The following is a 57,479-nucleotide window of genomic DNA, read 5'->3' as shown; positions in this document are numbered from 1 at the left end:
GGTTCCGTTGGCAGCCCACATCCTCCGGAGAGCAGCCGCCATGGCGGTGGTTCTCCTGATCGTCCTGACTCTCGTCTTCTTCCTGATGCGCATGGCCCCCGGGTCCCCCGCGTATCTGATCGTGGGCGCGGACGCCACCGCGGCCGAGATCGCCCATGTCGAACGCGAACTCGGCCTCGACAAGCCGATGATGGTGCAGTACGCGGCCGAGCTCGGCCGGATACTCGGCGGCGATCTCGGCACCTCCATCTTCACCGGGGACACCGTCTCCCACGAGCTGCTGCTCAGACTCCCCATCACCCTCGAACTCACCCTGGTCTCGCTGCTCTTCTGGATCCCGCTCGCCCTGATCGCCGGACGGCTGGCCGCCGCCCGCCGCGACACCCCGGTCGACGCGGCCGTACGGATCCTCGGAAATCTCTCCATCGCGGTACCCGGCTTCTGGCTCGGCGCGCTGCTCATCCTGCTCTTCGGCCTCTATCTGCCCGGCATCCTGCCGTCCAGCGGCTGGGTCGGCCTCGCCGAGGACCCCATGGGCCATCTGCGCTCCCTCGTCCTGCCCGCCTTCGTCCTCGGCCTCGGCACCTTCGGGGTCACCGCCAACACCCTGCGCGTCTCCATGATCGAGTCGGTGCGCACCGACTACGTCCGGTTCGGCCACGCCATGGGACTGCCCGAGCGGCGGATCAACCGCTCACTCGCCTTCCGCAACTCACTCCTGCCCACCACCGCCGTCGTCGGCCAGCTCGTCGGTGTGATGCTCAGCGGATCGGTGCTCATCGAGAACCTCTTCAACCTGCCCGGAATGGGCCGGCTGCTGGTCGACAGCATCCGCCGGCAGGACTATCCGCTCGCCATCGGATCGACCCTCTCCCTCGCCGTCTTCTTCCTGCTCGCGAATCTGATCGTCGACATCCTCTACGCGGCCCTGAACCCTCGCGTCCGGCAGAAATTCGCAGGTACCTGAGCCATGCCCACCATCTCCCCACCCCTGGTACGAGCCGCCCGCCGCCGCCGGCTCGTCGTGAAGGGGCGCCATGTCAAACAGATGACCGTCATCGGTGTCCTCCTCGTCGCGTGCTATCTGCTGCTCGCGATCCTCGGCCCGATGCTCACCGCGGACCCGCTCCAGCGCACCGGGGACCCGCTCTCCGCGCCCTCGGCGGCCCACTGGTTCGGCACCGACCACCTGGGACGCGACCTTCTCTCCCGGGTCGCCGCCGGCGCGCGGGTCTCGGTCCTGGTCGCCCTGCTCAGTGTCGGCATCGGACTTCTCTTCGCCCTCCCGCTCGGCATCTGTGCCGGCTACTTCGCCGGGCGGTGGCCGGACGAGCTGATCATGCGGGTCTTCGAGGCCATTCAGACGGTGCCGCTCTTCGTCTTCGCGATGGTCGTCCTCGGCATCACCGGAGTCTCCTCCTTCCATCTGGGACCCATCGAGGTCAGCGCGGCCGGAAAGATCGTGCTGCTGATCGCGATCGCCGCGACCCCCTACTTCGCCAGGATCGCCCGCGCGGCCACCCTCGCGGAGATCCAGGAGGACTACATCTCCGCACTCCGGCTCCTCGGTGTCTCCCGGCGCCGGGTGATCATGGACGAACTCCTGGTCAATGTGCTCCCGCCGGTCATCGTGCAGAGCTGTCTGTGGATGGCGGTCGCCGTCTTCGCCGAAGGCGCCCTCGGATTCCTCGGGGTCGGGGTCCAGCCGCCCACCCCGACACTCGGCGGAGTGATCGCCGACGCCACCCGCTACATGATGGCCGGCGCCTGGTGGTACTGCGTCATGCCCGGTCTCGTCCTGCTCGTCGCCACCGTGGGCTTCGGCCTGCTCGGCGACGGAGCCAATGACCTGCTCGACCGAGGAGAGCGCTGATGACGCCCCCGCACCGACGGCCCCCACTGACACCGATCCCGACCCCGATCCCGCCCGTGCCCGCCTTCCCGTCCCCGCCCGTGCCCGCCGCCCGCGCGCCCCGGGAGCTCTGATGTCCACCCAGTCCCTGCTCACCGTGCGCGATCTGAATGTCGTCTTCGACACCGCGCGCGGCCGGGTCCCCGCCGTCCGGGACGTCTCCTTCGACCTCGCCCCGGGCGAGATCCTCGGCCTGGTGGGGGAGTCGGGCAGCGGCAAGAGCACCGTCCTCTCGGCGATCATGCGGCTGCTGCCGGGCGTCGCGGTCACCACCGCCTCGGCCATGCGCTTCCGCGACAGCGATCTGCTCACCCTCGGCGGCGACCGACTGCGCGGCATCCGGGGCACCGGTATCGGACTGATCCCGCAGCGCCCGATGACCTCGCTCAGCCCCGTCACCCCGCTGCGCAAGCAGCTCCGCTGGTTCCTCGGCGACCTACCGCAGTCCGAACTGGAGGATCTGCTCGACCAGGTGGGACTGCGCGCGGTCGCCGAGCGGCTGGACGGCTACCCCTTCGAATTCTCCGGAGGCCAGCTCCAGCGTCTGCTGATCATGCTCGCCGCACTCGCCCGGCGCCCCGCGCTGCTGCTCGCCGACGAGCCCACCACCACCCTCGACGCCACCGTCCAGGCCCAGGTGCTCCGGCTCATCCTCGATCTGCGCGAACGCCTCGGACTGGGAGTGGTCTTCGTCAGCCATGACCTCGGCGTGATCGCCCAGGTCTGCGACCGGGTCGGGGTGATGTACGGCGGACGGCTCGTCGAGGCCGCCCCGATCGGCGAACTCTTCGACCGGCCCCGCCACCCCTACACCCAGGCCCTGCTCCGCGCCCTGCCCAGCCGCTACAGCCGCGGCCAGCGCATCAAGGTCATCCCGGGCACCGCCGAGGGCGCCAACCGGGCCCCGGGATGCGGATTCGCCCCGCGCTGCCCCCGGGCCGACGACCACTGCCGCCGGCAGGAGCCCGAGACCCGGCTCGTCGGCACCTCGCTGGTGCGCTGCCACTACGCCCAGAACACCGGGGAGGCCGCCGCATGACCGCCGCCATCGAGGCCGAGGGCCTGACCAAGCACTTCACTCTTAAACAGGGCAGGACCAGGGGAGTGGGCATCAATCCGGGCTCCTGGTTCCGGGCCCGGGGCTCCCGGACCGTGCATGCCGTCGACGACGTGGGCTTCCGCGCCGAGAGCGGCCGGACCCTCGCCATCATCGGGGAGTCCGGGTGCGGCAAGTCCACCGTCGCCAAGCTGCTGCTCGGACTCACCCCCGCCACCTCGGGATCGATCCGGGTGACGGGCGAGCGGCGGATCCAGATGGTGGCCCAGAACCCGTGGTCCGCCCTGAACCGGCGCAAGACCATCGGCCACGCCCTGCACCAGCCGCTCAGGATCCACCGGCGGGACCTGGACGCCGCAGGCCGGGAGGCCCGGGTCCATGAACTCCTCGGACTCACCGGTCTCTCCCCGGACTTCCTCCGGCGGTACCCGGCCGATGTCAGCGGCGGCGAACTCCAGCGGGTCACCATCGCCCGCGCCCTCGCCGCCGAACCCCGCGTCCTCGTCCTGGACGAACCCACCGCAAGCCTCGACGTCAGCGTCAAGGCCGGGCTGGTCAATCTGCTCTGCGACCTCCGCGACGACCTCGGCCTGACCTATCTGCTCATCACCCATGAGCTGGATGTCGCCCGGCTGCTGGCGGATCAGGTGCTGGTGATGTACCTGGGGCACGTCGTCGAGTCCGGCACCGCCGAAGCCGTACTCGGCGATCCCGCCCACCCCTACACCCGCTCGCTGCTCGACGCGGTCCCGGTGCCCGACCCGCGCCGCCGCAAGGAACTCCGCCCGCTCCCCGGCGAGGTGCCCTCCGCCGTTGACCCCCCGAGCGGCTGCCGCTTCCGCACCCGCTGCCCGCACGCCCTGCCCCAGTGCGCCACCACCCGCCCAACCGCACGGGAAACCGGCACCGGACATCTGACGTCCTGTCACCTCACCGTTTGGAGCCCGTCATGACCGCACTCCCACCACCCTCCAGACGCACCGTCCTCTCCCTGACCACCGGCCTGCTGGCCTCGGCCGCCGTCACCGGCTGCGCGGGCGCCGACAGCTCCGGCGGCGGGGGCTCCTCCGGCACCCTCTCGGTCGGCCTCTTCGAGATCCCCGTCGGCTACGCACCCCTCTACTCCAACTCCCAGAACGTCCGCTGGGTGACCGAGCCCGCCACCGACACCCTGCTCACCCACGACCCCGCCGGGAAACTCGTCCCGCACCTGGCCGAGTCACTGCCCGCGGCGGGCGCCGGCGGCCTCTCCTGGACGATCCGCCTCCGCACCGGCGTCCGGTTCCACAACGGCGACGACCTCACCGCCGAACATGTCGCCGCGAGCTTCAACTTCATCCCCGGCAGCCGGGGCAGAAGCCAGTTCCTGTCCCTGCTCGCCCCCTGGTTCCGCCGCGCCGTCGCCGTCGACCCCCGGACCGTACGGCTGGAACTGGCCATGCCGTACGGCATCCTCCCGGACCAGCTCGCCCGCATCCCCATCAGCCACAAGGACTTCATCGCAGAGAAGGCCGAGCTGGTGGCGACCGGTCCGTTCCGGGTGGCGAAGGTCGTCACCGGCCAGTCCATGCGGCTCACCCGCTTCGACGGCTACTGGGGGCCCAAGCCCGCGCTGTCGGCGATCGTGATGACCTCGGTGCCCGACCCCTCCACCCGGCTGGTCAATCTCCGCGAGGGGAAGATCCACATCGCCACCGGGGTGCAGCCCGTCGACATCGCGGCCATCACCCGGGACCGCTCGCTGCGGCTCCACGAGGTGCAGGGCACCGGCGGCATCCGGGCCATGATGAACATGACCCGCAAACCCTTCGACAACCCCGACTTCCGGCGCGCCCTCGCCTTCGCGATGGACCGCGAAGGGGTGCGCGAGGCGGTCTACCACGGCGAGGCGGAGATCGCGCAGGGCCCGCTGGGGCCCAATGTCACCGGCCATGAGCCCGGCTACCGGCCCTACCCCGCCGGACCCGACCCCGACCGCGCCCGGCAGCTCCTGCAACGCTCGGGGGCCCCCGGCGACACCACCTTCAAGATCATGGTCTCCACCAGCGGCGCGGCCCGGGACATCGCCCAGGTCTTCGCCGAGAACTGGGGCAGACTCGGCCTGAAGGTGACGCTGGATGTCGCCGACCCGGCCAACTGGAACCGGCGCTGGCTGGTCAGGGACTACGACATGTCCCTGACCGTCCAGGAGTACGGGCTGGTCGGCGGGGCGATGCCGCTCTCCCAGCTCACCGTCTACCGGGCCGCCTCCCGGCAGAACCCGGGCTACCGCGACCCCGCCTTCGACCGGGACTTCGCCACCCTCTTCGGCACCCGGGACACCGCGGAGCGCGACCGGATCGCCGCCCGGCTCAACCGCACCCTCACCGAGCAGGCCGTCGAACTGCCGCCCGTTTACCCCAGACTTCTCGTCGCCCGCAGGGCGGAGGTCAGCGGCATCGACGAGCGGGCGCTGACCTACGGCCGGCTCAATCTGCGCGGTGTCCGCATCGGCGGCTCGTAACACCCCGCCGGCACCGCACCGGGCCGGCCCGGACACCTCGCCGGCTCATGTCCCCAGGCAGCAGAACAGCGGAACAGGAGAGAACGCACCATGCTGGGACTCAACGACCAGCCCGTCACGGGCACCGAACGCGCCTATCTCGACTTCTATCTCGGCCTGCGCATCGGCTGGGCCAAACTCCACCACCCCCTGCTGGACGTCTTCGACGCCCGGGCGAAGGAGTGGGAGGCCGGACACGGGCACGCACCCGAGGAGACCGCCGAGATCGGCGAGGTCATCGAGGACTCCGCGCTCTTCCGCTACTTCATGTACCTCCAGCGCCACACCCAGCTGCTGATGAAGTACGGGCCGCACGGCACCCACGCCTACATCGAGTCGCACCGGGCCGGGCTGGAGGAGCGGATCGCGGCGATCGAGGGGCTGGAGCTCGACCCGGAGCTGGAGATGCCCGCGTACTACGCCGATGTGGACTACCACCTGGAGAAGGGCGGCTACTGGCGGGACGACCTGGACGGACCGGTCTACGACTTCGGCACCCGGATCCACTTCGCGGGCCTGGAGAACGTCGGCTCGATCCACCGGGCGAAGACGGAGGCGCTGCCGAAGGGACCGTACCGCCGCATCATCGACCTCGGCTGCGGCACCGGCGACGGCACCTTCGGCCTGGCGGAGACCTTCCCCGGCGCCGAGGTGATCGGGGTGGACCTCGCGGCCCCGTTCCTGAAGTGGGCGCATCTCAAGGCCGCCGAACGGGGCCTGCCCATCCGCTTCCTCCAGAAGGACGCGGCCGACACCGGCTTCGAGAGCGCTTCGTTCCAGCTCGTCACCTCGACCATGATCTTCCACGAGATGCCGGCGGACCACATCTCCGCGATCATCGGGGAGAGCTTCCGGCTGCTGGAGCCGGGCGGCCGGTTCGCCATCTACACGGCGGGCGAACTGCCCACCACCTACGGCCTGTTCATGATGGACTGGCACGCTCATATCAACAATGAGCCATATATGTCGGACTTCTTCAGAATGGATCTGGAGAAGCCGCTCCTCGACGCGGGCTACGCCGATGTCGAGACCACCGTCGTGGACGCGTTCCGGCACGGCGACAAGAAGGCGTACGGATCAGCCGCTCCCCCCGACCCGCGCCGGGCACGGGCGGGCGGCTGGCGCATGGTCACGGGAAGGAAGCCGGCATGAACGAGAACAGCACCGCGCGGATCACCGACGGACAGATGGTCTTCTTCGAGGACCCCGCCGTGGACAAGCTCCTCGGCATGGTGCTCGCCCTGGCGGGCGAGACCTATGTCCTGCGCGACCGGGTCCGGGTCCTGGAGGCACTGCTCACCGACGGCGGTGCGCTGCCGGCCGGCGCCGCCGAGAGCTATGTCGTGCCCGCCGGTGACGAACCGGCCTGGCGGGCGGACCGGGACGCCTTCTTCGACCGGCTCCTCGGCCCGATCGCGGCCGACCTGATGGGCGCCGAGGCCACCCACCGGGCGGCCGGGTCATGACCGTGCCCGCCTGGCTGGAGCGTGAGCCGTCCCAGACCGAGGAATCGATTCTCTGGCGCACCAGCATGATCACCATACGCTCCGCCGACCAGCCGAGAGCGGTGCGCTGGTACCGCAATGTGCTCGGCTTCAAGCTGGAGTTCGACATCCCCATCCGGGTCCCGAACCGCCCGTTCCGGATGGCCGTGCTCGTCGGCCCGGACAACCGCCGGGTGGAGATCACCGGCAGGGGAGTGGCGGCCGGGGAGCCCGCGGACGTCTGGGACACCCCTGTCTCGGTGACCTTTCAGGTCCAGGATCTGGCCGTGGCCAAGGCCCATCTGGAGGCGATGGGGGTGCCGTACTTCACCCCCGAGTTCAAGGGCCAGTACGGCCGGCTCCTCACCGTGCTGGACCCCGACAACAACATCATCAAGATCCAGGCCCCGAACGCCCGCTGTGTCGGGGAGCAGAACCTGGAGGACCCCGACACCCCCCGCTACACGGCCGAGCCCCGCTACGTACCGGATCCGGAGCCGAAAGATGACTGAACAGACCCGGCCCAGGCCACCCCTGCCCGAGGGCTGGCGGCCCACCCTGCTCTCCCTGCGCCTGGCCAGAAAGCATCCGAAACTCTCCCGCGCGGTCATCAAATGGGAGATGAGGCGGGCGCCGAAAGCCACCGGCCCCGGCGATCTCTCCGATCTGCTCGCCCCAGGGCAGCGGAAACCGGCCGATTTCCCCGCCTACTATGTGGCCAACCCGGTCCACCACATGAACGGTCTGCACTGGATGCATCCGTCCATGGGCTACCGGCTGGAACGGATGGCCGAGGACTTCCCGCTCGGCAAGCGCGAACAGATCCAGTGGTGGGTGGAGAGCCAGGTGCTCGACCGCGGGGTGCGCCCCAAGCGCATCCTGGAGGTCGGCGCGGGCACCGGAGCGACCGCCTTCGTCTACGCCCAGGTCTTTCCGGAGGCCGAGGTGATCGGCGTCGATCTCTCGCCGTCGGTGCTGCGCTGGGCCCGCCGCCGGGCCGAGGAGCTGGGCATCCGCAATGTCCGCTTCTACCATATGGACGCCGGCAATCTGGAGCACTTCGAGACCGGCGCCTTCGATGTGGTCCACGAGTCCCATCTGCTGCACGAGATGCCCGCCTATCAGATCCGGCGCACCGTCGGCGAGATGGTGCGGGTCTGCAAGCCCGGCGGATTCCTGGGCTTCTTCGACTGGGCCATCCCGGAGAACGACGCCGACTGGCGCAGCCGGGAGCGGATGGTCCGCAGCAATGTCGAACCCTTCATGCTCGATTACGCACGGGCCGATCACCCGGCGCTGCTGGCCGAGTTGGGGTGCGAGGACATCGTGCGGGTCGAGCGCCACAGCCAGTCCGCGAGCTGGCATGCGCGCAAGGGTAGTCTCCGTTAGGTGGACAAGAATGAGGACGCGTTCCTCGGGTCGGAGAACCATCTCAGCGGGCTGCTGACGCTGACCTCCCGGCTCATTCAGGACCGCCTGTCCGCGGCGCTGCGGCCCCTGGGCGTCACCTATGCCCAGGCCGCGGCGTTAGTGAGACTCTGGCGCACACCCGACGGGCGCATGCTGCAGAACGACTTCGTCACCTCGCTGGCGCTGGCCAGAGCGTCGGGCACACTGCTGCTCGGCGATCTGGAGCGGGCCGGCCTGATCGTCCGCTCCCCGGATCCCACGGACGGCCGCCGTCAGGTGATCACCCTGACCGAAGCGGGGAGGGATCTGGAGACGGCCGTGTTCGAGGTCATCTCGGGCCTTCAGCGCGAGATCGAGGTCATCGTGGGCCGGGAGGACCTGGCCAGGACGATGCGGGTGCTGACCCAGGTGCTCTCCTGGCTCGAACCCGCCGCTCTGGCCGCACTCCCGGCCCGGGACCGGAACGTCCTCTCCCGCTGAGGCCGCCCGGCCCCCGCTGCGATCCAGTGGTCCGGATGCCGCTCTCCGCCCGGAGGTGCGGGAAGCGGCATCCGGACCTCGTACCCACCTGTTCCAGCCAGAGTTCGCTCACTATGGGTCATTGGTGACCCATTTCAAATCTGTACTGCCCCAATAGGGGCTCTCCGTTGCTACTTTCGGGATATGAGCAACCCCAGCAACCCCATATCCGAGATCGGGGCCCGCGGCCGCACCCGCCGGGCCATCCTCAGCGCCGCCGCGTCGGTCCTCTCCCGCAGCCGCGGTGCCACCCTGGCGGAGATCGCCGCCGCGGCCGGCATCGGGCGCAGCACCCTCCAGCGCTACTACCCCGACCGGGAGGAGCTGGAGTCGGCGGTCGTCGAGGACTCGCTCCGCCTGCTCGACGAGGCGCTGGCGGACGCGCGGATCGAGGAGGGCGCCCCGCTGGAGGCCCTGCGCCGGCTGGTCACCGCCATGCTCGGGGTGGGTGATCAGGTGCTCTTCCTCTACGGCGACCCGCGGATCACCGAGGCCGTCGAGGCACGGGAGGAGCCCGACACCGTGGCCGAGGACATCCGCCGGCTCATCGGGCGCGGCCAGGCCGAGGGGGTCCTGGACTCCGGGGTGGGGCCGGAGTGGATCGAGCATGTGCTGTGGGCCCAGGTGTCGGCGGGTTGTATGGCGGTCGGCGGCGGGGATCTCCCGCGCCACGGCGCCGCCGTCCAGGTCATCCGTACGCTGGAGCACGGCATCGGGGCCCGTCGTGCGTGACCCGGCCCGTGCGGTGACGAAGCCCGTGACGATTCTGGTGACGGGCGCGGCGGGCCATGTCGGACGCCATGTGGTCCGCGCCCTGCTGGACCGGGGCCATGAGGTGCGGGCACTGACCCGCGTGCCGCGGCCGGGCGTCTTCCCGGCGGGAGTACGGGTGTTCCGGGGTGACCTCGGTGAACCGAGCTCGCTGGCCCCCGCGCTGGAGGGTACCGAGCGGCTCTTTCTCTTCCCCGTCCCCGAGACGGCACCGGAGGTGGCCGGGCTGGCGCGGGCCGCGGGGGTGCGCCGGATCGTGGTCCTCTCCTCGGGGGCGGTGACCGACGGCTCCGACACCACTCACCATCTGCCGGTGGAGCGGGCCGTGGAGGAGTCCGGAGCGGAGTGGACCCATGTGCGCCCCGGTGAGTTCGCCATGAACAAACTCGCCCTGTGGGGACCCCCGATCCGGAGCGGGGGCGTCGTCCACGACGCCGCGCCCGATGACGGCTGGTTCCCCGTCCATGAGCGGGACATCGCCGATGTGGCGGTGGCCGCGCTCACCGAGGACGGTCACGCCGGGCGGGCGTACGACGTGAACGGACCCGAACTCCTCACCCACCGGCGGCAGGTGGAGCTCATCGGCGCCGCGCTCGGGACGGAGATCCGCCTGGAGACGGTGAGTCCGCTGCGGGCCCGCGAGATCTACCGGGCACAGGGCGGATTCGCCGCGGACAACGCCGACTTCCTCCTCGGCTTCGAGGAGTACGACGGCGGCCACGCGGCCCCCGGCGGGCCGGACGGGGACGGGTACGGTTCCGGTGGGCCGGATTCGGGCCGTCCGGCTTCCGGTGGCCCGGATTCCGGGCAGCTGGACCCCGGATCCGCGGTTCCCGGCCCGGTGGATCCGTTCGAGACGGCCGGCCCCGGCGGCGGGTACGGGACACCCGGGCCGATGCCCACCGCCGAGGCCGTCACGGGCAGACCCGCCCGGACCTTCGCCGAGTGGGCGGCGGACCACGCCGAGGACTTCCGCCCGCGCTGACCCGGGAACGGACCCGGCTCCGGGTCGTTGTTCCAAAGCTCCCGGCCCCCGCGGGGGCCGCCCGCGGGGCCCGGCGGACGGCCCCGCGACGCACGCGGCGCCGCACCCCGGCATCCGCCCCGCCCGCTCTCCGGCCCCCGCACCGCCGGGAGTTGGCCCGCCGTTCACCCTCCGGTCACCCCTGGCGTCCGGCCGGTCCCTAGGGTTCGGGGTGTGGACATACCCGTCATGGTTCGCTGGGCACTCCTCGCCCTGATGGCCGCGCAGCTCTTCCCGATCGTCTCCGCTCTCCGCCGCATGCGCCGCCCCGAAGCCGGACCGCGCGGCGAAGCCCGGCTGGACCTGGCCGACGCCCTCGGCTGTGTCGTCCTCCTCGGCGGTTTCGCGATCGACAACATGGCCGTCGCCCTCAGCGGCCTGGCGGTCATGGGGGTGGCCATCTCCCTGAGCGCGGGCCGCGAGCTCCGGGCCCGCCGCCGGCTCTGACCGCGCCGTGATTCCGGATGGTGCCGTGACTCCGGCGGGCGCAGTCATTCCGGCGCAGTCATTCCGGACGGCGCCGGAACCCGTCAGCCGGGCCGGGCCGCCGGGGCGCCCCCGTCCGTGCCGGGCTCACCGCGCGCCGGCTCGTCCTCGGCGAAGAGGCCCAGCTCGTGCCAGACACCGGAGACACGCCGCGCCGCCGCCCTGCTCGCGGCCGGATCGGTCGCCAGCAACTCCGCCAGCAGGCCGTACGCCACACTGGTCGCCGCGGTCATGGACTGGATGTTCGCCACCCCCTCGGTCGGGATCACCAGGACATGCGCGGCCTCCAGCGCGGGCGGCGCATGGCGGGTATCGGTGATCACACAGGTCACCGCGCCCGCCGTGCGGGCGACCCGCAGGGCCGCCGCCGTCTCCCGGTAGTGCTGCCAGAAGCTCCAGGCCACCACGCAGTCCCCGGCCTCCAGCCCGGCGAGGGCGTTGGCGAGCCGGGGCCCGCCCCGGTCCTCGTACTCCACGGGGAAGCCGCGGCTCGCGGCCACCATCGCCAGCGCGCTCGCCGCCACGGCATGGGTGCCGGAGGCGAGGACCAGGGTGCGGCGCGCGTCCCGGATGGCGCGCACCACCGCGCGGGCCGTCCCGAAGTCGAAGGACCGCTCCAGCTCCCGAAGATTCTGCGCGTCCCGGGCGAGGGAGGCGGCCAGCCGGCCGCCCTCGGCGCCGGACGGCGTCCCGGGGTCGAACCGCCGGCTGAGATGGGCCGCGCGCAACTCCGCCTGGAAACCGGGCCATCCGTCGAAACCCAGGCTCTGGGCGAACCGGACCACCGTCGCCCGGTTCACCCCGGCACGCGCGGCCACCTCGTCGGCGGTGGCGTACGAGCCGAAGGTGGGCTGGGTGGTCAGCACCTGCCGCACCTGCCCGGCCTTGGGGCCCAGCCGCGCCCCCGCCGCTAAACCGTCCAGCCACTGAGCGACGGTGGTCCCGTCGTCCTCGGGCGGCTGCCCGCCCCTGCCGCTCCCGGCACCGTTGTCGATCACCCGGCCATTCTCCCTCTGCACAATTTCGTGCATCAAGTGTTGTATGCACCTTCACGTGCAGCTATCGTCCACGCCATCAGGCACTGGCCAGGCGCCGCGGAGTCACAGCAACACCCTCAAGGAGCGCTGTCCATGTGCATTGACCCCAATACACCGCCTCCCTCGTCGCGGGTCACCCGCCGCGGGGTCATGGCCGCCGCCGCCGTACTGGCGGGCGGTACGGCGCTGTCCGGTGCCGTCACGGGCACCGCGGCGGCGGCCGGGAACACGGCCGGGGAACGAGGGGCGGCCGGGGGCGGATCCGGCCGGCCGCCGCGCGGCGGCACGCTGATCATCGACGGCGGCACCCTCCTCGACCCGCTCACCGGGCGGACGACCGAGGACGCCGTGGTCGTCATCGAGGACGGTATCGTCCGCGCCGCCGGCACCCGCAGGGAAACCCGCCAGGACGTCGCCGCCGTACGCGGCCGGGCGAAGACCATCCGGGCGAACGGCCGCTGGGTGCTCCCCGGCCTGGTCGACGCCCACATCCACCTCAGCACCCTCACCGACGCGCACCGGGCCATCAGCCTCGGCGCCACCAGTGTGCGCAGCGGTTCGACCGCCTTCTACCAGGACATCGCCCTGCGCGAGCTCGCCCGCTGGAATCCGCAGCGGGTGCCCCGGATGCGCGCCGCGGGCGTCTTCGTCACCCCGAAGCCCGGCGACACCGTGCTCGCCGACCCCGATCTCGCCCCGCTCGCCCTGCTCAAGGACGGTGTGCGCACCCCCGAGGCACTGCGCCGGCTGGTCCAGGTGAACCTCTCCCGGGGCGCCGATGTCATCAAGACCCGGGTCAACGAGCGGGCCGGCTCACCCACCGAGAACCCGCTCACCCAGGTCTACGACCGCGAGCAGCTCTCCGCCACCGTCGCCGCCGCCCGGCGCGGCGGAGCCGGCGTGCTCTGCCACAGCTACAGCGAGAAGGGCATCCACGACGCCGTCATGGCGGGCGTCGCCAGCATTGAGCACGGGGTGTACATGGGCGAGCGCACCATGCACGAAATGCGCCGGCGCGGTACGTACTTCACCCCCACCCTCGCCGCGATGGCGAGCCTGGCCGCCGACCCCGATCCGATCCTCGCCGAGCGGGGGCGGCTCTTCCTGCCCATCGCCCGGCGCGCCGTCCGCCGCGCCTTCGAGCTGGGTGTCCCGGTCGCGGCGGGCACCGACTCCTTCGGCGGCGCGATCGACCCCATCGGCCGGGAGATCGAGCTGATGCGCGAGGCCGGACTGCCCGCCCTCGACGCCATCCGCACGGCCACCACCGGCGCGGCACGGCTGATCGGCCTCCAGCGCACGGCCGGCCGCCTCGCCCGGGGCTTCCGCGGGGACGCCGTACTCGTCGACGGCGATCCGCTGCGCGATGTGTCCGTGCTCAAGGCACCCGCCGCGGTGATCAGCCACGGGTTCACCGTCGAACCCTGATCCGTGATCCCGGTCTCCGCCCCTCCCCGGGGCGGGGCCGGCCCCGGACGCCGGGGCGGGGCTCACCCGGCCCCGCCCCGGGCGGGTCTGCCGAGCCGGACGGGCACGCCCGGCGAGTACAGCACGCTGACCGGCTCCCCCAGCGGCCCGGGCAGCCCCGCAGCCGCCACCAGATCCTCCCGGCACTCGACCAGCTCGGCCCGGTGCAGCGGCCAGCGCGGGTGGTCGTTGGGGAGATGGGCGACACCGCCGGGGAAGGCGTTGTGCATTCCCCACCGGGCGGTCAGGAAGTGTTCCAGCTCCGTCGGCTCCCCGACGCGCTCGCCCTTCCGTATCGTGATCCGGCCGCCCGCGCCGCGCGGACCGGGCCAGCGCCGGGAGCTGGTGTAGACAAGGCTGTCGCCATCGGAGCGGACGGACATCCGGGACCAGAGATACGGCAGCCGGAAGCCCGCCCGCCCCATGACCACCGGTAGCAGCCGTGAGGCGTCCATCGAGCGGAACACCACACCCCGCCGGCCGTGCGCGTCCACCGAGTACAGGCGCACATTGGTCTCGGGGAAGGCGCCGAAGTAGGGGATTCCGGGCAGCCGGAACCAGCCGACCCGGTCCATCCGGAAGGCCACCAGACCGACATGGCTCATCCCGTCCAGAGTGTCGGGCACGGTCCCGGGCGGCATCAGAGGGGCCACGAGCGCCGGGTCCACGGCCCAGTGGACGAAGGCGAGATCCCGCCACCACTGGGTGAGCAGCGGACTCGCTATCCCCTCCGGGCAGTCGGGGCTGACGGGATCCGGGCGGCGCTCTGTGCTCGACATGACGGTCAGGATTCCAGACCGCCGGCGGCGGACCGGCCGGGCGGACGGCGGAGGGCCCCGCCGCCCGGATCACCGGACGACGGGGCCCTCCGCGGCTACTTGCCGGCGTACGCGTCGTACACGGTCACGCCGACCGAGCCGCCCCCGGTGTCGGCGGCCTCACCCCGCAGGGCGATCGTCTTCCCCGCGGCGGGGTTCTCGACGGTGATCATCCCCTTGACGACGGGCGTCCGCAGCCAGGTCGCGCCGCCGTCGTACGACACGGAGACGGAGAGGGAGCGCAGCCCCTCACCCGCCGCGGGCCCCTGCACCGTCACCGGGAAGGTCACCGTACGGCCCGCCGGAACCGTGCCGTCCAGGGCCACCCGCGCGCCGAACCGCACGGCGGACAGCGGAGTGCGCGTCTCGGCGTCCGTCGCCGGCGCGGCGCTGCGGAAGGTCCACGAGGCGTCGATCCGGCTCCCGGCGGCGGAGACGTCCGCGCCCCGGGTCACCGAGGTGGCCAGGGTGTACTCGGCGTCGTCCGCGCCGACCCGGTAGAAGTTCCAGCCGGTCAGCGCGTCCTCGCCCTCTCCGATCAGGGCCGTGCCCCGGTGGAGCGTGGTCCTGGCCGAGGAGTACGAGGAACGGCCGGTGTTGCCCCGGCCGTCGGAGAACAGCGGCACGACGAACTCCAGCCTGTTCCCCTGGCGGAAGACACCGCTGCGGCCCTCCTCCGTCAACGGGGAGTGCACGGCGGTGCCGAGCTTCACCCGGTGGCTGGTTCCCGGGCGGAAGTCCCGCTCCGGGGAGGTGTGGCCGATCTCCTCCCGGCCCTGGGCATTGAGCTGGGACCCGGACAGCGACCAGCGGTTGGCCTCCCCGTCGGTCGCCAGATAGTGGGTCCGTGAACCGGGCAGGGGGAAGGAGAAATCGGAGCCGAAGTCGACCCGCTCCTTCCCGCCCAGCGCCGTCGTGCGCCCCGTCTTGCCCGGGACGGAGGCGCCGAGGACCGCGGTGACCCTGGCGAAATCGGCGGCACCGAACTTCCTGCTGTATCCGGTGAAGAGCCGCTTCACCTCACCTCCGGCGGCGAGGCTGTACTGGGTCGAGGCGTCGCGCTCCCACTGGGCGTGGAAGACCTCCCTGAGCCGGACACCGGTGGGCTGCTCCGGCCCCAGCTGCGCGGTGCGGAAGCCGTCGAAGGTGGTGGAGGCGTGGTCCCCGAACTCCATGGACCGTTCACCCATGCTGACGGAGACGTTCGCCGAGGCGCCGGTCATCCGGGCCAGGGGGTCCGTGACGGTCATCTCGACGGGCTTGGTGGTGCGGGCGTCGACGGTGACCGCGGTGTCCCGCGTCAGCGCCAGCCTGGGCTGGACCAGCCGGTCCGAGCCGCCGGTCGCGTTCCACAGGCTGGAGAAGAGCGCGTAGTCGCCCTTCGGCAGCCGGAGCCGCTCGGTGCCGGTGGCGCTGCCGTGGAGGGTGACGGAGGAATCGCCCGGGGTGGTGCCGGTGAGCTGGTGCAGATAGGTGTAGAACTCCGTGCCGGGCCGGCCGTCCCGGCCCACGAAGTCGAGGGTCACGTCGTACGACTCGACCTCGCGGTCCACGGAGGCCGTCGACCGCACGGTCCGGCCGCCGCCGGCCGCGGTGACGACGGCGGTGTGGACGCCGTTGTTGTCACCGCCGATCCGGGTGTCCGCGGTGAGGGGCACGGCGGCGGTGGAGCCTGCGGGCACGGTGACCCGGTTCGCGCCGAGGGTGAAGAGGCCCGCGGGTCCGGGCTCGCCCCGGGGATCGAGCGCCTTGACCGTCAGATCCAGGGTGATGTCCCGGTCGCCGAGGTTGCGGTAGGTGATCTGCCCGGCGACGGGCCGGTCGTCGGTGTGCGGCCACCGCTGTACGCCGAAGGAGACGGTGGACTCGTCGGCGACCACGGTCTGCTCGATGGCGCGGTCGACGGCGATCCGGCCGGTGCCCTGCTGGAAGACGGAGTACCCGCCGTCCTGGGCGGAGGCGGTCAGCGCGGCCTTGAGCCGCTCGCCCGTCCAGGTGGGGTGGCGCTGCTTGAGCAGGGCCGCGGCGCCCGCCGCGTGCGGGGCGGCCATGGACGTACCGCCGATGGTGAAGTATCCGGCCGGGTTCTCGCCCACCTCCCCGGCGATGACGCTGCCGGGGGCCGAGGCCGCGGTGATGCCCACACCGGGAGCGGTGACATCCGGCTTGACCGCGCCGTCGTGCAGCGGGCCGACGCTGGAGAAGGGGGCGAGCCGGTCGGCGTCGTCCACGGCGCCGACGGTGAGGGCCGCCGCCGCGCTGCCCGGGGAGCCGACGGTACCGGGGGCCGGTCCCTCATTGGAGGCGGAGACGGTGAAGAGGACGCCCTTCTCCTTCGTCACCCGGTTGATGTGCGCTTCGAGCGGGTTGATCTCGGGGGTGTCACCGGTGCCGAAGCTCATGCTGACGATGTCGGCACCCCGGCCCACGGCCCAGTCGACGGCGGCGATGGCCCCGGACTCCAGGGTTCCGAAGTCGTTCATGACCTTGCCGTTGAGGATCTTGGCCCCGGGGGCGACCCCCTTGTACTTGCCACCGGACTTGGCCCCGGTACCGGCCGCGATCGAGGCGATGTGCGTGCCGTGCCCGTGCCGGTCCCGGGTGTCCGGGGAGGAGCTGAAGTTCGCCGCCCCGACGACCTGCGCCGCCAGATCCGGGTGGGTCTCGTCCACCCCGCTGTCCAGGACGGCGATGGTGACACCCCGGCCGTCGTAGCCGGACTGCCACGCCCGCGGGGCGCCGATCCGGCCCGCGCTCGTGTCCAGGTTCGCGGTGTACACCGCGTCCAGCCAGACCCGTTCGATTCCGGCGGCGGTCCGGGCGGCGGGAGCTCCGCCTCCGGCTTCCGTGAGGGCGGTCCAGAGCCCGCCCGGGTCCCGCGCCGGGAGTGTCACGGCGTCCGCGCCGATCGACGGCAGCGTGCGCGCCACCTTCGCGTCGGCGCGGACTCCCGCACGGGCCACGGCCGCCGACGCGCCCGTGTACTCGACGATGACCTTCAGACCGTCGCGGTAGGCCCGCCGGCTCTCGGCGCCGCTGAGCACGGTGACATCGAAGAGCCGCTTGTCGAGGACGCCGCGGGCGATCAGCCGCTCGGCGTCGGCCGGGACGGCGAAGGTGTGACCGCGCTCGGCCCAACTCCGCACGGGTACGCTCTCGCGCCCCTCGGCCCGGTCGACGGCCACGACCCTGCCCGCGGTGTTCACACCGACCCGGTCACCGGTGATCAGAGTGACCCAGCGGGTCCCGCCGGCGGAGGTCGCTTGGCCCTCGGAGGCTTCCGCGGCTCGTCCTTCGCGGCCCGGATCGGGGGGTTCCGCGAAGGAGGCGGTACTGGCCGGTCCGGCGACGAGGGCCGCCGCCATGAGTGCCGTGGTCGCGGCCACGGCACCACGGTTCTTCCGTGTGCTGGAGAACAAGGTGACTCCCTGCTCGGCGGGGTCGGGGGGTGAAGTGCCGGGAGTGGCCCCGCTCCCCACGTCCCGCGGAGAAGAGGAGGGGCGGCCTCCTTCCGTTGCCTCGGCCTGGTGGATGGCCGGAACGCGACCATCGGATGTCTCTCCGGGAACGGCGGCGCCCCGCCGCGCTCCGCCGATCCGGGAGACGGCCGCCGCCGGTGGCTGTCACCCGCCGGGATCGGGGTCGCCGCTGTTCAGCGGCTGCCCGGGTGCGCTCACCGCCGGACGGAGCGGCCGGTGCCGGCCGCTGGCCGGGCACCGAGGGGAGTGCCATCGGCCGGATGTGTTTCCGGGGCCCGGCCGCCGGTGTGCCTGCGGCCGGAGAGCGGTGTTTGCGCCACAATGGGCGGCGCGCGGCCCGGGCGGACGGGGCGGGCTGTCATACGGCCCGGACACACGGCCCGGGCGGTTCGGGACAGCCGAACCGGCGCCGGTGGACGCCGGGTTCCACCGCCGGACGGTGGCACGGGACGGAACGGTGGTGGTTGTGGCCGGCCCCGAAGCGCTCAGACGGGCACGGGTCATGGCGCGGCTCTCGCTGGCCGGCGCGGCGGCGGCGGTCGCGGCGCTGGTGTTCGCGGTCCGCTGGGGCGGTCTGCTGATCGTGACGGGCGGCCTCGCGGCGCTGCTCGTGGCCGCGGCCGGTACCTGGCTGGTTCTCGCCCGCCGGGGGCCGCGCCGGGTGGCGGGGGTGCTGCTGCTGGTCGCCGCCCCGATCGCCGTGATCGTCCTCTACACGACCCACGGCCTCTGGGTCCTCGCGCTGGTGGCCGTGGCCCTGTGGCTGGCGGCGCTGGGCTGTGCGCGGTCGGCGCTGCGGTGGGCCCGGCCGCCCGGAACCATGCGCTTCGAGCGCCGCCGCCCGCCGCGCGCCCCGGTGCTGATCATGAATCCGAAGTCGGGCGGCGGCAAAGTCGTCCGCTTCGGCCTGGTGGAGAAGGCGGAGCGGCTGGGCGCCCGGGTGATCGTGCTGCCCGCCGGCACCCGGGCGGATGTCACCGAGCTCGCCCGGAGCGCCGTGGCCGATGGCGCGGATCTGCTCGGAGTGGCGGGTGGCGACGGCACCCAGGCGCTGGTGGCGGCCGTCGCGGCCGAGCACGGTCTGCCCTTCCTGGTGATCTCGGCGGGCACCCGCAACCATCTCGCGATGGATCTGGGCCTGGACCGCGAGGACCCCTCCCGCTGTCTGGACGCCCTGACCGAGGGGGAGGAGGTCCGGGTGGATCTGGGGTTCGTGTCCGGCCGTCCCTTCGTCAACACCGCCTCGTTCGGGGTGTACGCGGAGATCGTCCAGGATCCCGGCTACCGCGACGACCAGGCGGGCACCGCGCTGGCCGCCCTGCCCGATCTGCTGCTGAAGGAGCCCGGCGAGCGGCTCGAAGCGCTCGCGGACGGCACCCGGCTCCCCTCCCGGCAGGCGCTTCTGGTCAGCAACAACCCCTACGCCGAGGGTGATCTGCTCAGGTCCGGGCGCCGGCCCCGGCTGGACCGGGGAGTGCTGGGCGTCATCGGCATCCAGGTGGAGAGCGCGGCGCAGGCGGCGGAACTCGCCCTGCTCGGAGCCCAGGCCGGCGGACTGACCCAGCTGACGGCCCGCCGGGTGGAGATCACCGCGCCCGCCGCCCGCGAACTGCCGGTCGCCCTCGACGGGGAGGCCCTCACCCTGCCCGCCCCCGCCGTGTGCACGATCCGCCCGCGCGCACTGCGCGTCCTGCTTCCCCGCCGGCGCCCCGGTGCCCCCAGGAGCCGCCCGAGGGCGAACTGGCGGCACATCGCTCTGCTCGCTCTCGGCAAGCCGGTCCCCGCGCCGGAACGGGACTGAGCGCCGCCGGCGCCCTCGGCGTCCCCGCACCCGCCGTGGAGGCGTCCCCGCACCCGCCGCCGGGCCCCGGTCAGCGTTCCGCCAGTGGTGCCGGTGCCTCCTGGACGTACCAGCCGTTGCCGTCCGGGTCGGTGAAGGCGAAGAAGGAACTCCAGGGCTCGTCCCGGTAGCCCTCGGCCCACCCCTCGGGGCCGAGATGGTGCAGCGGAGTCACCTCGACGCCCCGCGCGGCCAGTCCGCTTCTGGCGGCCCTGATGTCCGGTACGCACAACTGGAGGCCGTGCAGGGAACCCGGAGTCATCTCGGGCTGCCCCGGCAGGGGCGGGAATCCGCTGCCGAAGGCCAGGGAGCAGCGGGAACCCGGCGGGGTGATCTGGACCGCCCGTCCCTGCCCGCCCACCGGAGTGTCGTGGTCGAGGGTGAAACCGCACCGGTCGACGTAGAAGTCCTTCGCACGGTCGACGTCCGTGACCGGGACCACGATGAGTTCGACAGTCCATTCCATGCCGCGGATCCTGCCACGTCGGCGAGGGCCCGAAGGGAGGCAGGCCGCCCGGCGGTGCCCCCACTGGTCCCGCTGATCCCCCGGAGCGTACGATCGACATAATCTGAACGTGTTCAAAAATAAGGAGAAGGTCATGTCCGAGCGGATCGCGTCCGACCCGGCCGACTCACCCGCCGTTCTGCTGGGCCCGGTCGCCCTCTTCTTCGGTGTCATCGCCACCCTGGGTGTGTCCGTGCCCCTGTTCTTCTTCCTCACCCCGTTCGCCGCCCTCGCCGGAGCCCTCGCGCTCACGCTCGGCGCGGCGGGCATCCACTACGGGCGGCGCGGCATCGGACGTCTGTGGGTCGCGGCCGCCGGAACGGCCCTCGGCCTCGTCGGGTTCGCCGCCTTCATCGGCTTCCTCGTCATGTTCGCCGGGTAGCCGGATGCCCCGCCCCGTCCCGTCCCCGCCCCGTCCCGTCCCGTCCCCGCCCCGTCCCGTCCCGGCCCCGCCCCGCGCCGGGGCCGCGACCCGCGCCCACACCCGGCGGCCGGCCCCCGCATCGCCGCCGCGACCCAGCGGGCCCTCGGTGACGCCGGCACCGTGATCAACGCGGGCGCCGGCCCCGGCTCCCGCGAACCGCCGCGCGCCCTGCCGGCGGTGGAACCCGGCGCGGTGATGATCGCCCGGCGCCCGGCCGGATCCGCACCGGCGATCGAAGCGTCCGCGGAGTCGATCCCCCTCGCCGGCGACTCGGCCGGCGCGGTGACGGCCCTGCTGACCGTGCGTCACCGGTACGACCTGGAAGCCGGCATCGCGGAACCGCGCCGCATCGTCCGGCGGCGGATCGTCGTCCTCACCTTCGACCAGGACACCAGCTGTTCCGGCCGCTGGACGAGCATCCGCCCGAGGCCGCGGCGTTCGACGACGCACGGGCGGTGCCGGCCGGCCGGCTGGTCGCACCGCCGGGAGGCGCCCGCGTCGAGACCGTGCCCGTACCGCACGACGCACCGACGGACTCCTCGCCGCCCACCGGCGCCGGCCCGGGGTGTGCCTCGGTCCGCGCGTCCGGGCCGGTGTCCCGGTGTTCGCCCGGAGCGGCGACGAGGCCGCCCAGCGGCCCGGCCCGGCTGTCGGACGATCCGGCCTCCGGCCGGTGGCACCGGCGCCGTGGCGGCCTGCTCGACCGCCGGACCCTCGACGCCGGCCACCGGCTGCTCGTGGCCGATCCGCAGCACCGGGCGAGCCGTCCGGCCGGGCCGGACCCGGCGGCGCGCCGGCTCCGGGCCCGGTGGGCGCCACCCCCTCAGCCGCCCTCCCCGGCGGTCACCTCCAGCACGCAGTTCCGGAGCTCGTAACTGCCGATGCCCTCGATGTAGCCGATCGTCGGCGGGTTCGCCATCCGCACTCCGGGCAGGGCGAACAGCCGGCTGAGGAAGACATCCGTCTCCAGGAGCGCGATGGGCAGCCCCGGGCACTTGTGCGGGCCGTCGCCGAAGGCCAGCCCCGGCGCCCCGGCGTTCTTCATCACGCGCCCCGGACGCAGACACTTCGGCCCCGCCCCGACCGTCCGTTCGTCGATGTTGACGTGGTCGACCAGGATGTCGATCCGGTCGCCGGCCGGGACGGTGACCTGTCCGCCGTCGCCGCCGGGCAGGTCGAGCGGTTCGGTGGTACGCCGGCTGAGGCGGCCCACCACCGGTTCGAGCCGCAGGATCTCCCCGAGCACCGCGAGCCTGCCGGGCTCGTCCGCCGCCCGGTAGTGCGCCAGCAGATCCGCGTCGGAGAACAGATGCCAGGCCGCCGCGCTGATGAACTCACGCGTGGTGACCATGCCCGCCGCCGCGAAGGTGAGGCACTCGCCGAGTATCTCCGTGTCGGAACAGCCGTCGTCGATGAGGTGGGAGATGAGATCGTCCCGCCGGCCGCGGCGCCGGGCCCGCACGGCGGGGCGCACATCGCCGAGGTACACCCGCAGCCAGTTGCCGTTCTGCCGCAGCGCCCAGTAGATGCCGGACGGACTCGTCAGCCCCGGCATGCCGAACCGCTCGGGGAAGAAACGCTCCAGCCGTTTCTTGATGCCGGGTCTGCTGTCCGTGAGACCGATGACCGCGCAGGCCACCTCGATCGCGAGATCGAAGCTGAGGTCGGAGAGACGCGCCCTGCCGTCCGTCCGGAGCCGGTCGATCCGGTCCTCGGCGACGCGGATCATGACCTCGCGGTAGTGCTCGTCGACCCGGCGCGGGGTGAAGAACCGCGCCGTCTGGCGGCGGTGTTCGCGATGCTCGGCACCGTCCCGGTAGAGCACCGGCCGCCGGATCCGCTTCGGCAGCTTCTCCACCCTCTCGACCCCGAGCCCCGCCTGCACGGTCGACGTACTGCGCAGCACGGTCCGCGCCTCGTCGTACCCGCGCACCTCCCACACCCCGTCGTCGCCGCGTGTGACGGGACACTCCGCGGGCGGTCCGCCGCGCTCGATCCTGCGTAATCCGAATTCCCTCTCCGACCCGGCTCCGGCCACCTCGCCGAAGCCGTGGAACTCACCGGACTCACCGCCCATGAGCGGCACCTCCCTCTCGCCAGACATGCCGGGCGGCCGTGAACCCGGCCGCCCGCCCCGACCGATGGCGCACTTCACCCGCCACGGGGTGGTGCGCCGGGTGGTTCCTTCCCACCGCGACGGCGCGGGAAGCGGGTGTCATCGGGTCCGCGCCGCCGGGCGGCGCACGCCGCGCGTCATCGCGGGACGGCTCGCGGAAAGGCGTTCGCACGGCCTCTGCCGGCCGCGTACGGTCCGCACACGACCAGGTCGCCGCCCCGGCCGGTGTCCGCCGAGGCCGTGTTCCCGGGACCGGCCCCCACCGGGGCCGGGTGACCGGCGGACGGGGAGCGGGCGCGGCGGTGAGGTGAACCGGGACCCGGTGGAAGCCGCCCGCTCCGTGTCGCGTGCGGCCCTACCCCGGCTCCGGAGCCTCGCCGGCGGCGCGGGGGTCCGGCCGCCGTGAGGGCCGCCGTGCCTCTTCCTCGGCGGCGTCAAGTGCCGGTGCCAGTACGGCGAGTGCGCCGCGCAGCAGGCCGGGAAGCGACCCCGACGGCACGACGAGCCCGCCCGCCGCGAGGGGCGCGGCCGGCGGCTGGAGCCACTGCTGAAGCGCGACCCGCACCGCGGCGGCCACACTCGCCGCGAGCACCCGGGCGGCGGCGGAAGTGCCGGTGCCGCCCAGCCGCCGGCCGATCTCGGCGGCGAGGGGCCGCTCGATCGCCGCGGTGGTGTCGAGGAAGGTGTCGCGCAGCGCGGGGCTGGTGGTGATCAGCAGCAGCCCGTCGTGGTCGCGCGGTTCCGTGTACTGCTCCAGGATCGCCTCGGTCAGGATGTCGGCAAGGCGGCCGAGGGCCGGTCCGGCCGCCACCGCCGCGACAACCCGTGATTCGCGTTCGGCGGCGACGGCGGCGACGATCGCCTCTTCGCGGCTGGAGAAGTAGTTGTTGTAGGTCCTCGGCGAGACCCCCGCCGCCTCGGCGATGTCGTCGACCCGCACCCGGTCCGGCCCGTGCGTGAGGGCCAGCCGCAGCGCCGCCTCGCGCAACGCCACTCGGGTGGCCTGCTTCTTCTGCTCGCGCAGCCCGCTCCGCCTCGTCGTCACCCCCGCAGTCTTCCAGCCGAAGTGCGCGCACGCAAACTTGCGTGCACGCAAGTTTTGCTCCTACTCTCGGATCCCCCCCCCCGCAGAAGGGTTGAAGGCATGCGAGCCAGAGGCATCTGTTACGACACCGGTTTCCTCCGCAACGGCACCGGCTCCCGGGAGAGCTGGGACCCGGGCCTGGTGCGAAGGGAGCTGACCGTCATCCGCGACGATCTCCACTGCACCGCCGTCCACATCACCGGCGGCGACCCGGACCGCCTCCAGTCCGCCGCCCGCTGCGCCGCCGAGCTCGGACTGGAGATCTGGTTCTCGCCCTATCCGCTGGAACTGACGCCCGAGGAGATCCTGGTACTGCTCGCCGAGTGCGCGGAGCGGGCCGAGGAGATCCGGGCGCGGGGCGCCGAGGTGGTGTTCGTCACCGGCGTCGAACTGAGCCTCATGAATCATGGGTTCATCGAGGGCGGCAGCGCCGAGGAGAGAGTCGGCAGGCTGCTGGGGGACCCGGCCCGGCGGCCCGAGCGGCTCGCCGAGGCCGGCACCCGTCTCAACAGCTTTCTCCGCGAGGCCGTGAGGGCGGTCCGCGAGCGCTTCCACGGCAGGGTGACCTACGCGGCCATCCAGTTCGAAGCCGTCGACTGGGACCTGTTCGACTTCAGAACCTTCGAACTCATCCGGTCCGCCGCGGTCGCCGACCACTTCCGGGACGCCGTGCGCGGCCTCGTCGCACAGCCCAAACCGGTCGCGGTCACCGGCTTCGGGACCGCGGCCTGGCGCGGCGCGGGCGAGGTCGCGCCCCGCAGCATGGAGATCCTGGAGACCGACGGGACCACCGGCGCTCCGCTCCGGCTGTCCGGGGTGTACGAGCGCGACGAGGCAGGCCAGGCGGCGTACCTCCGCGAACTGCTGGAGATCTTCGACAGCGAGGGCGTCGACAGCGCCTTCGTCTTCCTCTTCGCCCTCCACAACCTGCCGCACCGCCCGGACGGCGATCCCCGCGACGATCTCGACCTCGCCAGTCCCGGCATCGTCAGGGTTCTGGAGGACCGCCGCGGTGAGACCTACCCCGGCATGCCCTGGGAGCCCAAGGCCGCCTTCGCCGCCGTCGCCGACCACTATCGCGGCGGCTGACCGCGGGGCCGCCGGCCGCCGCGGTGCGCGGACTCCCCGCGGACGTGCGGGTATTTCGGCCGACACCTTGCGAATACCGCCGTGAGGTGGCCGGAATCCCCCGGGGCGCCCCGGGGCGGATGGCGATCTCGGCGATTTCGCCCCGGCGCGCGGCGCGGTGGTGCATGCTGAGCGCGCCGACGCCGGGGGCCTTGCGCCGCGTCGGCCGTCGGGCATGTTTCAGACCGTTGCGGACCCGTCCTGGGGTGCTGATCGGGGTCGGGGCCGCGAGGCGCCGGTCCGGTCGTCCCGCTCCCCGGCCCGGTCCGCGGCTGTGTGGCCGCCCCGCCGCGGTTTCCCGAGGGGCCGGCCGGCCCCCGCCGTCGCGGCGCGGACCAGGGAAGGGGAACACCACCATCATGTCTTCAAGCTCCACCTTACGGCCGGTGCCGCGTGCCGGACTGAGCCGGCGGCTGACCGCGCTGCTGGCCGCCGGCGGGCTGGTCTGGTCCGGCCTCGCGGCGATGGCCGCCCCGGCCTCGGCGGCCCCGGCGAGCACCGCGGCCCCGGCCGCGTACATCGCCAACAGCCAGTCGGACAGTGTGTCGGTCGTGGACACCGCCTCCGGCACGGTCACCGCGACCGTGCCCGTCGGCGACGGCCCGTCCGGGGTGGCGGTGACCTCCGACGGCGGCCGGGCGTATGTCACCAACCGCGCCGCCGGTTCGGTGTCGGTGATCGACACCGCCACGAGCGCGGTCACCGCGACCGTGCCCGTGGGCAGCGGCCCGTTCGGAGTGGCGGCGGCCCCCGGCGGCGCGGTCTATGTCGCCAACAACCTCTCCGACTCGGTGTCGGTGATCGACACGGCGGCCAACACGGTCACCGCGACCGTCCCCGTCGGCGCACAGCCGAACAGTGTCGCGGCGTCCCCGAGCGGGGACCGCGTCTATGTCAGCAGCGGCAACGGCGGCACCGTGTCGGTGATCGACACCGCCACCGACACCGTCACCGCGACCGTCGCTGTCCACCGGCCCAACGGCATCGCGGTCTCCCCGGACGGCAGCCGTCTCTGGGTCAGCCTCCAGAGCGCGGGCACGGCCGCCGTGATCGACACCGCGACGCACACCGTCATCACCACCATCCCTGTCGGGAACACCCCCTTCGGCGCCGCGATCTCCCCGGACGGATCCCGTGTCTATGTGACCAACATCGGCGGCAACAGCACCTCCGTGATCGACACGGCCACCAACACCGTCGTCGAGACCGTTCCCGTCGGCTCCACCCCGATCGGTGTCGCGGTGACCCCCGGCGGCGGCGCGGCCTACGTCGCCAACAGCGGCAGCGGCACCGTGTCGGTGATCGACACGGCCACCGACACCGTCACCGCGACGGTCCCGGCCGGCAGCGGACCGTACGCCGTGGCCTTCGCCCCGGCCGCCGCGCCCGCCGCGGACATCGACGTCGATGTCACCGCCCGGCCGAGCCTGGGCATTCTGGTGCCCTACCTCACCTACACCCTGACCGCCCGTGACCTCGGTCCGAACGCCGTCACCGCGGCCACGGTCACCGCCACCCTGCCGCCCGGTGCCGCCGCGACCGGCCTGTCCCCCGGATGCACCGCCACGGCCACCACCGTCACCTGCGCCTTCGGACCCATCGCGAAGGGAGCCGAGGCCACCAAGAAGTTCCGAGTGCCCCTGCGACTGCTCTCCCTCGGCCCGGTGAAGGTCACCGCCTCGCGGACCGCCTCCTCGCCCGCCGACCCCAACCCGGCCAATGACAGCGCCTCCGCGGGCTGCACCGTCGTCTCCTTCGTCCTGGCCATCTGCTCCTGACCACCCCGGCCCCGGCGGGCGGCAGCACCCGCCGGGGCCCACGCCCCCGGGGGAGCGCGGGGAGTCCGTCAGTCCTCCTCCGCCAGCAGCTCGAAGACGACCGCGTCGGTGATCGTGGCCACCGTGGTCGACTCCTCGTAGAAGACGTGCAGGGGTACGTCCACCCCCAGCCGGCTCCGGATGCGGGCCATGACCTGAGTGATGGTCAGCGAGTGCGCGCCGAGGTCGATGACATCGTCGTGGAGGCCGACGGCCGGCAGATCCAGCACCTCGCACCAGATCGCCGTGATCTCGGCGGCCAGCTCCTCCCATCCGTCGTCCCCCGCCGGGGCGCCGCCCGCCGGCGACGCGTCCGGCGCGGCCTCCGCCGTGCCCCGGGCCGGCTCCGGCAGGGCCGCCCGGTCCGTCTTGCCGTTGGGCGTGAGCGGCAGCGCCGGCAGCGGGTGGACGATGCCGGGGACCATCACATCCGGCAGGGTCCGGCCGAGGAAGGAACGCAGCTCGGCACTGGACGGTACGGGCACCTCCGGGCGCCAGACCGGGTACGCGACGAGCATCCGGCCGGCCGGATCGCCGTCGTCACCGCGTACGGCGACGGCCGCGGCGGCCACGGCCGGGTGTTCCTGGAAACGGGCCTCGATCTCGCCGAGTTCGATCCGGTGGCCGCGCAGCTTGATCTGGTCGTCGCGGCGGCCGAGGCAGTCCAGCGCGCCGTCCGGCCGGACCCGCGCGAGGTCACCGGTGCGGTAGTGGCGGGCACCGCCCGCCGGGTCGGTGACAAAGCGTTCGGCGGTGCGCTCGGGCAGCCCCCGGTAGCCCCGGGCCAGCCCCGCGCCGCCCAGGGCCAGTTCGCCGGTGACCCCGTGCGGCACGGGATGCCCGGCCGGGTCGACCACCAGGGCGGTGGTGCCGGCGATGGGCCGGCCGATGGTGATCTCCTCGGGCGCGGGCGGTATCTCGGCCGCGGTGGACCAGATGGTGGTCTCGGTCGGCCCGTACACATTCCACAGCCGGCCCACCCGCTCCCGCAGCCGGCGGGCGAGTGCGATGGGCAGGGCCTCGCCGCCGGTGAGGGCGGTGAGCGCGGGGGCGGTGAATCCGCCGTCCAGCATGAGCCGCCAGCCCGACGGGGTGGCCTGCGCGTGGGTGACTCCGTGCCGCTCCACCAGGGCGGCGAGTGCGCGGCCGTCGCGGGTCTCCGTCTCGCGCGCGATCACCACCCGGCCACCGGTGATCAGCGGCAGCAGCAGTTCGAGGGCGGAGATGTCGAAGGAGAGCGAGGTGACCGCGAGCCAGACGTCGTCGGGGCCGGCGGCCAGGGTGTCGCGGAAGGCCAGCAGCAGATGGGCGAGGGCGCCGTGCGGGACCTCGACGCCCTTGGGGCGTCCGGTGGATCCCGAGGTGTAGATCAGATAGGCGAGGTCGCCGGGGGCGGGGGAGGGAAGCGGCGCGTCCCCGTCCGCGCCCTCCCCGCCGTCCGTGTCCCCGGTGAGGAGATCGTCGAGCAGCAGGGTGGTGCCGTGCCCCTCGACCAGATGGGCCGTGCTCCGCTGGGCGAGCGCGATCGGAGTGCCGGCGTCGGCGAGCACCAGCGCGACGCGCTCCGCCGGATAGGACGGGTCGACCGGCAGATAGGCGCCGCCGGCGAGGGTGACGGCGAGCACGGCGGCCACCATCTCGGCGGAGCGCTCCGCGCAGACGGCGACCACGGTGCCGGGGGTGACCCCGGCCGCGACGAGCCGCCGGGCCAGGCCGCCGGCGGCGCCGGCCAGTTCCGCGTATCCCACGGTCCGTTCGCCGGCCGTGACGGCGGGCCGTGCGGCGTGCGCGGCGAAGGAACGGGCGATCAGCGCGGGCAGGGTGGCGCCGGCGGCGTCGGGGGCGGGCTCGGGTCCGCGCAGCGGGGCGCGTTCCGTCTCGTCCAGCAGCGGCAGTTCGGCGAGGGCGGTGCCGGGCCCGGCGGCGATCGAGGCGAGCAGCCGGCGCAGATGGGCGCCGACATCCCCGGCCCGCACGGGCGACGGCAGATCCGTGCGGTGCATCAGCAGGACGCGGAGCCGGTCCGGGCCGTCGAGGACATGGAACCGCAGGGCCCCGCGCGCGGTGCCGGGGAAGAGCGTCCAGTCGATCTCGGCGCGTACGCCCGGGAAGGTGACGGGGGCGATCCGGCGGCGGTACGTGACGATGACGGGTGCGAGGGAGAGGCCGGGCCGCAGGCTCCGGACGGCGCGGGACAGGGGGACCCGGCGGTGCGGGTAGCAGCCGCGCAGCTCGGCCCGGACCGTGCGGGCGAACTCGCTGAACGGAGTGCCCGGTTCGGGGGCGGTGACCACCGGCAGCTCATTGGCGTGCATGCCGATCAGGCCGGCGGCGCCGGGGTCGCGGGTGCCGAGGCCCACCGTGACGGCGGGGCGCTCGTTCCCGTACCGCAGCAGCAGGGTGTGCACGGCCGCGACGAGCAGTTCGAAGAGGGTGACGCCGAGCTTCTCGGCGGCCTCGCCGAGGCCGGCCCGGAGCACGGGGTCGATGTCGAAGTCCACGGCCGCGCCCGGACCGGCTCCGTCGGCTCCGCCGGGCCCGGCGTCGAGGCCGGGCAGGAGTACGCCGGGCTCGGGCAGCGGACGGCCGGCCCAGTGGGCCGCCGCCTCGGCGATCTCGCGGGCGCCCGGCTCGGAGCGATCGGCGGCGCCGGCGGCCGTCCCGGCCGGGGCCGGGGCCGGTCCGGCTCCGGTGCGATGGGCGTAGCAGGCCGCCAGGTCGGTCAGGAACACATCGGTGGAGGTGCCGTCGAAGGCGATGTGGTGCGCGACGACCAGCAGGGTGGCGCGGTCCGGGGCCGTGCGCAGCAGAGTGAACCGTACGGGGGGTTCCGACGAGAGATCGAACGGTTCCGCGCTCGCGGCGGCCAGCTCGGCGGCGAGCCGCTCGGGCGTGGTGTCGCGCACGGCCGGCGCGGGCGCCGGGCCGGGCGTGAGCAGCGGGACGCCGTTCTCCTCGCGGACGGTCAGGGCCAGGGCGGGGTGGCGGCCGGCCACATCGGCACAGGCGGCGGCGAGGGCGTCGGAGTCCAGGGGGCCTTCGAAGCGGATGGCGAAGGGCATGTGGTGGACGGCGCCGAGCGGCGCGATCCGCTCGTTGATCCAGATGCCCTGCTGGGCGGCGCTGGCGGGGGTGCTGGTCACAGAGTCTTCCTCGGTCTGTTCGGCGTCGGGACGCGTGGCGCGAGTGGAACGGGGGAGCGGGTGTGAGCGTGATCGGCCACCCGGCCGTGCTGCCCGGCGCGGGCAGGGCGGGACGAGGGCACGGGGACGGGGCCCGGCGTCGGCGCTGACGGCGGGCGGGGTGCGGCGGAGGGCTGCGATGGCCGGCGGGCGACGCTACTCGCCGGCGGTGTCGGGACGGGGTGACGGTCGGGACGCGTGACGCCGGAGCGGGGTCACGGGCGGCGGGACGACGGCCGGAACAGGGGCCCGTGCGGGCCCGGGCCCGCACGGGGATGCGGCCGGAGCGGGGCGGATGTCAGGCGATGGCCTCGGCCAGGGCCGTGCGGAAGCCGTCGGCGAGCGCGGTGACGGCCGGCTCCTCGAAGGCGAGCGCGTTGTACTGGATCCAGCAGTTCAGCGACCCGTCCGGCTGCTCGACCACCGTGAGTTCGGGCACCCCGAGATCCCCGCCGGGCAGCGGCCAGGGCACGGTGGTGCCGCGCGGCAGCTCCCACGGCTCGCACCGCAGGCCGGGCACCTGGGCGTCAGCGGCCCAGCTCTCGTACCGCAGCCACGCGGGGAACGCCACCACATGCGGTTTGAACTCCGCGTACGGGTACATCTGGTGGTCGAGCGCACCGGTGGCGGCCCGGCGGACCCGCTCGGTGAGTTCGGCGAAGCCGGGGCGGCCGGAGCAGTCCACCCGTACCAGCAGGGACTGCACCAGACAGCCCACGGCCTGCTCCGCCTCGGCCCTGGTCCGGCCGGGGACCGGGGTCATGAGGACCAGATCGGGGCGGCCGGCGCGGGCCGTGAGCAGTCCGCTCCACAGGGCGGCGACGGCCATGAACGGGGTGACACCGAGCGAGCGCGCCCGCTCCCGCAGCCGCCCGGCGGGGCCCTGGCCGATGGTGAAGGGGTGCGCCACCGTGTGCACGCGGTCGACGGCGCGCCGCCCGGGGAAGGGGTCGAGCGCGGACGGGGCACCGGCGAGCGCGGTGGCGAAGTGGCGCCGGCCGCTCTCCCACCGGTCGTTGGCCCAGCTCACCAGCTCCGGGTAGGACAGGCCGGGGTCGTTGAGCCGGGGAGTGCGCCCCCGGCGCAGGGCGTCGTAGGCGAGGCCGAGTTCGCGCAGCAGGATGCCGATCGACCAGCCGTCGGCGACCATGTGGTGCACGGCGAGCAGGACGATGTGGTCCTCGGGGCCCCGGGAGATCACGAGCAGCCGGGTCGTCGGGTCGGCCGCCAGATCGGTGAGCCGGTCCCGCTCGGCGATGAGCAGGGCGTTCACCTCCTCGTCGGAGGCGCCGGGGGCGTCCACCAGGGTGGTGCGGGCGTCGGCCTCCTCGTCGAGCACGGTGCGGACCAGTCCGCGCACGCCGCCGGGGACGGGGACGAACCGGGTCCGCAGGGCGGGGTGGCGCTTCACCAGCAGGGACAGCGCGGGGCCGAGTGCCCGGGGGCGCAGCGGGCCGGTGAGGCGGAAGAGGGCGGTGACGGCGCCGACGTCGCGGCCGTCCTCCTCGGCCATCCAGTCGAGGAAGTTCTCCTGCTGGCTGGTGAGCGGGACCTCGTGGTGCTGGGCCCGCAGGGCGCGCAGATAGGGCGGGAGCTCCGGCGCGGCCGGGCCCGCCCCGGGCACGCGGCTCTCCGGGGCGTGCTCCCGGCCCGCCTCCTCGTCCAGCCACGCGGCCTGGGCACGCAGCGACGGGCGCCCGAAGACGAGACCGGCGCCCGCCTCGACGCCGAACCGGTCGGTGATGGCGGTGGCGAGGTGGACCGCGCGGAAGGAGTCGCCGCCGAGGGCGAAGAACTCGTCGGCCCTGTCCCGTACCGGGTGGCCCAGCACCTCCTCCCAGATCGCGGCGAGCCGCAGTTCGGTGGGGGTGGCGGGCGGCCGGACGGCGGCCGTGTCCCGTGCGCTCGCGGGTTCCGCGTCCGCCGTGAAGAGCGGGCGCAGCCGGTGCTTGACCACCTTGCCGGAGGCATTGCGCGGGAGGTCGCCGGCGAGCAGGACGCGCACGGGAAGTTCGGCGCGGGCGAGGCGGGCGCTGAGGAAGAGCCGGAGCGCGTCGAGATCGAGACCGCCGGCGGCGGGCACCACGACGGCGACCGGCACGGAGCCCATCACCGGGTGGGGTATGCCCAGCGCCGCCGCGTCCGCGACATCCGGGTGCTCGTGCAGCGCGTCCTCGATTTTGAGGGTGGAGACCTTGAGCGCGCCGGACTTGATGACATCGCTCTCGCGGTCCACCAGGTGCAGATAGCCGTCCTCGTCCAGCCGGCCGAGGTCGCCCATCCGGACCCAGCCGTCGCGGAAGACCGTGGTGCCGGCCGCCGGGTCACCGGCGTACGAGCGCGGCGGCCCGGGCTGGCGCAGCCAGATCTCGCCCGTCTCGCCGGAGGGTACGGGGGAGCCGTCCGCCGCGAGGATCCGCAGGTCCCGGGGGTCGGTGGGGCGGCCCACCGCACCGGGCGGTGCCTGGCCGACCACGGCGGAGAGCTGTGCGGGAGCGGACTCGGACGAGGTGTAGACGTTGACGACGGTGGCCTTCGGCAGGGCCTCGGTGAGGGCCCTGGCGACCGGCGCGGGCAGGGCGGCGGCCGAGGAGCTGAGCAGCAGGACGCCGGAGAGGTCGTACCGTTCGGGCACACCGGAGTTGAGCAGTTCGATCGCCATCGACGGGACGAGGAAGACGGTGCCGATGCCGAGCTCCTCGACGGCCCGGCCGTACTCCTCGGCGTCGAAGCGCGGGACGACCACGGTGGTGGGCGCGCCGGTGAGGGCGCTGATGAGCATCACCTGGCCGGCGTTGGTGCCGATGGGGAAGGAGTGCAGGGCATGGCGCGAGTGGGCGTAGGGCCGGGGGCGGGGGTTGAGCTGGAGGCCCGCCGTGAGATTGGCGTGGGAGGCGCGTACGCCCTTGGAGTCGCCGGTGGTGCCGGAGGTGCCGACGACCTGGGCGAGGTCACCGGGAGAGGGGCGGGTGAGCCCGCGGCCGGCGGATGCGCTCCCGGCCGCCTCGACATCGGCCAGCGACAGGTCCGCCCCGCCGAGAGCCGCGCCCAGCGGGGGCAGTTCGGCCCCCCGGAGGACCGTGGCGGCACCGCAGATCCCGGCGAGGCGCACGGCCTCCGCCTCGGTCAGATCGGCGCGGAGCGGCAGCGCCGCCGCCCCGGCGTGGTGGACGGCGAGGATCGCCACCGCGTAGGCGTCCCACTCCCGGTCGGTGAAGCGCAGGGCCACGAGCTCGCCGGGCCGGATTCCGGCGTCCGCCAGGCCCCGGGCGGCCCGGAGAGCCCGCTCGCGCCAGTCCCCGTAGGTGAGCGAGCCGCCGCCGCGCACCTCGATCGCACACCGGTCGGGCTGTTTGGCGGCCCGGGCGTCGAGGAGGTCGGGAACGGTCAGCGGTGCGGGCTGGGCGTTGATGGTGTCCTCCAAGAGCGGGGTTCCCGGGGGAAGTTGGTCCGTACATGTGTGATGGCACAGGGAAACGATCACGGGGATGGCGCGCGGATGTTGCCCTTGGATATGGTCTGGACCTTCGACAGGCAAGCGAACAATAGCGCGCCTGTGTGGTACTTGTGTCGCAATGATGGAGAGTTCGTGGACATCGGTGGGGATCGGGTGCGTTGGGCGGACGTCGCGGACATCCGGGCGCGACGGCGAAACCCCTGGTCAGATGGGTGAGTTGGCCGAATCCGCAGAAATCCCCGGCTGGGAATCCCGGATCGGCTCCGGGCGCCGCCGGTCCCCGCCGTGCGCTCCCCGGCCCGCCGAACAATGCGATGGCGGCCCGGGACGGGTGCCGCCCGAGTGGGTCCGTCGCCCGTGCGGACGGCGCCACTCGGAAAGGACTCGCTAGAGGAAGGGCGTCCCGGGGTCGAGCCCGGACAGCACCCGGCCGTACAGCTCCAGGTTGGCGGCGGGGTTGACGAACGAGTGCACGCTCAGCGCGTTGAGGTCCCGCACGATCCGCTGGATCGGCACCTCGCGGTGCAGGGCCGAGGCGCCCGAAGCGGAGCCGATCAGGTCGCCGGCCTCCTTGCACAGCCGCGCCAGATACCCGCACTGTGCCCTGATCCGGGCCCGTTCCGCCGCCGTGTACGGCGCCCCGGAGGCCGCCTTGGACTCGATCGTCCCCACCAGATCGGCGGTGAGCAGTTCGGCGGCGGAGACCTTCATCTCGGCCTCGGCGAACTGAAGATGCGTCACCGCGGCCTCGTGCTGGCGCTCGTGGATGGTGTAGGTGATGCCCCGCTGATGGATGCGTTCCCCGAACTCCGTCAGGGCCGCCCGCGCCAGACCGAGAGCGCTCGCGGCCGTCCAGGCGCAGAACAGCAGCATCACCGGCATCCGGTAGAAGGCGTCGGCGCTGTTGCGCCGCGACGGGATCACCCCCGCCAGCAGCGGCGCGACCGGCAGGACGCGATGGGCCGGCACATGGACGTTCCGGGCGACGACGGTATTGCTCCCGCTCCCGGCCAGGCCGGTGACGTCCCAGTCGTCCAGTATCCGGAGATCGGTCATGGGGATCGCCAGCCACAGCAGCTCCGGCGGGCCGTCCCCGGTGTCGTCCAGTGCGGTCAGCAGATGCCAGTCGGCGTCCTGGCAGCCGGTCGCGAAGGGGGACTCGCCGTTCACCACATAACCGCCGTCCGCCGGTACGGCCTTGGAGCCGGGGACGAGGGTGCCCCCGATCCGCGTGTCGGGCCCGGTGAAGATCTCGTCCTGGGCCTCGTCGGGGAAGAGGGCCGCGATGAAACCGCCCCCGGCCTGGATCAGCGCCATGTACCCGGCCGACCCGCAGGCGGCGGAGACCTCGCTCAGCGCGTCGACCTGGGTCCGCAGGGAGGTCTGGTAACCCCCGTGGCGGCGGGGGACGTTCATGCGGAGAATCCCGGCGCCCGTGAGAGCCTCGGCGACCTCACTCGTCACCCGGCTCCGGCGCTCCGCGCGTGCGGCGTGCGAGCGGATGAGGGGCCGGAGTTCCCGTAAGCGCTCGACGAGGTCGCGGCCTGAGTGGGGTGCCGGCGAACGGGTCAAGGGGTGGCCTCCGGGCTCGCGTCAGGGCGGAGCACTCACCGTGACGCCGATCCCCCCGGCTGTCAATGCCCCCTCGGGCGGCTCCGGCCGGCCGGTCCGCCGGCTGCCGGACGCAGTCCGATCTCCGTGAGCAGCAGCCGGATCTGGCGCTCGGCCAGGGGTGCGGTGTCGTGCCGGAGCCAGCGGAGATGGCCGAACGCCTCCAGGATGACGAGCCCGTGCGTACGGGTCCAGGCTCCGAGGACGGCGGCCGCGGCGGCGGGCGGCATGCCGGGGTGGAGTTCGGCGGCGTAACGCGCCAGGGCGGGATCGGGCTCGGCCTCGGCCTCACCGGACGGAAGCAGCCTGCCCTGCTGCCATGCCTCGGCGAACAGCGGGGTGAACGCCCCGCCGACACGGCGGGTCGCCACGCTGGTGGGGCCGTCCGGCGGGGCGGTGTAGCCGGGGACGGGGGTGCCGTAGACCAGGCCGAACTCCTGCGGGTGCGCGACGGCCCATCGGCGGTAGGCCGTCAGGGCGGCGAGGAGCCGGTCGGCCACATCCGCGCCGGGGTCGGCGTCCCGGGCTTCCTCGACCGCGTCGGCGAGCCGGTCGAAGGCGTCGGTGATCAGCGCCGTCAGCAGCGCGTCACGGCTGTCGAAGTAGCGGTACAGCCCGGCGGGGCTCATGCCCAGGGCGGTCGCGACCGCCCGCAGCGAGAGCTGGGCCGCTCCGACCTCGCGCAACTGGCGCAGGGAGACGGCCTTGATCTCGTCCAGGGTCTCGGCGCGGAGCCGGTCACGGCGGGTGGGTGCGGGCATGAGAGCACCCTACCAAAGAGTGAACAGTGTTTACATCGCGATCTGCGTACTCTACTTTTGCGAACACCAGTCGCTTTGCGAACATCAGACGCAAGGAGTGCGCAGCCATGTCCGTCACCCATCCGCCGGACCATTCCGTTCACGCGCCGTCGGGCGCCCTCGGCGCACGGCGTGTCGCCGCCGCCCTGCTGGCGGTCGAGGGCCTGCTGATCATCGTTCCCGCGCTGGTGCTCGGATCCGCGATCGGCTGGCCGGCGAGCCTCGACGATCCGGCCGCCGTCGCCCTGCCGCGCCTGCTCGAACAGGAGGGTGCCGTCCGCGCCGGATACGCCGTCTATCTCGTCTACTCCGTGCTGTTCCTGCCCGTCGCGGTCTGGACCACCCGGGCGCTGACCGGCGGTGCGGACACCGCGCTCAGCCGGGTGGCCATCGGCTTCGCCATCGCCTCGGCCCTCGCCCGCACGATCGGCATATCCCGCTGGCTGCTCGCCATGCCCGGCCTGGCGGAGGCTCACGCCGGTGCGTCCGACGCGTCCGTGCGCGAGGCCGTCGCGGTCCAGTACGAGCTGCTCAACGACTTCGGCGGCGGGATCGGCGAAGTGCTCGGGGTCTCCCTGTTCGCCGCGGGCTGGCTCCTGTGCACCTCGGTCGCGGCCCTGCGCGCCGGCCCGGCCCATCGCCCGCTCCTGATCGCGGGCTTTCCCGTCGCGGCCGGTCTCGCGCTGCCGCTGGTGGAGATCGCCGGCGCCGACGCGGGCGCCGCCACCTCGATCGGCACCTCGCTCCTGCACCTGTGGTTCCTGGCGGCCGCCGCCGTCCTCGCCCGCCGGCCCCGCTGACCCCGGCCCGGCGCGGCCGGTGCGTCCGGCACCGGACGCACCGGCCGGAACCGCCCGAGCCGTCGCTCCCGGCCTGTCCGGAGCCCCGAGGTGACACCGACCCCCCGGGTGATCAGCTCACCCGCACCACCAGAAATGAGGCACCATGTCCACTCCCCTGCACGTTGTTCTCGGCGCCGGCGGCGGCATCGGCTCCTCCGTCGTCCGGGAACTCGCCCGCCGGGGCCACCGCGTCCGCGCCGTCCGGCGCGGCCCCGCCGCCGGACCGCCGGTGGGTGTCGCCACCCTCGCGGCCGACCTCGCCACGCCCGAGGGCGCCTTGGCCGCCTGCGCCGGCGCGTCCGTCGTGTACCACTGTGTGCAGCCGCCCTACCACCGCTGGCCGCGGGAATTCCCCCCGCTCACCGAGGCCGTCATCGACGGCGCCGCGGCGGCCGGGGCGAAACTCGTCTTCGCCGACAATCTCTATCAGTACGAGCCGGCCGACGGCCCGGTGTCCGAACAGACACCCCGGCGGCCGGTGAGCCGGAAGGGTGCCGTGCGCAAGGCGATGGCGGACCGGCTCCTCGAGGCCCACCGAAGCGGCCGGCTGAAGGTGACCATCGGTCAGGCCAGCGACCACTACGGCCCCGGCGGCACGAACAGTGTCATCGGCGCCGCGGTGCTGCCCGTCGTCCTGCGCGGCTCCACGGTGAACTGGCCCGGACGGCTCGATGTCCCGCACACCCTGCACTATCTGCCCGACATCGCGACAGCGCTGGTCACACTCGGCGAGCGGGACGAGGCCGACGGACGGACCTTCATCCTCCCCGCGGCCCCGGCCCCCACCCCGCGCCACTTCATCGAGCGGGTCGCCGCGGCGGCCGGCCGCCGGGCCCGCATGCGCGGAGCCGCGAAACCGCTGATGCGCCTCGCCGGTCTGGCCAATCCGGCCGCCCGTGAACTGCTGGACATCTGGTATCAGTTCAGCCGCCCCTGGACCGTCGACGACGGGCTGTACCGCCGCACCTTCGGCCCGGTGGAGGCCACCGCTCCCGATGAGGCCGTGGCCGAGACGGTCGCCTGGCACCGTGCCCGCGCGGTGACGGCCGGCTGACGGCCGCGCGCGCGGCGTGTCACAGGGCCCGGTGGGTGCCGTCGGGGCCGGCCCGCGCTCCGGGGGCGGAGCTACTCGGCGGTGGCCGCGGCCGCCTCGACAGGGGTGTGGCACTGCCGCAGAAGCTCGTCGCGCTCACTGCCCGGGATCGCCATCGACTCGGCGAGCACGGCGGCGAGCGCGCCCACCCGAGCGCCTCAAGTCGTACGCGTGGCGGGTCCGTCGCTCTGTCACGGGAGTGAAACGGAGCTGTCCTGATGGGGCGACGGGCGCGACTCCCGGTGCCCGGCCCGCCTCATTGAGGTGGAGAAGCGGACGAGGGCGGAAACGGCCCGGCAGCCGCTCCGGCCGACCGCACACCACCACCAGGGGAACCGCCATGACGAACCGACACCTGCGCCGTACCGCCCTCGCCACCGTCGCGATCAGTGCCGCACTGCTGATGACCGCCTGCCAGAGCGGCACGGACGGCGCGGCGTCCGGGAAGAGCGCTCCGGTCGGGGCCGAGACCCCGGCGGCGGCGGGCGATGTGCCGGACACCCGGAACCCGGCCGGGGAGGACAAGGGCACCTCCTCCGCCGCGGACTCCCCGGACCGGGGCACGCGGGACACGGGCGGGGACTCCGCCGGCAAGGACGCGTCCGCCAAGGGCACCTCCGGCAAGGACAAGCACAAGCCCAAGGGCAAGCCGGGGAAGGGCTCCTCCGGCAGCGGCACCCGGGACACCGTCATCGAGGGCATCAACAAGGGCGAGGGCGTCAGCGGAACCTGGTTCGGCAATGTCTCCCACCTCGCGCCCGGCAAGTTCACCGTCTCGGACCTGAAGGGCGTCGAGCAGCAGTTCCTCCTCTCCGACGAGACCAGGATCTGGGGCTACGGCATCGTCTGCGGCGACAGCGACACGGGTGAGGGCGGCCAGGGCGGCACCCGGTGCACCGAGGCGGAGCTGGAGAAGGCCGCGAAGAAGGGCGTCAGCGCCACCGTGGTGATCGAGAACGGCATCGCCACCACCATCCGTGAGGACCGCTGAACCGCGGCCGTACGGGAGCGGGCCCGCTCGCGCACGGCCGTGCCCGCCCCCCCCGATCGGGTGGTGGCGGGCACGGCGCGCGTGGCGGTCCGTCCGGTCAGACGCCGGTCAGATCCTTCGCATACGGCGGCGCGGCGGCGGGGCGGGGTGCGGGGCCGCCCTCGCTGAGGCCGTACCGCCGGTGGAACCTCCGCAGGACAGGCGGCGCGTACCAGGCCGAGCGGCCGAGCATGCGCATCGCGGCGGGGACCAGGAATCCGCGCACGGCGATGGCGTCGATGAGGATGGCCAGTCCGCTGCCGAGCCCGAACATCTGGAGGAAACTGAGCTCGGCGGTCCCGAAGGCGAAGAAGGACACGGCGAGGAGCAGGGCCGCCGCGCTGACGATGCGTCCGGTGTGCCCGAGGCCGTTGGCGACGGCGGATTCGCCGTCCTCGCCCAGATCGTGGAGCTCCTTGATCCGGCTGGTGACGAACACCTCGTAGTCCATCGAGAGGCCGAAGGCGACACAGAACATCAGCACGGTCATGGACACATTCATCGGCTGCGCCGTGAAGCCGAGCGGGGAGGAGAGGTTCCCGTCCTGGAAGATCCAGGTCATGACGCCGAGGGTGGCCCCCAGACCGATCAGGTTGAGCACCAGCGCGCGCAGCGGCTGCACCACACTTCCGGTGAAGAGGAAGAGCAGGATGAAGGTGGTCAGGGCGACCAGGGCCACCGCGAGGGGGAGCCGGCCGCCGATGGATTCCTTGGAATCGACCAGTACGGCGTCGACTCCGCCCACCAGGGCGGGGGATCCGCCGGGCGGAGTGACCGCCCGCACCTTCCCCACCAGGCGCTGGGCCTCCTCCGACTTCGCCGGCAGCTCGCTCACCACATTGATCCGCTGGGCGTCGGGGCGGCCGAGGGCGGCGTTGGCGGGACCCGCCGCGGTGAAGCGTTCCCCGGTGTGGGTTCCGGCGCTGGTCTCCACCCGGGCGACACCGTCGAGCCCGGCCAGCGCGACCGCGTAGGACTCCAAAGGAGCCCTGCCGACGGGCCGGTCGATGACGATGTGGACGGCCGCCTCGTCACTGCCGTTGAAGCTCTTCTCCAGCACTGACGCGACCTGGCGGCTCTCGGCGTCCTCGGGAAGCACGCGTTCGTCCGGTGTGCCGAAGGTGATGCCCAGCAGCGGGCTCGCCGCGAGGAACAGCACCGCGAGCACGGGCAGCGCGGTGAGGGCGGGCCGCCGCATGACGGTGAGGGCCAGCCGTCCCCACAGGCGCCCGCGGGTCTCGGAGCGCCCCGGGTTCACCCACGGCAGCCGGCCGCTGTTGACCCGGTGCCCCAGGACGGCGAAGAGAGCGGGCATCACGAAGAGGGTGCTGACGGCGGCGATGGCCACCACGCCCATTCCGGCGTAGCCGAACGAGCGCAGGAAGAACTGCGGGAACACCAGGAGCGCCCCGAGCGCGGCGGCCACGGTCGCGGCGGAGAAGGCCACCGTACGGCCCGCGGTGGCCACCGTCCGCCGGACGGCGTCCTCCACGCTCTCCCCGGCCGCGAGTTGTTCGCGGAACCGGCTGACCATCAGCAGGGCGTAGTCGATGCCCAGGCCGAGGCCCAGCGCGGTGGTCAGGTTGACCGCGAAGACGGAGACATCGGTGACGCTGCCGAGTAGAAAGAGCTCGGCGAAGGTGCCCATGACGGCGATCACTCCGATCACCAGCGGCAGCAGGGCCGCGACCACGCTGCCGAAGACGACCAGCAGGAGGACGAGAGTGAGGGGCACGGCGATGGCCTCGGCCAGGATGAGATCCTCGCCCACCTGGGTTCCCATCTCGTCGCCCACCGCGGCGCCGCCGCCCGCCCGGACGGTCAGGCCGTCCCCGTACTCACCCGTATAGGCGTCGATGACGGCCTTGGCGTTCTCGCTCTGCTCCGTCTCCTCACCCTTCACATGGGCGAGCACCAGGGCCTCGCGGCCGTCCTCGGAGCGGAGGTCGGGGTTGTTGGCGTCCCAGTACGAGATCACGTTCTCCAGCCGCCGCTCCTCGCCGAGTTCGGCCACCAGAGCGCGGCCCCGCCGCTCGGCCGCCGGGGCGTCGACCCGGCCCTCCGAGGCGCGGACCAGCAGAACGAGGTTGGTCTCGCCGCCGAACTTCTCGCCGATGACCTTCCCCGCCCGGGCGGACTGCGAGGCCGGGTCCTCGTAACCGCCGTCGAGCAGCTTGCCGAACGCGCCGGTGCCCGCGACCCCCATGAGGGCCACGGCCACGGCGGCGATGACGAGTATCAGCCGTGGCCGGCGAATCACCAGCTCGGCTATGCGTTCAAACACGCGTTGTCTCCCTTGTGCGCACTGATCGTGAGAGCCCGGCGAACGGAGGGGGCAGGTGGGGCCGGGCGGGGCGGAGGCGGGCGGGGCCGGCTCCGCGGGCACCCTTCACCGGGCCGGGCGGATCCGCCGGCGCGTTCCCCGCCGCCGGTTCCGACGCTAGTGGGGCGGTGAAAAATTTGGCAGTGTTAGATTTTCCTCACAGCTCACACCTTTCTGATGCCCCACCAGGGAGTGCCGTCGTAAGGTCGCCGCATGCCTCCTGTGGAAGAAGATGTGACGGCCCGGCCCTCGCTGCGGGAGCGGCGCCGTGCGGCGGCCACGCGCGAGATTCTGGAGGCCGCCGAGCGCCGTATCGTCGAGAACGGCCCGGCGGCCCTGTCCCTGCGTGCGACGGCCCGGGACCTCGGGATGACCGTTCAGGCGCTCTACCACTACTTCCCGAGCTGGTCCGACCTCGTCACCGCGCTCATCACCAAGGCGTACGACGACATGGCCGACGCCGTGCAGGCCGCCCTCGACGCGACGGAGGAACCGGCCCCGGCGCGGGTACTGGTCGCCACCGAGGAGTACCGCCGATGGGCCGTCACCCATCCCGAGCGATTCCAGCTCCTCTACGGAACACCGCTGAGGAAGTACGCGGCACCCGCCAACGGGCCGACCACCGAGGCGATGATCCGGATGAGCGCGATCTTCCAGCGCGAGATGTTCGCCGGGTACACCGCCGCCCAGCTCGAAGCGGCCGACGCACCGGCACTCTCACCCGCGACGCGGGCCCATCTGGAACAGCTGCCGCCGCACGGCCTCGGGGCCCTGCCGCCTCCCGCCACCGCTCTTCTGGTCAGCGCCTGGGGGCAGTTGCACGGTCTCGTCGTGCTGGAGGTCTTCGGGCACACCGCCTTTCTCGGCGACCACCAGGCGGAGATCTTCCGCATGGGGGTGCGGAATCTGGTGAAGGACGTCCACAGCCGGATTCCCGGCCCGGACCGGATGTGACGGCGGGAGCCCTCGCGAGGGGGAGCGGTCCCGGCAGGCGAGGAGCGGCGGACGGCCGGTGACAACGGGCCGCCGTTGTCCCGGTGATACAGAACGGATGGACGGCCGCGACCGTACCCCCGCACGGCGGATGCGCGCGCCGTTCAGGGTGAGGAGGTCCGCGGACGCCGCGGACCTTCCCGTCTTCCTCTCGTACGGAGGCTTCTTCTCGTGTCACCGATGACCGATCACCGCAGTGAGCAGACCGGCCGTCCGGCCGGGTCCGCGCGCCGCCGCGCCCTCGCCGTGTCCGCGGTGCTGCTGGCCGGCTTGCAGGCGAGCACCGGCCTCGCCGCCGCGCAGGAGCGCGAGCGGCCCGCCGCGGCCGGCGGGCTCGACTGGCGGCTCTGCGCGACCACCGCGGTGAACTGGCCGATCAAGAACGACACCCGCTCCGAGTGCGCCGAGCTGACCGTGCCGATGGATTACGCCAGGCCCGGGGGCCGGAAGATCGAGATCGCGGTGAGCCGTGTCAGGGCCACCCGGCCGGGAGCGACCGGGGCACCCATCGTGGCCTCGCTGGGCGGGCCGGGATTCTCCAACATCAGCGACTCGGTGTCGATGACACAGCGCGGCCTGGCCGGGCTCAACACCGACCACGATTTCATCGGGCTGGACCTCCGGGGCTCCGGCTACAGCGACCATGTGTCCTGCGACGAGAGGCCGCGGACCGAACCGGCGCCGACCGCACCGGAGAAGGTGTTCAAGAAGGCCGATTTCGACCAGCAGGCCGAGTTCAACCGGCGCTGTGCGGCCGTCGACCCGGAGTTCGTACGGCAGATCACCCCGGAGAACGCGGCTCGCGACATCGACCGGCTGCGGGCCGCGCTCGGCGCGGAGAAGATCAACTTCTATGGAGCCTCCTTCGGCACCGCCATCGGCATGGCCCACCACTCCCTGTTCGACCGCCGCACGGAGCGCATGTGGCTGGACTCGGTGGTGCCTCCGAAGCGCGACTGGCCCGCGATGGACGCCGGAACGGAAGCGGCGGGCAAGGTGTACGGCGCACCGTTCGTCACCTGGCTGGCCGGGCGCGACGCCGATCATCACCTGGGCGCCGACGAGGCCACCGTCCGCCTGCGGCTGGGTGAACTCCGCGGCGAGCTGGAGCAGCGGCCGCGCATCGCCGGCGGGGTCCGCCTGGACGGTTACTGGGTGGTCGAGCAGGTCGGCCGGCCCGAGGAGGAGTGGGCCGACGCGGCGGCGAAGCTGGCCGCGGTGCGCAGGGGTGACACACCCCCGGCACCCTCCGCCGCGCCCTCGTCCGTGCGCCCCTTCGGGCTGGACAAACCGCGCAGCGGATTCAACTCACTCCAGTACAACGCGATGTTCTGCAACACCGCCCGGGGGAATCGCGGCTTCGGGGACCTGTGGGCCGCCCGTGAGGCCCGCCGCGAGGCCGATCCCCTCACCGGGGGGACGGAGTTCAGCCCCTGGTGCGCGAAGTGGCCGCTGAAGGCGAAGGGCGCCGAGCCCGCCCCCGGCGGCAGCGCGCTCCAGCTCTCCGGCCACCTCCATGAGATCGTCACCCCCTACGCCTGGGCCGAACAGGCCAGGGACGCCACCGGAGGCACCCTGCTCACCATCCTGGACGACGGGCACGCCTCCCTGCCCTCGTCGTCGTGCGCCGGGAAGGCGGTCACCTTCTTCCGCACCGGGCAGCGGGCCGAGGGCACCTGCGGAGGTGGCGAACAGCCCTGACGGTGAAGCCGGTGAGGCCACCGTCCCGCACGCGGGCGTTGGCCTCACCGGCCGTTCAGGGCACGCTCACTTCAAAGGCCGGTCGAAGAACCGGTTCCCGTGCTCCACCTCGAACCACGGGGTGCCGGTGCGCCCGCCGGGAGAGGCGTACGGCGTCCTCTCCCCGGTACCGAAGGCGTCGCACGGCTCCGCGGCCCGCTCCCGGGGATCTCGCCGGGGGTGAACTCGCTCTCCGGCGAGCCGTCGTCGAGGCGCCGCTCGGAAGCGAATCGCCGGTCATGGCTATCGGGAGCGCGCCTGAACGGCGCTCCCGGACGGTCTGCCGCCCGGCCGTGACCCCGGGAGGGGAGCGACTGTGTCACCGCGTTCACCGGTACCACCTCCGCGCTCTCCCGCACGGACTCCGGAAGGGCGGCAGCGGTCGCCGCGGTCCGCCAACGGATCTCCGCGGGCGGGGAACGAGGCTGTGAAGGGATGCCGGCGGGCGGGGAACGAGGCCGCGGGGGAATGCCGGCCGGCATCGGTGACCGGATCCGTGCGGCCTCCGGCAGCGTTTCCTCATCCGGACGCGACCCCCTCTCCACTTCCGCGGCGCTCGTGCGGGCGGGCCCCGGGACTCCCGGGGCGGGCTGTGGATCGCGCCACATCCCCCCCCGGGAGTCCGCCGTGTTCACCCGGCAGGACGGTGACGGGCGCACGGTACGGCCCGTCCGGCGTCGTCAGGCACCCCCGTGGCCGACGCGCCGGCGTTCCGTCAGCAGTTCACCGTACGGTCGTAGTTCCCGAGCACTCCGGTGTAGATGTACAGCTCGCTCGCGCCCCGCGCCAGCTTGTAACAGCGGCTGTCCGAAGCCAGGGACACGACGACCTTCACCGAACGGGTGCCGGAGCAGTTGTTGGTGAGCAGGACGTCGAATCCATTGGTCGTCTCCGTGACCATGCGGCCGACGCAGGACGGGGCCGTCGTCGCCGCCGCCGCGGGCGCCGCCGAGAGGGCCAGGGAACCGACGAGTGCCACCGCGGTCACCGCGGCCTGTGCGGCCGTTCGGGACTTTCGCATCACGTACTCCTTGCCAAGAGGTTGTTCACAACAGCCCGAAGGCTAGGCTGACCTGCGCACAATGTGCGCACGAGGTGTGCACAACTCGGCTGCGGAATGCTCACGTTGTGGGCCGACGCTCTCGCGACATGGTTGGTGACGGTGCGCTTCGCTCTCCTGGGCCCCCTGGAGGTCACACTCGACGGCCGGCTCGTCGCCCTGGGCTCCGTCAAACAGCGCCTGCTGCTGGCCACCCTGCTCAGCCGCCCCTCGGAGACGGTGCCGGCCGGTGTCCTGCTGGCCGCCCTGTGGGGCGAGGACCCGCCGCCGTCCGCCGCCGCCAATCTGCGGACCTACGCCCGGGGTCTGCGCGCCGCCCTGGGCGGGGACGGCTCCCGGGCCGGCATGCCGCACACCCGGGGCGGCTATCTGCTCCGCGTCCCACCGGGCGGTACGGACGTGGAGCGCTTCGACGAGGCCGCCTTCCGGGGCCGCCGCGCGCTGGCGGCCGATGACCCGGCGCTGGCCTGCGAGGAGTTCTCGCGGGCGCTCGCCGTGTGGCGCGGCCGGGTCCTCGAAGGGCTCGCGCTCCCGGACGTCCTGGAACCCTGGGCGGCCGGTCTGGAGGAACGCCGGTGCCACGCCGAGGAGGACTACGCCCAGGCGCTGCTCGCCGAGGGCGATCTCTCCCGGGCGGTGCTGCGGATGCGGCGGCTGGTGGCGTCCCATCCGCTGCGGCAGCGGGCCTGGGGCCATCTGATGCTCGGCCTCTTCCGGGTGGGAGACGTGGGCGGAGCCCTGGAGGCGTACCGCGCGGTGCGCGAGGCGCTGGTGCGGGAGACCGGTCTGGAACCCGGCCCCGAACTGACCCGCCTGCACGAGGACATCCTCCGACAGCGCCCGGCCGCGAACGGCGGTGCCGCCCCGCCGGCGCTGCCCCGCCCCCGGCAGCTCCCCCTCGTCACCCCCGATTTCGTCGGACGGGAGGAGGCCGTCGCCGCGCTCGACGCCAGTCTCCACCGGATGGACGCCGGGACGCCGGGCGTTGTGATCACCGCCGTCTCCGGGATGGCCGGCGTCGGCAAGACGACCCTCGCGCTGCACTGGGCCCACCGGGTCGCCGACCGGTTCCCCGACGGACAACTCCACGTCGACCTGCGGGGATACGACGAGAGCGGGGTGGTGTCCGCCGCCGACGCCCTCCAGGGATTCGTGCAGGCCCTGGGCGTACCGCAGGCCCGGATACCGTCCGGCACACAGGCCCGCTCGGGCCTCTTCCGCAGCCTGCTGGCCTCCCGCGCGATGCTGGTGGTGCTGGACAACGCCCGCGACTCCGCCCATGTCCGGCCGCTGCTCCCCGGTGCCGGGAGCAGTGTGGTGGTGGTCACCAGCCGGAACCGCCTCCAGGGGCTGGTCACATCGGAAGGGGCTCGGACACTGACCCTCGGCGTGCTGAGCCCGCAGGAGTCGGCCCGGATGCTGGCCCGCCGGCTGGGCCCGCGCGTGGAGGCCGAGCCGGACGCCGCCGCCGACATCGTGGCGCTGACCGGCCGGCTGCCGCTCGCCCTCGCCGTCGTCGCCGCCCGGGTGGCGGACCACCCGGCGTTCCCCCTGCACGCCTTCGCGGCCGAACTCCGCCCCAGTGGAGGGCTGCTGGACGTACTGGAGGACGGCGACGCGCAGCGGGTCCTGTCCTGGTCCTATCTGGCCCTCTCCGCGGCGGCGGCCCGGCTCTTCCGGCTGCTCGGGCTGCACCCGGGACCCGACCTGACCCTTGACGCCGCGGCCGCGCTGGCCGGTGCCCCGGTGCACTTCGTCAGACCCCTGCTGCGGGAGCTGACCCGGCTGCATCTGCTGACCGAACACCTCCCCGGCCGCTACCTCTTCCACGATCTGCTGCGGACCTACGCGGCCGCGCTGGTCCTGGCCACCGAGCCGCCCGCCGGGGTGCTCCGGGCCCGGGAGCGGTTCTACGACCACTGTCTGCACCGCGCGCACGCCGCCGCCGTGCTCGTGCAGCCGCAGTGGCCGGCCGTGGTGCCCGTACCGGCGCTGCCGTCGAACAGCGGCGACCGCGCCCGGGACGCCGAGGCCGCCCTCGCGTGGTTCGCCGGCGAGCGCCAGGTGCTGCTGCGGGCGGTCGCGCAGGCCGCGGCATGCGGCTTCGAGACGTACAGCTGGCAGCTGGCCTGGGCGCTCACCGCCTATCTGGCGCCGCTCGGCCTCTGGCAGGACCAGCGCGCGGTCCAGGAGACCGCGCTGGCCGCGGCCGAGCGGTCCGGGGAAGAGGTGGGCGAGGCCATGGCCTGCCGGCTGCTCGCACGGGCCGACTCCCGGCTCGGCGCCCTCGAAACCGCCGAGCGGCTGCTGCGCCGGGCGCTGGGGCTGTACGAGCGGCTGGGCGAGCGGTCCGGGCAGGCGCAGACCCTGCACAACTACGTCGAGCTCTGCTACATGAGCGGCCGGCTGGCCGAGGCGCTGGAACACGGCCGCGAGGCGCTGCGCCTGTACGGGCTCTCCGGCAACCGGGACGGCGAGGCCCGCACCCTCAACGCGATGGGCTGGCTGCACGCCGCCGAGGGCGACTACCCGGCCGCCATCGACCACTGCACCCGCGCGCTGGACCGGCAGCGGCAGACGGGCGACCGCAACGGGCAGGCCGCCACGCTGGACAGCCTGGGGTTCGCCTACCACCACCTGGGCCGCCACGACCGGGCGGTGGCCAGCTATGAGGAGGCCATCGCGCTCTTCCGGTCCTCGGCCGACCGCTATCACGAGGCCGAGACCCTCGTCAGGCTCGGCGACACCCTCGTGGTGACCGGCCGCGCGGCGGCGGCCGAGGAGACCTGGGAGCGGGCCGCCGCGATGTTCGACGCGCTGTGGGACCCGGAGGCCGACGCCGTACGGGAGCGGCTGGCCGGACTCCGGGAGGACGGCCGGGGGGAGTGACCGCCGGGGGCCGGACGCCGGCCGTCCCGCCCGCGCCGGCCCCGGCACGGTCAGAAGGGCCGGTGGCGCAGCTGCGGCAGTTCGGCCACGGTGACGATTCCCGGCCGCGCGGCGATGACGTCCGGGATGCGGTTGACGAGCGTCGCGCAGGTGGTGTGGGCGGTGTCCAGCTCGCTGTTGCGCAGATGAAGGGTCGGCTTTCCGGAGGTGTCCGCCAGCCGCCACTCGTTGAAGTCGCTCTCGCCGTCCCCGTAGACCGATCCCTGTGAGCTGATGGAGAGTGTGACGCCCTGCGCCGTGCGCAGGGTGTCGATGTCGGTGCGGCCCAGCAGCCTTCCCCGCGCCACGGTGGTCCCGAGCGCGCCGCAGGGGGTGTCGCGCCGGGCGATCACCGGTTCGGCGGCCGTCTCCACGGCGCCGTCGGGGGTGAGGCCGAGAACCTCCGCCAGTGCGTGCAGGGAGTAGTGGCCGAAGGTCGGCGGGCGCTCCGCGGCCGCCTGCCGGCGGGTGAACTCCCCGGTGGTCGAGTCGACCTGCTGCTGTTCCGCGACGGCGCGGCCGAAGTCGTCGACATTCCAGGAGAGCCGGCCGGTCACACTCCCGAGGTCGTGGGTCGAACCCGCCAGCACGCCGATGAGGTTCACCCAGTACGCGTCCTGGTGTCCGGTGCCGGTCACCGTCACCCGGTGCCGCCGGGCCAGGGCGTCCAGGTCACGGGCGAGTGGGTTGTCCGTGGCGAAGGGATGAAGCATCTCCTCGGCGAGTGTGATCACATTCGCGCCGGACCGGATCGCGGTCGAGAAGATCTCGTACTGGGTCTCGTCGAGATAGGTGCTGACGGCGACGACCACGATGTCGGGACGGGTCTCGCGCAGGGCCCGCCCGGCGTCCCCCCGGGCCGGTAAGGCGAGCCCGGTGACACCGGCCAGCTCGCCCAGATCCCGCCCGTCCTTGCCGGACCCGGGACGGACGATCCCCGCGACGATGTCCGCGCCGCGGCGGTGCAGGATTCTGACGATCTCCAGCCCCATGGCGCCGAGTCCGTGAACGGCGATGCGCGGGCTCTCCGTGATTGCGGGCATGGATTCTCCTCAGTTCCGAGCGGGCGCCGAACCGGTCATTTCATCCGGCGGCCCATCATCCACGGCGGGACCGGCACCGCGCGGGCATTCCGGCGGAACGCCCCCGAACGGGCACGGCTGCCCGCCGGTGCGCCACCGCCCGGGGAGGCCGGGCCGGGACGAGGTGCCGCCCGGCCGCCGCCGCTCCTCACAGCCCGCCCAGACTGTCGACCCGCCGCCGGATGAGAGACGCCGCGTGCCGGAGGGCGGCGTGTTCCGGCTCCTCCAGTTCCCACTCGACCGCGCGCAGGGTGCCTCGCGCGGCCCTGGTCACGGGGACTCCGACACTGACGTCGTGCAATCCGTACTCGCCGTCCATCGCCATGGACGCCGTCCACCCCGGCGCGCCTCCCCGGGTGAGGTCGTGAATCATCCGGGCGACTCCGCCCGCCGTGGTCCACGGGGTGGTGCGGCGCACGCCCAGGCGGCCCCATCTGGCGTAGTGGCCGTACAGATCGGTCAGCACCTCGGCCCGCCGTTCGGCGCACAGACATACGCGCCTGCCGCCCGCCCGGATGCGGTCGAGCAGGGGCACGAGTGCCTCGCCGTGCTCGCCGATGGCCCAGGCGGTGACGGCCGGCGCGTCCGCTCCGATGACCCGTGCGACGGCCACCCGCAGACGCAGGCTGTCGTTCCAGGAGTAACCCAGCACGCGGGAGCGGTCGATCCGCGCATGCCGCTGCAACCAGCCGCTGAGGACATCGATCGGGTTCGTCACGACAATGACATGGCCGCCCCAGCTCGCCGGGAGCCCGGTCATCGCGCGGAAGTAGGGATGGACGGTCTCCGCGTTGGCCGCCATCGAGTCCGTCCGGGAGACCCGGGCGGAGAGGGGAACCGACGCGGCCACGACAATGACGTCCGAGTCGTGGAAGTCCTCCGGCCCGCCGGGTGTCACCGTCGGCACTCCTCCCAGCGGTGCCAGTGACTCGGCGTCCATCAGCAGACCGGTCACGGACTCGGGGCTCCGCCCGATGAGCGCGATCTCGTACGGGTCGGGCGCGCTGATGAGGAGATGGGTGAGTGCCGACCCGACCCCGCCCGCGGCACCGACGACGGTGATCTTGGGAGGCTTCACCGGGAGGGTTCCGCTGGGGTGTCCCGGGGGCTGCGGCCGCAGACCGCCAGCCAGCCGAACGAGCACATCACCCCGCCGTCCCGTCCGCCCAGCCGCTCGAATTCGGCGCTCGGGTCGCGGCCGGTCCAGGCGGCCGGGCGGGGCCGGGCCGCGGTGACGGTCGAGCGGTACAGCTCGTGCCAGGGTGAGCCGCCGCCGTAGAAGGGCACCTCCATGGTCACGCCCTGCGGATCGAGCCCCGCCCGCCGGACGGCTCCGGGCAGTTCGCGGCCGAGGCGGAAGTCGATTCCCTGCGTCCGCCCCCAGTCGCACCAGGCGGACCAGAAGCGCTGATGCTCCGGTTCGCCGAACACGGCCGCTCCGGCGTCGGGTTCGATCAGGACCAGGGCACCATCCGGTCTCAGGCCGGCCGCCAGCCGCTCGACGACGGATTCCCATGCGGGCAGGTGGTGCAGGAGCGCACGGCAGGTGATCACATCGAAGGCGCGCGGGGGAATGCCGTCGGTGAGCACGTCGAGTTCGCGCACCGCCAGGCGCGGATGCCGGAGGTCCTGGAGGAACGACAGATTGATGTCGGTGGCCAGCACGGAGCCCCCGGCCCCGACCTGACCGGCCATCCAGGTGGCCACCGTGCCCGTTCCCGAGCCGAGTTCCAGACAGCGCAGCCCCGCCCGCATCCCGGCGAGACTCAGGGCCCGCCGGTGCATCGGGTCGAGCAACCGCGCCAGCAGCTCCAGACGCTCGCGTTCCCCGTCACCCGACTCGGCGAACACATAGGGCCGGGCCACGGCGCTCCCGGGGAGTGCCTTCGTCATGAGAGATCTCCATTCAGGGTGTCCTCGTGGCCGTGTTCCGTGCCGCGGGACGACGCGATTCGGCTGCTTCCGGGGGGTGCCGGGCTCCGCCTCCGAGGGGCGGGACGGTCTTCCGGGTGCCGTGGCCGCCCCTCGGAACCGGCGCCGTCGCCGCCGGCCGGACATCCGCCGGTGTCCGGTGGGGTACGCCACGGCCGCACTCCGCCCGTGACAGCGGCCTCGGCGGACCGGTGCGGCGGGCCCCGCGGCCCGGGCTTCAGGCTCCGTTCGGTCCCGCGGGCTCCGTGACGGCGGCCGGGCACACCCCCGGAACCCCGCCCGCGCGGAGCTCCGCGGTGCGCGGGCGGCAGCCGGGGTGCGCGGGCCGTATCCGCGGCCACTGCGGGTGGACCGGGACGCGGGCCGGCCGGACACCGGGACCGCGATGCCGCGCGCATGACCCGGGACCGTGGCAGCGGTCGCGACGCATCGGTCTCCTCGGGGACTTCGGGATGCGAACGGGTGCGGTGGACGGACGGGCCCGCGCCGGGCACCGGAGCACGTCGTACGGGATCCGCCGCCGGGCGATGGCGACAGCCGGCGCGGCGCCTGTTCACACACGTGGAAAGGGGAGGTTCGGTACGGCCCGGATGGACCGGGGACAAGTCTTCCGGCCGGGAGGCGGCCAGTCCAATACATGACGCTGCTGGTACCGATCACGCGCCCTGATACCGGGCGGCGCGTTCCCGGTCCGCCAACGGGCGCCCGCCGAAGCCGGCTCCGCACAGGACCCCCGGCTCCCGTCGCCGGCCGTCCCGGCGCGCGCGTGCCGGACCGGGTCCTGTTCCGGTGAGTGGGCGGGGCGTTGACAGGAGGAGGGGCATCGGGAAGGGTCTGGAGGCATGCAGCCACTGGGTGACCTGCGGGTCCGTCTTGTGGAGCGCCGCCACGTCGACCTGGTCCGTGTCGCGAGCGCCATCTGTCGCCGCGTCTGACGCGCCCCGCCGTGCCCTGACACCTCGCCGGCCCTCCGGCTGACCGGACACGTCCGGCCCACGGCTCCCCTCACCTCCGCCACCCGCTTCGCGGTTCCCCGTTCCCCGTCCCCGCGCGGTGCCACGCATCCCGCGGAGCCCGTCCCCCTGCCCTGGAGCACCTCTGTGACCTCCTCCGACCCCTCTCTGTCCCGGCGTGCCTTCGGCGGTACCGCCGCCGGGGCCGTGGCGGCCCTCGGGCTGTCCGCCGCCGACGCCGCCGCCGACAGCGGCGGAACACCCCCCGCCGAACGCCCGTTCCGCGCCGCCCGCGCATCCGGCCGGGGTGCCCGCCGCCCCAATGTGCTGTTCATCCTGGGCGACGACCTGGGCTGGGCCGATCTGTCCTCCTACGGCTCCCCGGACATCCGTACGCCGCATCTGGACCGGCTCGCCCGGCAGGGCGTCCGGTTCACCGACGCGTACAGCGGCTCGGCGACCTGCTCGCCCACTCGCTTCAGCCTCTACACCGGCCGCTATCCGGGGCGCACGAAGGGCGGGCTGGCCGAACCGTTCGCCGACCGGTCGGCGGGGCTCGAACCCACCCACCCCACCCTTGCCTCTCTCCTGCGCGACGCCGGATACCGAACCGCGCTGATCGGCAAGTGGCACTGCGGTTATCTGCCCGACTACAGCCCCACCCGGTCCGGCTGGGACGAATTCTTCGGCAACTTCGGCGGGGCGCTGGAGTACTACTCCAAGCTGAGCTCCGGTGGTGAGTACGACCTCTACGAAGGCGACGCCCAGTACAGAGATCTGCGCTACTACACCCGCATCCTGACCGAACGGGCCGCCGAGTATGTGAGCCGGGACCACGGGCGCACCCCCTGGCTCCTCAACCTCAACTTCACCACCCCGCACTGGCCATGGATCGCCGACGGCGACGAGGAGACCAGCGCCGAGATCGTCCGCCGGATCAAGGCGGGGGACCGGCGGGCCCTGTGGCACCAGGACGGGGGCTCGCTCGCGAAGTACCGGCAGCTGGTCGAGGATCTCGACCGCTCGGTCGGCAGGGTGCTCACCGCCCTGAGGCGGTCCGGGCAGGAGGAGGACACCCTGGTCTTCTTCGCCAGCGACAACGGCGGCGAGCGCTTCTCGCACAACTGGCCGCTCAGCGGCAACAAGGGGTCGCTCCAGGACGGCGGCATCCGGGTGCCCTCGATTCTGCGCTGGCCCGCGCAGATCGACGGCGGGCAGGTCAGCCGTCTCCCGGTGTACACCCCCGACTGGACCGCGACCCTGCTGGAGGTGGGCGGGGCGCGGCCCCATCCGGCGTACCCCCTCGACGGCGTCAGCCTCGCGGGCCATCTGCTCCACGGCGCCGAGGTGCCCGAGCGCGACCTGTTCTGGCGGGTCCGGGGGGAGCGGGCCCTGCGGCGGGGCGAGTGGAAGTACTACCGCGGAAAGGACGGCCGGGACCGCCTCCACCGGCTGTCGGAGGACATCAGGGAGCAGGCCGACAAGTCCTCGGTACGGCCCGGACTGCTCGCGGAGCTGAGGACCGCGTGGGAACGGATCGACCGGGGGCTGCTGCCGTACCCCGTCTGAGCCGCCGTGCCCGAGCCTCCGGCGCGCGGGCGGTTCGGGCCGGCCCGCGCGCCGGCACCTCGGGCGGGGGTGCCGGCGGCGCCGGCCGAGGGATCCGTGATGCCTCCCGCGCGCGATGCCGTGCGAGGGACACCCCGGCTCGGCATCGCGCGCGGTGCGCTGCCGTCCGCGCCGCGCGGCGCATGCCGCGCACGCCGTCCATGCCGCGCCGGGCTATCCGGGCCAGGTGCCGGAGAGACGGTGGACGGCGGTGGCTCCGGCGCGGTCGACCGCGGCCTTGACCGTGGAGAACACGGCGCCCTGGATCGCGGCGGCGAAGAGTACCTCCCGCCAGGCATGGTCTCGATCGGTGGCGCCCGGTGCGTCGTCCTCGTGGCCGAGCTTCCTCCAGACCTGCTTGAACACCGCCGTGGCGAGTACGCCGCTGATCGCTCCCAGCGTCACTCCGACGGGCTTGTAGGCGATTTTGGAGGCTTTCACCGGCCGCCCCGCTGCCGGCGGACAACCAGGACGAAGGTGAGCGCGGCGATGCCGCCGATGACCAGGCCCCGGTTCCGGTTCGCCGTGGTGACCGCCCGGGCGGCCTTCTCGCGGACGGGTTCGGGTGTCCTGTCCCGTGCCACCGTCCAGGCATGCACCGCCGTGTCCTGGACCTGCTGCCGTACGATGTCCGCCTTCTGCTTGGCCTGTGCCGTGATGTCGGCTTTCGCCGCCAGTGCCTCGACCGTGTGCCCGAGCTCCTCGCGGGTGGCCCGGGCCTGCTCGCGCAGCGCGTCGGGGGTGGAGTCCTGTCCGGTGGGGGTGTTGTCGTTCATCGGTGTGCGCTCTCCTTGATCTGGGCGACATCGGCCTTCACATTGGCGACGGCCCGCCTCGGTGCGGGCGGGGCCGCCCGCCCGACTTCCTTCCTGCCCGCGACGGCGAGAACTCCGGCTGTCGCGAACAGCACGAGCGTGATCGCGAGCGCGGACAGCCACAGCGGCAGGAGGATGGCGAGCGCGATGACGGCGGTGGCCACCAGCGACTGAAGCGCCAGCACGGCGACGAGCCCCGCGCCGCCGAGGAGCCCGCCGCCCCGCCCGAGTCTTCTGCCCTTCTCCTTCAGCTCCGCCTGCGCCAGGGCGAGCTCCTGCCCCACCAATCGGGAGAACTGGCCGGACGCCTCCGCGACCAGCTCTCCCACGGATTTGCCGTCGGAGGGCGGGGGGCCCAGTGGCCTGTCCATACACACGACCTTTCCTCGCTCCGTGTGCCACCGCGTACCCCCGGCACGCCACCCCATGCGCCCCGGGCATCCGGCCCCGCCCGTGTCCGAGCCGCGGGCATCAGGGTGCACGCACCGATGGGAGGGCGATGACGCGTGTGCGCCCGCCGAATGGGGGAAGGCGCAGCTGCACACCTCACCTCCGCCCGAAGGGAGTCCGGCCGCGATGACGAGCGCCATATCCGCCCCGTACCGTGACAGCACCGCGTACAAGCGCACGACCGGCCGCGCGCCGGTGAACGGTCTGCCGCGGGTGGCAGACCCGTCCCGGATGGCCCCCAGGGACGCCAAGGGCCTGTCGAGAGTCTTCTTCGACCGCCTGCGCGATCTGGAGGAGGGCACGCCGGAGTACCAGTACGCCCGCAACACCCTGATCGAGATGAACCTCTCCCTGGTGCGTTTCGCCGCGCGCCGGTTCCGCAACCGCGGCGGCGGGGAGATGGAGGACATCGTCCAAGTCGGCACGGTCGGCCTGATCAAGGCGATCGACCGGTTCGACCTGAGCCGCGAGGTGGAGTTCACCACCTTCGCCGTCCCGTACATCGTGGGCGAGATCAAGCGGTACTTCCGGGACTCCTCGTGGGCGGTGCATGTTCCGCGCCGCCTCCAGGAGCTGCGGACCGAGCTGGCGAAGGCCCGCGACGGTCTCGCCGCGGCACTGGGCCGCGACGCCACGGTCGCCGAGCTGGCCGAGTTCCTCGGTCTCGGCGAGGACGAGGTCATCGAGGGTATGGTGGCGGCCAACGGCTACACCGCGGGCTCCCTCGACCTGCCGGCGGCCGACTCCGAGGACAGTCCGCCTCAGGGCGGCCGGTCGTACGGCGACATCATCGGCGATGTCGACCCGGCGATGGAACTCGTGGACGACTTCCACGCGCTCGCGCCGCTGCTGGGGGAGCTGGACGACCGGGACCGCCGCATTCTGGAGATGCGTTTCGGCCGGGAGATGACACAGGCGGCCATCGGCGCGGAGCTGGACCTCTCCCAGATGCATGTCTCCCGTCTGCTGACCCGGACCCTCGGCCGGCTCCGTGCGGGACTGCTCACCGAGAACTGAGAATTGACGGACTGAGAACTTGAGAACCTGAGAACCGGGGACGGGCCGCGGCCGGTCACGGAGCCCGCCTCCGGGGTGTCCGCCGTGCGGGTGGCCGCGCGCCGGAGCCGGAGGCGGGCTCGCCGGCGTCTCGTTCCGGGGCAGCAGGATGAAGTGGATTCGACATCGGTACCAGCGGTGCCCCCATCGGTGCGGGGCAGTTGGCGGCGGGAAGGCGGTTGTGGTGCGGAGTGTGGGTGTGGAGGAGGAACTCCTCCTGGTGGACGCGGTCAGCGGTGAGCCGAGGGCGCTGGCGACGGCGGTGCTGGCCGCCGCGGAGCGGGAGGCCGGCGGACAGGAGGACGTCTTCGAGGCGGAGCTGCACCGTCAGCAGGTGGAGTTCGCCACCCGGCCGCAGACCGACATGGGTGAGCTGGCGGCGGAGATCGACCGCTGCCGGGCCGAGGCGTCACGGCATGCGGAAGGACTCGGTGCGGCGGTCGTCGCGCTCGGGACCTCCCCGCTGTCGGTCAGCCCCTCCCTGGGGTTCGGCGAGCGGCACCGCTGGCTGGAGGAGCACTTCGGACTGACCACCCAGGAACAGCTCACCTGCGGCTGTCATGTGCATGTGTCGGTGGAGTCCGACGAGGAGGGAGTCGGGGTCCTCGACCGGATCCGCCCCTGGCTGTCCGTCCTGCTCGCCATGAGCGCGAACTCCCCCTTCTGGCAGGGGCAGGACAGCGGGTACAGCAGCTACCGCAGCCGGGTGTGGGGCCGGTGGCCCTCGGCCGGCCCGGTGGAGGTCTTCGGCTCGGCCGAGCGGTATCACGAGCAGGTACGGGACATGGTCGGCACCGGCGCGCTGCTCGACGAGGGGATGGTCTACTTCGACGCCCGCCTCTCGGCCGCGTACCCCACCGTCGAGATCAGGGTCGCCGATGTGTGTCTGGACTCCTCCACCACCGTGCTGATCGCCACCCTGGCCCGGGCTCTGGTGGAGACCGCCGCCGCACAGTGGAAGGCGGGCCTGCCGCCGTCCCGTCACCGCACGGAGGTGCTGCGGCTGGCCGCGTGGAGGGCGGCGCGCTCCGGGCTGGAGGGCCGGCTGCTCCACCCCCTGACCATGCGGCCCGCCCCCGCCGAGGCCGTGGTGCGCGCGCTGTTCGACCACGTACGGGATGCGCTGGAGGACACCGGCGACCTGCTGGCCGTTCAGGAGGCGCTGGCCCTGCTGCTGAAGACGGGCAGCGGCGCGCACATCCAGCGCGAGCTGCTGGCCCGCACCGGTGAACTGCCCGCCGTGGTGGGCGAGTGCGTACGGCGCACCAGCGGGTAGGCCGCGCGCCCGGGGCGGTCACGGGCCGGATGTACGGCCGGGGTGCCCGAGGGTGCGGCGGCATCCCCTCGGCTGCGCCTCGCGCACATGCGGCCCGTGACCGCCTCCGCCCGTACACATGGCGTCGGCCGCCGCCGGGGAGGCACCCGTCCGCGGGGCGCCCCGCGGACGGGTTGTGCCGTGTTCCGGGTCCTCCGGCGGGGAAGCCGGCGCGGCCTCAGGCGGTGCCGCGCCAGGCGCCGGTCTCCGATCCGCGGGACTCGATGAACTCCTTGAAGTTCTTCAGATCGCTCTTGGCCTGGCGGCGGACGAAGCCGAGCTTGTCGGC

47 protein-coding genes (1 of these 47 cut by a window edge) are annotated in these 57,479 nt (G+C 73.3%); 27 read left to right on the top strand and 20 right to left on the bottom strand.

Features of this window, described 5'->3' with window-relative positions:
- The first annotated feature begins 7 nt into the window (after window positions 1-7).
- From AAFN69_RS28775 to AAFN69_RS28715, 13 genes are all read left to right on the top strand, one after another.
- Entirely contained in the window at window positions 8-967 is a 960-nt protein-coding gene (locus tag AAFN69_RS28775; RefSeq protein ID WP_347731776.1) for an ABC transporter permease, read from the top strand.
- Window positions 968-970: 3 nt separating this feature from the next.
- A complete protein-coding gene (locus tag AAFN69_RS28770) occupies window positions 971-1,873 on the top strand; it encodes an ABC transporter permease (RefSeq protein ID WP_347731775.1) in 903 nt (300 codons plus the stop codon).
- 112 nt (window positions 1,874-1,985) lie between these two features.
- Entirely contained in the window at window positions 1,986-2,951 is a 966-nt protein-coding gene (locus tag AAFN69_RS28765) for an ABC transporter ATP-binding protein (protein WP_347731774.1), read from the top strand.
- A complete protein-coding gene (locus tag AAFN69_RS28760; protein ID WP_347731773.1) occupies window positions 2,948-3,922 on the top strand; it encodes an oligopeptide/dipeptide ABC transporter ATP-binding protein in 975 nt (324 codons plus the stop codon). The genes AAFN69_RS28765 and AAFN69_RS28760 overlap by 4 nt, the downstream gene beginning before the upstream one ends.
- Window positions 3,919-5,472, top strand: coding sequence for an ABC transporter substrate-binding protein (locus AAFN69_RS28755; RefSeq protein ID WP_347731772.1), 1,554 nt, complete (start codon window positions 3,919-3,921; stop codon window positions 5,470-5,472). The genes AAFN69_RS28760 and AAFN69_RS28755 overlap by 4 nt, the downstream gene beginning before the upstream one ends.
- Before the next feature lie 90 nt (window positions 5,473-5,562).
- Entirely contained in the window at window positions 5,563-6,663 is a 1,101-nt protein-coding gene (locus AAFN69_RS28750) for a class I SAM-dependent methyltransferase (protein WP_347731771.1), read from the top strand.
- On the top strand, window positions 6,660-6,977 hold the full coding sequence (locus AAFN69_RS28745; RefSeq protein WP_347731770.1) for a hypothetical protein: 318 nt from the start codon (window positions 6,660-6,662) through the stop codon (window positions 6,975-6,977). The genes AAFN69_RS28750 and AAFN69_RS28745 overlap by 4 nt, the downstream gene beginning before the upstream one ends.
- Window positions 6,974-7,507, top strand: coding sequence for a VOC family protein (locus AAFN69_RS28740; protein WP_347731769.1), 534 nt, complete (start codon window positions 6,974-6,976; stop codon window positions 7,505-7,507). Before AAFN69_RS28745 ends, AAFN69_RS28740 begins: the two co-directional genes overlap by 4 nt.
- Window positions 7,500-8,384: a class I SAM-dependent methyltransferase gene (locus tag AAFN69_RS28735; RefSeq protein ID WP_347731768.1), complete on the top strand. Its 885-nt coding sequence runs from the start codon at window positions 7,500-7,502 to the stop codon at window positions 8,382-8,384. Before AAFN69_RS28740 ends, AAFN69_RS28735 begins: the two co-directional genes overlap by 8 nt.
- A complete protein-coding gene (locus AAFN69_RS28730) occupies window positions 8,385-8,885 on the top strand; it encodes a MarR family winged helix-turn-helix transcriptional regulator (RefSeq protein ID WP_347731767.1) in 501 nt (166 codons plus the stop codon). It abuts the gene before it with no gap.
- 183 nt (window positions 8,886-9,068) lie between these two features.
- Window positions 9,069-9,656 carry a TetR family transcriptional regulator gene (locus AAFN69_RS28725; RefSeq protein ID WP_347731766.1) on the top strand — a complete coding sequence of 196 codons (588 nt, stop codon included), beginning with the start codon at window positions 9,069-9,071 and terminating at the stop codon, window positions 9,654-9,656.
- A gap of 25 nt (window positions 9,657-9,681) precedes the next feature.
- Window positions 9,682-10,680, top strand: coding sequence for an NAD(P)H-binding protein (locus tag AAFN69_RS28720; RefSeq protein WP_347731765.1), 999 nt, complete (start codon window positions 9,682-9,684; stop codon window positions 10,678-10,680).
- Between the two features lie 213 nt (window positions 10,681-10,893).
- Window positions 10,894-11,166, top strand: a complete 273-nt coding sequence (locus AAFN69_RS28715; protein ID WP_347731764.1) for a hypothetical protein — start codon at window positions 10,894-10,896, stop codon at window positions 11,164-11,166.
- 83 nt (window positions 11,167-11,249) lie between these two features.
- Here the strand turns inward: AAFN69_RS28715 and AAFN69_RS28710 are convergent, their stop codons facing one another.
- Window positions 11,250-12,203, bottom strand: a complete 954-nt coding sequence (locus AAFN69_RS28710) for a MurR/RpiR family transcriptional regulator (protein WP_347731763.1) — start codon at window positions 12,201-12,203, stop codon at window positions 11,250-11,252.
- A gap of 132 nt (window positions 12,204-12,335) precedes the next feature.
- Here AAFN69_RS28710 and AAFN69_RS28705 point away from each other — a divergent pair, with 132 nt between their 5' ends.
- Window positions 12,336-13,670 (top strand): amidohydrolase family protein, encoded by a 1,335-nt coding sequence (locus AAFN69_RS28705; protein WP_347731762.1) that lies wholly within the window; start codon window positions 12,336-12,338, stop codon window positions 13,668-13,670.
- A 62-nt stretch (window positions 13,671-13,732) separates the two neighbouring features.
- Here AAFN69_RS28705 and AAFN69_RS28700 read toward each other — a convergent pair whose 3' ends face one another.
- Complete coding sequence (locus AAFN69_RS28700) at window positions 13,733-14,488, bottom strand: DUF2071 domain-containing protein (protein ID WP_347731761.1); 756 nt, start codon at window positions 14,486-14,488, stop codon at window positions 13,733-13,735.
- 95 nt (window positions 14,489-14,583) lie between these two features.
- Window positions 14,584-17,946, bottom strand: a complete 3,363-nt coding sequence (locus AAFN69_RS28695; protein ID WP_347731760.1) for a S8 family serine peptidase — start codon at window positions 17,944-17,946, stop codon at window positions 14,584-14,586.
- Window positions 17,947-18,508: 562 nt separating this feature from the next.
- Between AAFN69_RS28695 and AAFN69_RS28690 the strand changes: the two genes are divergently transcribed.
- A complete protein-coding gene (locus AAFN69_RS28690) occupies window positions 18,509-19,807 on the top strand; it encodes a diacylglycerol kinase family protein (protein ID WP_347731794.1) in 1,299 nt (432 codons plus the stop codon).
- A gap of 70 nt (window positions 19,808-19,877) precedes the next feature.
- Here AAFN69_RS28690 and AAFN69_RS28685 read toward each other — a convergent pair whose 3' ends face one another.
- Complete coding sequence (locus tag AAFN69_RS28685) at window positions 19,878-20,312, bottom strand: VOC family protein (RefSeq protein WP_347731759.1); 435 nt, start codon at window positions 20,310-20,312, stop codon at window positions 19,878-19,880.
- A 133-nt stretch (window positions 20,313-20,445) separates the two neighbouring features.
- Here AAFN69_RS28685 and AAFN69_RS28680 point away from each other — a divergent pair, with 133 nt between their 5' ends.
- Window positions 20,446-20,733, top strand: a complete 288-nt coding sequence (locus AAFN69_RS28680) for a hypothetical protein (RefSeq protein WP_347731758.1) — start codon at window positions 20,446-20,448, stop codon at window positions 20,731-20,733.
- Window positions 20,734-21,080: 347 nt separating this feature from the next.
- Here AAFN69_RS28680 and AAFN69_RS28675 read toward each other — a convergent pair whose 3' ends face one another.
- The 3 genes from AAFN69_RS28675 to AAFN69_RS28665 form a co-directional block, all read right to left on the bottom strand.
- Window positions 21,081-21,296, bottom strand: coding sequence for a hypothetical protein (locus AAFN69_RS28675; protein ID WP_347731757.1), 216 nt, complete (start codon window positions 21,294-21,296; stop codon window positions 21,081-21,083).
- 302 nt (window positions 21,297-21,598) lie between these two features.
- Window positions 21,599-22,879 (bottom strand): cytochrome P450, encoded by a 1,281-nt coding sequence (locus AAFN69_RS28670; protein ID WP_347731756.1) that lies wholly within the window; start codon window positions 22,877-22,879, stop codon window positions 21,599-21,601.
- A gap of 367 nt (window positions 22,880-23,246) precedes the next feature.
- Window positions 23,247-23,936 carry a helix-turn-helix domain-containing protein gene (locus tag AAFN69_RS28665; protein WP_347731755.1) on the bottom strand — a complete coding sequence of 230 codons (690 nt, stop codon included), beginning with the start codon at window positions 23,934-23,936 and terminating at the stop codon, window positions 23,247-23,249.
- Window positions 23,937-24,035: 99 nt separating this feature from the next.
- On the opposite strand from AAFN69_RS28665, the gene AAFN69_RS28660 reads away from it, so the two are divergent.
- The gene (locus AAFN69_RS28660; RefSeq protein ID WP_347731754.1) at window positions 24,036-25,064 is read left to right on the top strand and encodes a hypothetical protein; all 1,029 of its coding nucleotides are present in this window, start codon (window positions 24,036-24,038) and stop codon (window positions 25,062-25,064) included.
- A gap of 398 nt (window positions 25,065-25,462) precedes the next feature.
- Window positions 25,463-26,881 carry a hypothetical protein gene (locus AAFN69_RS28655; RefSeq protein ID WP_347731753.1) on the top strand — a complete coding sequence of 473 codons (1,419 nt, stop codon included), beginning with the start codon at window positions 25,463-25,465 and terminating at the stop codon, window positions 26,879-26,881.
- 68 nt (window positions 26,882-26,949) lie between these two features.
- Here the strand turns inward: AAFN69_RS28655 and AAFN69_RS28650 are convergent, their stop codons facing one another.
- The 4 genes from AAFN69_RS28650 to AAFN69_RS28635 all read right to left on the bottom strand — a co-directional run bounded on the left by AAFN69_RS28650 (window position 26,950) and on the right by AAFN69_RS28635 (window position 35,931).
- The gene (locus AAFN69_RS28650) at window positions 26,950-30,063 is read right to left on the bottom strand and encodes an amino acid adenylation domain-containing protein (RefSeq protein WP_347731752.1); all 3,114 of its coding nucleotides are present in this window, start codon (window positions 30,061-30,063) and stop codon (window positions 26,950-26,952) included.
- Between the two features lie 337 nt (window positions 30,064-30,400).
- Entirely contained in the window at window positions 30,401-33,526 is a 3,126-nt protein-coding gene (locus AAFN69_RS28645; RefSeq protein ID WP_347731751.1) for an AMP-binding protein, read from the bottom strand.
- Window positions 33,527-33,946: 420 nt separating this feature from the next.
- Complete coding sequence (locus AAFN69_RS28640) at window positions 33,947-35,131, bottom strand: acyl-CoA dehydrogenase family protein (RefSeq protein WP_347731750.1); 1,185 nt, start codon at window positions 35,129-35,131, stop codon at window positions 33,947-33,949.
- Between the two features lie 62 nt (window positions 35,132-35,193).
- A complete protein-coding gene (locus AAFN69_RS28635; RefSeq protein ID WP_347731749.1) occupies window positions 35,194-35,931 on the bottom strand; it encodes a TetR/AcrR family transcriptional regulator in 738 nt (245 codons plus the stop codon).
- Between the two features lie 107 nt (window positions 35,932-36,038).
- Here AAFN69_RS28635 and AAFN69_RS28630 point away from each other — a divergent pair, with 107 nt between their 5' ends.
- From AAFN69_RS28630 to AAFN69_RS28620, 3 genes are all read left to right on the top strand, one after another.
- Window positions 36,039-36,770 (top strand): DUF4386 family protein, encoded by a 732-nt coding sequence (locus AAFN69_RS28630; RefSeq protein ID WP_347731748.1) that lies wholly within the window; start codon window positions 36,039-36,041, stop codon window positions 36,768-36,770.
- A gap of 145 nt (window positions 36,771-36,915) precedes the next feature.
- On the top strand, window positions 36,916-37,866 hold the full coding sequence (locus tag AAFN69_RS28625; protein WP_347731747.1) for an NAD-dependent epimerase/dehydratase family protein: 951 nt from the start codon (window positions 36,916-36,918) through the stop codon (window positions 37,864-37,866).
- Window positions 37,867-38,245: 379 nt separating this feature from the next.
- Entirely contained in the window at window positions 38,246-38,896 is a 651-nt protein-coding gene (locus tag AAFN69_RS28620; RefSeq protein WP_347731746.1) for a hypothetical protein, read from the top strand.
- 97 nt (window positions 38,897-38,993) lie between these two features.
- Here the strand turns inward: AAFN69_RS28620 and AAFN69_RS28615 are convergent, their stop codons facing one another.
- Window positions 38,994-41,219, bottom strand: coding sequence for an MMPL family transporter (locus tag AAFN69_RS28615; RefSeq protein ID WP_347731745.1), 2,226 nt, complete (start codon window positions 41,217-41,219; stop codon window positions 38,994-38,996).
- A gap of 252 nt (window positions 41,220-41,471) precedes the next feature.
- Here AAFN69_RS28615 and AAFN69_RS28610 point away from each other — a divergent pair, with 252 nt between their 5' ends.
- Together AAFN69_RS28610 and AAFN69_RS28605 are read left to right on the top strand one after the other, a co-directional pair.
- Window positions 41,472-42,212: a TetR/AcrR family transcriptional regulator gene (locus AAFN69_RS28610; RefSeq protein ID WP_347731744.1), complete on the top strand. Its 741-nt coding sequence runs from the start codon at window positions 41,472-41,474 to the stop codon at window positions 42,210-42,212.
- A 219-nt stretch (window positions 42,213-42,431) separates the two neighbouring features.
- Window positions 42,432-43,952, top strand: a complete 1,521-nt coding sequence (locus AAFN69_RS28605) for an alpha/beta fold hydrolase (protein ID WP_347731743.1) — start codon at window positions 42,432-42,434, stop codon at window positions 43,950-43,952.
- Between the two features lie 754 nt (window positions 43,953-44,706).
- Here AAFN69_RS28605 and AAFN69_RS28600 read toward each other — a convergent pair.
- Entirely contained in the window at window positions 44,707-45,012 is a 306-nt protein-coding gene (locus AAFN69_RS28600; RefSeq protein ID WP_347731742.1) for a beta-Ig-H3/fasciclin, read from the bottom strand.
- A 141-nt stretch (window positions 45,013-45,153) separates the two neighbouring features.
- Between AAFN69_RS28600 and AAFN69_RS28595 the strand changes: the two genes are divergently transcribed.
- Window positions 45,154-47,940 (top strand): BTAD domain-containing putative transcriptional regulator, encoded by a 2,787-nt coding sequence (locus AAFN69_RS28595; RefSeq protein WP_347731741.1) that lies wholly within the window; start codon window positions 45,154-45,156, stop codon window positions 47,938-47,940.
- A gap of 50 nt (window positions 47,941-47,990) precedes the next feature.
- Here the strand turns inward: AAFN69_RS28595 and AAFN69_RS28590 are convergent, their stop codons facing one another.
- The 3 genes from AAFN69_RS28590 to AAFN69_RS28580 all read right to left on the bottom strand — a co-directional run bounded on the left by AAFN69_RS28590 (window position 47,991) and on the right by AAFN69_RS28580 (window position 50,954).
- Window positions 47,991-49,022 (bottom strand): dihydrodipicolinate reductase, encoded by a 1,032-nt coding sequence (locus AAFN69_RS28590; protein WP_347731740.1) that lies wholly within the window; start codon window positions 49,020-49,022, stop codon window positions 47,991-47,993.
- Window positions 49,023-49,209: 187 nt separating this feature from the next.
- Window positions 49,210-50,139 (bottom strand): hypothetical protein, encoded by a 930-nt coding sequence (locus AAFN69_RS28585; RefSeq protein ID WP_347731739.1) that lies wholly within the window; start codon window positions 50,137-50,139, stop codon window positions 49,210-49,212.
- Window positions 50,136-50,954 carry a class I SAM-dependent methyltransferase gene (locus AAFN69_RS28580; RefSeq protein ID WP_347731738.1) on the bottom strand — a complete coding sequence of 273 codons (819 nt, stop codon included), beginning with the start codon at window positions 50,952-50,954 and terminating at the stop codon, window positions 50,136-50,138. Before AAFN69_RS28580 ends, AAFN69_RS28585 begins: the two co-directional genes overlap by 4 nt.
- 1,139 nt (window positions 50,955-52,093) lie before the next feature.
- Between AAFN69_RS28580 and AAFN69_RS28575 the strand changes: the two genes are divergently transcribed.
- Entirely contained in the window at window positions 52,094-53,515 is a 1,422-nt protein-coding gene (locus AAFN69_RS28575) for a sulfatase-like hydrolase/transferase (protein WP_347731737.1), read from the top strand.
- 213 nt (window positions 53,516-53,728) lie between these two features.
- Here AAFN69_RS28575 and AAFN69_RS28570 read toward each other — a convergent pair whose 3' ends face one another.
- From AAFN69_RS28570 to AAFN69_RS28560, 3 genes are read right to left on the bottom strand one after another with little or no spacing between them, the layout of a single operon-like run.
- Entirely contained in the window at window positions 53,729-53,995 is a 267-nt protein-coding gene (locus AAFN69_RS28570; protein WP_347731736.1) for a DUF4235 domain-containing protein, read from the bottom strand.
- Window positions 53,992-54,330, bottom strand: coding sequence for a DUF3618 domain-containing protein (locus AAFN69_RS28565; RefSeq protein ID WP_347731735.1), 339 nt, complete (start codon window positions 54,328-54,330; stop codon window positions 53,992-53,994). The genes AAFN69_RS28570 and AAFN69_RS28565 overlap by 4 nt, the downstream gene beginning before the upstream one ends.
- The gene (locus AAFN69_RS28560; RefSeq protein WP_347731734.1) at window positions 54,327-54,740 is read right to left on the bottom strand and encodes a phage holin family protein; all 414 of its coding nucleotides are present in this window, start codon (window positions 54,738-54,740) and stop codon (window positions 54,327-54,329) included. Before AAFN69_RS28560 ends, AAFN69_RS28565 begins: the two co-directional genes overlap by 4 nt.
- A 205-nt stretch (window positions 54,741-54,945) precedes the next feature.
- On the opposite strand from AAFN69_RS28560, the gene AAFN69_RS28555 reads away from it, so the two are divergent.
- Both AAFN69_RS28555 and AAFN69_RS28550 read left to right on the top strand, forming a co-directional pair.
- Window positions 54,946-55,836 carry a SigB/SigF/SigG family RNA polymerase sigma factor gene (locus AAFN69_RS28555; protein WP_347731733.1) on the top strand — a complete coding sequence of 297 codons (891 nt, stop codon included), beginning with the start codon at window positions 54,946-54,948 and terminating at the stop codon, window positions 55,834-55,836.
- Window positions 55,837-56,059: 223 nt separating this feature from the next.
- A complete protein-coding gene (locus AAFN69_RS28550; protein WP_347731793.1) occupies window positions 56,060-57,151 on the top strand; it encodes a glutamate--cysteine ligase in 1,092 nt (363 codons plus the stop codon).
- Between the two features lie 217 nt (window positions 57,152-57,368).
- Here AAFN69_RS28550 and AAFN69_RS28545 read toward each other — a convergent pair whose 3' ends face one another.
- On the bottom strand, window positions 57,369-57,479 hold the 3' portion of the coding sequence (locus tag AAFN69_RS28545) for an SRPBCC family protein (protein ID WP_347731732.1). Its footprint extends 339 nt past the window's final position; only the last 111 of its 450 coding nucleotides appear in the window; the start codon falls outside the window, past its right edge — the gene reads right to left on this strand; it ends in the stop codon at window positions 57,369-57,371.

Origin of the sequence: Streptomyces sp. CAU 1734 (genome assembly GCF_039888735.1) — a bacterium.
Lineage (GTDB): Bacteria > Actinomycetota > Actinomycetes > Streptomycetales > Streptomycetaceae > Streptomyces.
Note: the sequence above shows the minus strand (reverse complement) of the source record. Positions and strands in the feature narration are given on the sequence as shown.

Excerpts from the sequence above, each read along its gene's own strand:
- AAFN69_RS28690 (WP_347731794.1), top strand. The coding sequence starts at position 18,509 with ATGGCGCGGCTCTCGCTGGCCGGCGCGGCGGCGGCGGTCGCGGCGCTG.
- AAFN69_RS28590 (WP_347731740.1), bottom strand. The coding sequence starts at position 49,022 with ATGCCCGCAATCACGGAGAGCCCGCGCATCGCCGTTCACGGACTCGGC.
- AAFN69_RS28560 (WP_347731734.1), bottom strand. The coding sequence starts at position 54,740 with ATGGACAGGCCACTGGGCCCCCCGCCCTCCGACGGCAAATCCGTGGGA.
- AAFN69_RS28680 (WP_347731758.1), top strand. The coding sequence starts at position 20,446 with ATGTCCGAGCGGATCGCGTCCGACCCGGCCGACTCACCCGCCGTTCTG.
- AAFN69_RS28765 (WP_347731774.1), top strand. The coding sequence starts at position 1,986 with ATGTCCACCCAGTCCCTGCTCACCGTGCGCGATCTGAATGTCGTCTTC.
- AAFN69_RS28660 (WP_347731754.1), top strand. The coding sequence starts at position 24,036 with ATGCGAGCCAGAGGCATCTGTTACGACACCGGTTTCCTCCGCAACGGC.
- AAFN69_RS28735 (WP_347731768.1), top strand. The coding sequence starts at position 7,500 with ATGACTGAACAGACCCGGCCCAGGCCACCCCTGCCCGAGGGCTGGCGG.
- AAFN69_RS28605 (WP_347731743.1), top strand. The coding sequence starts at position 42,432 with ATGACCGATCACCGCAGTGAGCAGACCGGCCGTCCGGCCGGGTCCGCG.
- AAFN69_RS28700 (WP_347731761.1), bottom strand. The coding sequence starts at position 14,488 with ATGTCGAGCACAGAGCGCCGCCCGGATCCCGTCAGCCCCGACTGCCCG.
- AAFN69_RS28755 (WP_347731772.1), top strand. The coding sequence starts at position 3,919 with ATGACCGCACTCCCACCACCCTCCAGACGCACCGTCCTCTCCCTGACC.
- AAFN69_RS28745 (WP_347731770.1), top strand. The coding sequence starts at position 6,660 with ATGAACGAGAACAGCACCGCGCGGATCACCGACGGACAGATGGTCTTC.
- AAFN69_RS28725 (WP_347731766.1), top strand. The coding sequence starts at position 9,069 with ATGAGCAACCCCAGCAACCCCATATCCGAGATCGGGGCCCGCGGCCGC.
- AAFN69_RS28625 (WP_347731747.1), top strand. The coding sequence starts at position 36,916 with ATGTCCACTCCCCTGCACGTTGTTCTCGGCGCCGGCGGCGGCATCGGC.
- AAFN69_RS28565 (WP_347731735.1), bottom strand. The coding sequence starts at position 54,330 with ATGAACGACAACACCCCCACCGGACAGGACTCCACCCCCGACGCGCTG.
- AAFN69_RS28610 (WP_347731744.1), top strand. The coding sequence starts at position 41,472 with ATGCCTCCTGTGGAAGAAGATGTGACGGCCCGGCCCTCGCTGCGGGAG.
- AAFN69_RS28630 (WP_347731748.1), top strand. The coding sequence starts at position 36,039 with ATGTCCGTCACCCATCCGCCGGACCATTCCGTTCACGCGCCGTCGGGC.
- AAFN69_RS28685 (WP_347731759.1), bottom strand. The coding sequence starts at position 20,312 with ATGGAATGGACTGTCGAACTCATCGTGGTCCCGGTCACGGACGTCGAC.
- AAFN69_RS28740 (WP_347731769.1), top strand. The coding sequence starts at position 6,974 with ATGACCGTGCCCGCCTGGCTGGAGCGTGAGCCGTCCCAGACCGAGGAA.
- AAFN69_RS28770 (WP_347731775.1), top strand. The coding sequence starts at position 971 with ATGCCCACCATCTCCCCACCCCTGGTACGAGCCGCCCGCCGCCGCCGG.
- AAFN69_RS28750 (WP_347731771.1), top strand. The coding sequence starts at position 5,563 with ATGCTGGGACTCAACGACCAGCCCGTCACGGGCACCGAACGCGCCTAT.
- AAFN69_RS28635 (WP_347731749.1), bottom strand. The coding sequence starts at position 35,931 with ATGCCCGCACCCACCCGCCGTGACCGGCTCCGCGCCGAGACCCTGGAC.
- AAFN69_RS28655 (WP_347731753.1), top strand. The coding sequence starts at position 25,463 with ATGTCTTCAAGCTCCACCTTACGGCCGGTGCCGCGTGCCGGACTGAGC.
- AAFN69_RS28555 (WP_347731733.1), top strand. The coding sequence starts at position 54,946 with ATGACGAGCGCCATATCCGCCCCGTACCGTGACAGCACCGCGTACAAG.
- AAFN69_RS28705 (WP_347731762.1), top strand. The coding sequence starts at position 12,336 with ATGTGCATTGACCCCAATACACCGCCTCCCTCGTCGCGGGTCACCCGC.
- AAFN69_RS28670 (WP_347731756.1), bottom strand. The coding sequence starts at position 22,879 with ATGTCTGGCGAGAGGGAGGTGCCGCTCATGGGCGGTGAGTCCGGTGAG.
- AAFN69_RS28760 (WP_347731773.1), top strand. The coding sequence starts at position 2,948 with ATGACCGCCGCCATCGAGGCCGAGGGCCTGACCAAGCACTTCACTCTT.
- AAFN69_RS28580 (WP_347731738.1), bottom strand. The coding sequence starts at position 50,954 with ATGACGAAGGCACTCCCCGGGAGCGCCGTGGCCCGGCCCTATGTGTTC.
- AAFN69_RS28600 (WP_347731742.1), bottom strand. The coding sequence starts at position 45,012 with ATGCGAAAGTCCCGAACGGCCGCACAGGCCGCGGTGACCGCGGTGGCA.
- AAFN69_RS28620 (WP_347731746.1), top strand. The coding sequence starts at position 38,246 with ATGACGAACCGACACCTGCGCCGTACCGCCCTCGCCACCGTCGCGATC.